Below are 57671 nucleotides of genomic sequence, written 5' to 3'. Positions count from 1 at the left end.
TAAGTACGAATCGTATAATGTTATACAAATTGCAATAATTCTATCATACCAAACTTCTAACTATTTACATACCATTTCTATTGAAATTCACATAATATACAACATTCATATTTATGTAGCACAATCCTTTTCTTTCCGTACGATACACCCTATAATTAACTTCTAGTTTGAAAGGAGTTTTATACATGATGTATGGATGGATTGGATTAGGAAATATGGCGCAAGCGATTATTAAAGGGATGCTTGCCGCTGAAAATTATGATGCAAAAACAATTTTAGCATATAATCGCTCACAGGAAAAAGTAACACGTTTTGAAAAAGAGTATGGCATTGTAGGATGTCATTCTGTAGAGGAATTGCTTGATGCAGATGTGATTGTTTTAGGTGTACAACCGCAGCAGTTAGAAGCTGTTTATGCACAGATTGCTGGACAATTAAAGCCACATCAAATTGTTGTATCGATGGCTGCTGGTAAAACCATCGCACAATTACAACAAGGATTAAATCACCAACTTGTCTGTCGTATCATGCCGAACATTAATGCGATTGTCGGCGCTTCTACAACAGGATTTGCGAGTGCACCCGAATTAACAAACGACATGAAACAAGCTGTTCGAGCGATGTTTGAAGCAGTTGGCTCTGTTATCGAAATTCCAGAAGAACAGTTCGATGTGTTCTCTGCAATTGCTGGCGCTTCTCCAGCGTTCACGTATTTATATATCGATTCATTAGCACGTGCTGCTGTGATGGAAGGTATGGATAAAGGAACTGCTCTCCAAATTGCTGCAAGTGCTGTACTCGGTAGTGCTGAAATGGTTCTTCAGTCGAATGAACACCCATGGGCGCTTGTCGATCAAGTTTGCTCACCAGGTGGTACAACGATTCAAGGTGTGACATCACTTCAAAACAATCATTTCGCTAGTACAATTTACGAAGCGGTACAAGCGGTCATTGCACGAGATCGTGTATTAAAATAAGCGAGCTATAAGAAAGGAGTGTTCTGCTACGTTGCATGTAGAGCACTCTTTTTATACATTTATTTATTACATTAACATATTAATTCATTGGTATTGATTCACTCGTATTTTCTTTTTTTCGCTTCATTTCGTTGACATTCTTTTCGTTTAATAGTATATTAAATTCACTAAATGAAACCGTTTTCACCTACTACGATTGGAGTGATGACTCATGATTATGCAACAAGTTCGTTCTTCAAAAATTCAGGCGATTGGCTATAACGCGAGCGCTATGATTTTACGTGTTGAGTTTTTAAAAGATGGTGTTTTCGAATACTATGGTGTCCCTGAACGAATTGTGAAGGAATTTTTAGATGCAGAGTCATTGGGCATTTATTTTAAGCGCTTCATTAAAGATCGGTATCGTTTTGTTCGTTTAGGTTAAACACAAATAAAGGTAGTGATTTATGTTTGGATTGCATAAATCACTACCTTATTTGTTTGATTGTTCAAACATGGCTGTACCTCTATTCTGGGTATTTTAATTTTAAAAATCGGTGATCGTGCTGACTTTGTTTTTTGAGCATCTTTGCAATATGCGGTAATTCTTCTCGATTAGATGATTCATATGCGTCTAAAATATGCTGATATTCTTTACGGTATGCTAAATATTCTGGTTCCTTTTTAAAAACTTCTTCAAAATGCGCTACAGCTTGCTTTGACTGCTTATGATATTTTTGTTGGATCATGCCAACTAAATAATGCACATTATTTTCTTCGTCTACTGTTAAATCCAGCTCGCGTAATCCCCTCTCATAAACATCAACTGCTCGATTCTCCATGAATAGTAGTTCCATCACAAGTCCTTTTCTCAGTAATTGTTCATACGTCATAGGATGTTCGTGATAAAGACGAATACATTTCATCGTAATTAAAGAGATGAGTAATATCATGATAAATAAAATCATCGCGTATCCTCCTTCTAAATCTCTGTCCATAACTGAGACTTGTGCTTGTTACTTACTTCTATTATATAGGTCTTTTATATGACATTCAATTAAGATGATATGAATTGTTTGTAAATTCTGCCCATTAACATAAAGTTAAAAGAGTGTTATAGTTAAAGAGAAAAATTTTGACGTGAATAGGGGAAAAAAATGATTGAAGTAAAAGTATCTCCCATCAGTGATGGAGAATTTAACCGTGGTGTTTTCGCAAGTGTCGACATAAAAAAAGGAACACTTTTTCATCAAGCACCTGTAATTGCTTATCCGAACGAAGAACATGAACACATTGAAAAAACATTGTTAGCAGACTATGCATTCGAATATGGCATTGGACGTTCAGCAATTCTACTTGGATATGGCATGTTATTCAATCATAGTTATACTCCGAATGCAGACTACGAAATTAATTTTGATAATCATACATTCGATTTCTTTGCTTATAAAGATATTAAACAAGGTGAAGAAGTATTTATTAATTATAATGGTGATATTGATGACCAAGACGCTCTTTGGTTCCAAGAAGAAAAATCAGAATAATTCGGTCATCCTATATAAAAAGGACTTCAAGCCATAAAATCGGTTGAAGTCCTTTTTGTTTATTATTTTACTTTTTTGTATGTTACAGATTTTGTCGAACTTGTATAAAGTACATTATTCTTAGCTGTCACATATACTTTACCACCGCGATCTGACAACTTTGTTGTTTTAAAAGTTACCGTTGAAGAAGTTGCTTTCTTCTTCGCGATTACTTTTTTCTTTTTAGCATCTGCATAAACGATGACTGTATCACCCTTTTTCACACCTGTCACTTTTATGCGGTCGTTTTTTGTACCCTTTTTATTCGCGACACTTGCTTTTGGTGTTGCTGTTTTCACATATGCTTTTAATTGATAATGTAATAAAAATTCATCATAAGCATCTCCGCTAACACGTACATAATACGTACCTTTTTTAACAGATGCTGTTGTCACATAATGATTACCTGACTTCGTTGTTGTCTTTTTTAATTTCTTTTTCTTCGCATCGTAAATATTCATTGAAAAGTCTGCACGTTTTTTTGTTGATGCTTTCAATACCAATTTACCTGTTGTTGGCACTTGCACTTTATAATAATCGACATCGTCAAATAAGAATGCAAGTGACCCTTCGTACACTTTGCTACGCTGCATTGCTGTTGCTTTTGCACGTGTATCATTTGATTCATATTCAACGTATTTTTTTGTTGATTTTGCTAAAGATACGCTATATGCGTTACCATATTTTTTCACTTCCGCAGCTTCACCAATTGCCATAACGAAATATGTACCTTTTTGTAAACCTACATATGCTGTGTGTTGACCGATTGAGTCTTCGCCCTTCATATTGTCAATTAAAGCGACCACTTTTACTTCATCTAATAATTTTTCAAATTCTGCATCTGAAATCGTTTCTTGCTCTAACTGTTCAATTTGTTTTGCTGTTAATCCTTTCACTACAGCTAAACCAATTGCTTTTTTACCTGCATCTTTAAAAGACAATTTCATTGTTTGCTTTTTTGTAGATGTGAATTGGAAATAATCCATTCCATCTGCATCTAGCGTTCTTTTAACAACCGTTCCTAGTTTAACAGAGTCTCCTTGTGCTGCTTGTGCTGAATAATTATTCACACTTAAGGCTCCGCTAACTATCAATAAGAAAGCGATGAACGCAATACTTATTTTTTGATAATTTAATTTCATTTATACACCTCTTTAATCATTTGTTTATTATTTTAACAAATATTACATAATAAAAATATGCTTTTTCATAAATTTTTTTGATATTTCGCCTTTTGATTATTCTGAAAAAATAAATTATATTTCTAAATAAAATATTGTGAATTTTACAAATTAAGATTAGACTGTATAGAAACTGTATTTTTTAGAAGGAGCTGTTTTGTATGACAATTAAAATTGGTATTGTTGGATATGGAAATTTAGGACGGGGTGTAGAAGGTGCCATTGCACAAAATGAAGACATGGAATTAGTGGCTGTATTCACACGTCGCGATCCTGAAACGGTAAAAATCCAATCGAACGCAGCGATTCATCACGTAGATGACGCAGAAAAATTCATCGGCAAAATTGATACGATGATTATTTGTGGCGGTTCTGCTACAGATCTTCCCGAGCAAGTTCCTCACTTTGCGCAGTGGTTTAATACGATTGATAGTTTTGACACACATGCAAAAATTCCTGAATTCTTTGAAACAGTAGATGCTATAAATCAAAAATCAAATACGACTTCTATTATCTCAGTAGGTTGGGACCCAGGTTTATTCTCGCTAAATCGTGTACTCGGAGAAGCTGTTTTACCGAAGGGGGATACATATACATTTTGGGGTGATGGCTTAAGTCAAGGTCACTCAGATGCGGTACGTCGTATTGTTGGAGTAAAAAATGCTGTTCAATACACACTACCTGTTCCAGAAGCAGTAGAAAAAGTACGTAACGGTGATGCACCTGCACTATCAACACGTGAAAAGCATACACGCGTATGTTATATCGTCTTAGAAGAAGGTGCTGATGCGGCGAAGATTACCGAAGAAATTGTAACGATGCCAAACTATTTTGCAGACTACGATACAACAGTTCATATTATCTCAGAAGATGATTTTAATACGAATCATACGGGCATGCCACATGGTGGTTTTGTTATTCGCTCTGGTCAATCGGATGCTGGTCATAAACAAATTCTTGAGTTTTCACTTAAGTTGGAGAGTAACCCTTACTTTACATCAAGCGTATTAGTTGCATATGCTCGTGCAGCCTATCGCCTATCTCAAAAAGGTCATGTTGGTGCGCTTTCTGTATTTGATGTACCGTTCAGTGCTATCTCACCTAAAACACCTGAACAATTGCGTGCCGAATTATTATAATTCATACGAAAGGAGTTAGGATATGCTTAAAACAGATAGGATTGGTGAACAAGAAGAAGACCACTTTATAAAAGGCGTAAAAGATAGTCTTCCTACTCTATTCGGCTATATAAGTATTGGAATCGCATTCGGTGTTGTAGGAATCGCTTCAAATTTAAGTACATTTGAAATTACATTGCTGTCAATTCTTGTTTATGCAGGTGCAGCCCAGTTTATTTTTTGTGGACTATATCTTGCCGGAACGCCTGCTTCAATTATTATTTTAACGACATTCATTGTGAATTTACGCCATCTATTAATGTCTCTAACAATCGCTCCTAGCTTTACGAACCAAAGCCTTCTACGCAATATAGGTTTTGGTTCTCTTTTAACTGATGAAACATTTGGAGTAGCTGTTACAAAAAGAGCGCAAACTGGAGCACTTGGACCGAGATGGATGGACGGACAAAATATAACGGCCTATCTTGCATGGATTGCAGCTTCCATTATCGGTGCCTTAATTGGAAAATGGATTCCAAATCCTGAAAGACTCGGCTTAGATTTTGCACTCACTGCTATGTTTGTTGCTTTACTTGTACTATCTATCACCGCTGCAAACCGTACAAAAATCATGCATTATTTACAATTGATTGGCTATATGGCGGTAATTATTTATTTTCTTTTATATTTCACATCCACACATATTGCAGTACTTGTCGGTACAGTGGTTGTCGCGACAATTGGGGTGGTGACGGAGAAAAAATGATAACGTCTTCTATGATGTGGTTATTACTTGGATGTGCAGTTGTTACGTGGTTGCCGCGTATACTACCTTTTGTATTCGTTAAAAATATGATATTACCACCTATTATTTTGAGATGGTTAGCTTATATCCCTGTTTGTATTTTGAGTGCACTCGTTATGACGAACCTCTTTGATGCAAGTGGCTCTTACGTGACATTCAATTGGCCGATTTTAGCTGCTTTTATACCAACCGTGCTCATTGCCATTTGGACGAAAAGTTTATCAACTACGGTCATTGTTGGTGTCATATGTATGGCTACGATTCGATTTATATTTTAAAGTAAGACAAAAAAGAGCCTAAGCGTATGCTGAAGCTCTTTTTTTTATGATATTTTATAATAAATCATAAGAAAAAAGGCAAGGGATTTCCCCTTAGCCTTCACCAAAATGAACCCATTTTTTGATTAATTTTCCTATTTAATTATTCGCACTATATGCACGTGATTTGATTAAATTTTCTCTTCTTGCACTTCAAATTGGTCAAGTTGTTGAAATGCATGTTTAAAAATTTGCCCAAATCGTTCACGATCTGCTAAAGCGTTTGTGACACGTTTTGTATACATAGCGACTTCATCTAAAAAATCACGATTCTCCCATAAATGTGCGTTTCGATGAAGTAAAAAATACGGTTGATTTGGATCATTGAATAATGTAAGCGACTTTAGAGATCCCACCTTCTCGTAGAGCCAGACATTCAACTGATTCGCTAAACAACTCGCAACTTGGCATTGGCGAATTTGATCATCTACAAGAGTATTTTTTATTTGTTGAAAAAATTTATTTTTTCGTATTGCATCAAAAATTAAAAAATCTCCTGTATAATACATTGTTTTTTCCATTGATTCCATAACGTCTTTTGATAAACGCCGCATCATTAACCAAAGATTTAGGCAATTATGTATGACGTCTTTTTCATTCAGCAAACCTTTTTCAAATTCTAAGTCGTGACAATGCTCATGAAATAAGTTTGTGAATTCTTGTACTTGACTGTCATCAATGAAAAACAGCGATGCATCTTTAGTTAATGTATATTGCACAAATTTCACCTCAATAAGATAATGTTAATAAATTTTAAAATTAGGACAATATCTCCAATGTTTATTTTGTTCATTATACATACCTAGTCAAATTATAACCTTTATTTCCTATTTTTAAACATACTATTTCATCATAAAATTACCTTAAAATCCAATTTTAGTTATTTAATACTCTTTTTTGTTACAAAATAGTTAAATTTTACTTCTAAAGACTTATTATTTTTTATAAACATCTTCTTTTTAAAACAATACTTTTTCACTATAAACATAGTAAAAACGAATTATATTTTAAAAAGAAAATCAATAAAAATAAAGAACATCAGAAAAAATATGCTCAACATAGAAAATCCCGTATGATTTTTCAAATCATACGGGATTTGTTCGTTCAAATCAATTTCTACTTCGAAAAACGAATAAAGGTAGGCAAGAAAAGAACGCAACGTCCTGTTTCAAATCTTGCTCCACTACACCAAGTGCATAGGGGCATGGTTTCAAACGCATCTTCACTACGTTCATGTAGGGTTCTAGCTCATGCTATTCCCGCAGAGTGTTTTTCTACGCATACAATTGATTTAACTATTCATATTTGAGACATATTGATTTTATTGTGTCTAGTCTCTTTCATACAAAACTAACTAAATTTTATACCATTTTTGAATAAATATCGAAATTGTAGACTGCAATTTTTTGTAATTATTTTTGAATTTCAATGTGAAATAGAAAGCACGCATAAATTGTAATACTTCTGTACGTCCTTTTAAGAAATGTGCGCTAAATCCTTCATATTGAGAAATCATCTCTAAGCGATCAAAGATTTGTTCAATCCATTCTACAAGTAAATCTTCTTCTATACCATTCGCCAGTAATAGCTCAATTAATGATAAAAAACGTTCTTCTTCATCATCTGTAAAAACATGCTCTTTCCAAAAATTCGATTGAATCGCCATCAATACAGGTGCTGCATACGCTGTATATTCCTGACGTTCTTGTAAGAGGACATAGATGAGTAAAGCAGCATTTCCAACAGAATAAGCAAACCCCTCTTCTGTGTACGCACGCAAGTCATGTTCACGTTCCATTAATAAAAGTGCATCTTCTAAAATTTTCTTTCCTAATTCACTTTTCATTTGATCTTCTGTTAGAAGTAAGCGTAACCATTCAGTTGAAAGCGCACGCTGAAATACAGTAGTTTCATGTTTACTTCCTACTGTACCTAATAGTAGATTTTGTGATACAATCTCGTCGATTAATTGTTGTTTTTGCTCATCTGATAAAATATGATACTGTACTAAATCAATTAATAAACGATAATTTAATTCATCACGCACTTGAGGATCGGCATCACCTAGATGCTGGATCATGTCATTTAAAAATTCAGTTTGAGGTTCTAAAAAAAACTGACGTTGAATTGTAGGGCCACCATTTAAAAGTGTTGTTGCCTGTTCAATAAAGTTCATATGTATAGCCTCCAAAAAAATAGTTTTCAACTCATCATAACTATTTTTTCAAAAAATGGCTACTACTTAAAATCGACGTTCAAAATAGGAACAACTTGCGGCTAATTGTTGGAAACTTTCTTGTAATGCCACACGCGGATTTTCTCTTCGTATAAACTGTAAATAATGTTTAGTTGCTTCATAGTATGCTTCATGGAAAATTGCATAATCTTCATCCACAAAACGTTCACCATTTAATTCAATGCAAATATGATTGTCCACACGCTCAAATAAGTAGAAGTTCTTCTTACCATACTGTTTTACTTTTTTTACAGTGTTTTGAGATTCAAACTCAATTAGTACATCCCAAATTAATTGCAGAAACTTACCTTGAAAATCAGAAGTTAATAATACTCGATCATTTTCTAAATCTCTTACTTCTACATCTTGAAAAAAGAAATCTTCATAATAAGCTGTTTTCAAATGTTCAAATGCATTGGAGATAAATTCAATTTTCATGCCCTTCCCCTTTTCTACATTGTGTATTATTTTGCGTATAATATGTATCATTTTTTCTTTTATATACATAATATTTCACTTCTAACATAAATACAACCTTCGATTCATAAATTTTTAGAAAAAACAAATAAATGTGTACATTAACGGTTTTTTTTAGAAGAAAACACAAATTTTTATGTGGAACATTGTTTTTTTATGCATTTTTGCTCATAAAAAGATGCAGCCTTCTTCTTGTTAAAGACTACATCCTATTCGCTATATTCTCTATTTTTTTAGCACATAGCACTCAATTGCTTTTGCAACACCTTCTTCGTCATTCGATGTGGTCATTGCTTTTGCAATTTCTTTTAAATCTGAAATGGCATTTTGCATTGCGACAGGAAAACCTGCTACTTGGAAAAGTGCCAAATCATTTGCACTATCACCTAGACACATCACTTCATCTAAAGAAATGTGTAAATGACGACACAACTTTTCAATTCCATATGCTTTTGAAATACCTAGTTGATTTATTTCATAATTCGTTGAAGCAGAACTTGTTAGTTCGATATCTTGCCACCCTTTTACTTGTTCATAAAAAGCTTGTAACTGCTTCGGATCTTCAGATTGTACGCCAATTTTTAAACAGCGCGCAATCTCCTGTTTATTTGGTATTCCATCAATAAATTCACCTGCATCTGTAAAACCCCAAAAAGGTATGCCAATGTCCTCAATCGTTTTAAAAATATGCTGTGCTGTTTTGAGATCGATATAAGCTTTCTCTCCTACATGCCCTGCCTCATAATACACATCCGCACCATTCGCCGCTACAATAGGTTGCTTTAATTCCATCAATGCTTCATATGGACGAATACGTGAAATGCCTCTTCCTGTACAAACGACAACGTGAATTCCTTCTTCTACAGCTTGTTGTAAAACTGAAATCGTATGTGGACGAATTGCATGTTGTGAATTAAGTAATGTTCCATCTAAATCAATCGCAATTAATTTGATATTCGTCAAAAAATCACCTCATTATTATTTTACAGGGACTTGTGCAAGTAGCTGGTGCAATTCTTTTTGATTATGCACCACGTATGTTGCTTGATGAGCTGTCTCCTTATTCGCGCCATTATACCAACAACTATCAATTCCTATATTTTGCGCACCTTGAATATCAGAAGATAAAGAATCACCAATCATCAATGCTTCTGTAGGTATAATCTCTGTCGAATGTGCAAAAACATAATCAAAAAATGCTGTTTGTGGCTTTTGTGAGCCTGTTTGTTCTGAAATATAAATCGCATCAAAATACGAACGAATACCCGAACCATCTAAACGGCTATTTTGCGTTTTTTCTAAACCATTTGTTAGAGCATACATTCGATAACCGAGTGATTTGCAAAGTTTCAATGTTTCAAGCGCACCGTCAAGTAGCTGTGTTCCCTCACCTAAATATTGTTGGTAGTGTTTTGCTGCTCTCTCCCCATCAATCTCTTTCCCGAATTCTTTAAACGTTAAGGCAAAACGTGTATGAATAATTGTATTTTTTGAAATTTCACCGCATTCATATTGTGCCCAAAGACGCTGATTAATTTTTCTATAAGTTTGAATCAATTGTTGCTGATTATCTTCTGGTGCTAATTCACGCATAATACGTGTTAGCGCTTCTTTCTCTGCTAATTGAAAATCAAATAATGTGTCATCTAAATCGAATAATAAATAATGATATGTTTTCATATTACAACCTCCGTTATCCATTATATGCTAAAAAGTACTTGTCGTATAGGATGTTCTAGTGTAATATGTTACTAGTACACTAGAACAAATTGAGGTGATTTCCTTTTATGTTTGCTCGCTTTTTTGGATTACTCCAACGCGAATGGCGTCGGGATACAAAAGAATTTTACCTTTTAACATTAAGTACGATATTGATCATTTGGTTTTTACCGCTCTTAACACGAAAGGTGTTTATCTTTTCATTTTATGAACTCGTACTTGGATTGCTCGTTTTTACGGCGATGTTTTATGTATTTCTCATTCCTTTTCTGTTTGCCAATAGCATTCGAAAAGAGACCCAACAATTAGATTTATGGCTACATACGGAAGCACCATTTTGGCAACTTCTTTTTGTTAAATCTATCTATTATCTACTTGTAACTCTTGTTCAAGTTGTACTAATGGTCATTAGCACATTCATCTGTCTTGCACAATTGAATGTCACGTCACTTACATCCTTTGTTCCCATCATTTTCTTTTTAAGTTATAAAATGTTTGAGTCAGTTATTTTCAATCTACCATTTTTTGCGCTATTACTTGGCATTTTACTCTTTTTCAAACGCTACATTGGTCGATTTAGTTACCTTATAACAATTATTCTCTTCATCTTATTTATGCGATTTAACGTATTGCTTTATGAATTCACATGGTATAAAAACTTGATGTATACAGGTGACAACCTTGCTTCTTGGATTCCTATGCCTAGCAATTTCGTAGATGGTTTATATGATGTGATACATGAATTTTTGTATGTACGTGAAATTTATTTTGGGATTATTTTATTCGTTTTACTATTATTCATCAGTACATATTCGTTAGAGAAGGTGTTAAAAAGATGAATAATGATTTTAATCGTGAAAAACCCATCTATGCACAATTAGTCGAACGAATTTGCAGCGACATCATTAAAAATCGTTTGGCGCCTGGTATGAAAATGTTGTCTGTACGTGAATATGCACTTGAAGTGGGTGTTAATGTCAATACAGTTCAGCGTGTTTATAAGGAGTTAGAACAGATGAGACTAACGGAAACAAAAAGAGGACAAGGTACATTCATTACAACGGATGAAGCACGTATTCAATTACTTCGACAAGAAACACGTAGACGCATTGTCGAGCAATTTTTTCACAATATGAACGAATTTGGTTTTACAAAGGAAGAAGTACTGGCAGAAATTAAACGGTTAGGAGCTGATACACATGATTAACGTAAAGAAAGTGTGTTATAAACATCGCAACCGTCCCGTTCTAAACGATGTCTCTTTTCAAATTCCGATTGGTAAGGTTATTGGTATTGCTGGAGAAAATGGTGCAGGTAAATCTACACTTCTGCGTCTACTTGCTGGTATTAAAAATCCTGATGACGGCACGATTACATTAGATCATCAACCATTGACACATCGAACATGTAGTCGCTTCGCCTATTTACCTGATACGGATGATTTTTATAGTTATTTAACAGGTGTACAACTATTTCAATTTTATGAAACGCAATTTGAAGATTTTAATTTCCTAAAAGCACTCGAAGTAGCTGATTTTTTAGACATTAATATTGAACAAAAAATTAAAACACTTTCAAAAGGACAGCGTGGACGCTTAAAAATGGCCGCGACTCTCGGGCGTGAAACCACGTATTATTTTATGGATGAACCGTTCTCTGGGCTAGATCCTATGGTACGTGATTCACTCATTAAAGGATTAATTCGCTTCACAGATGCTGAAACACAAACGATTGTGTTATCGACACATGAATTATATGAAGTTGAACCGATTTTAGATGCACTTCTTCTACTAAAGAATGGTGAAGTCATCTCCTATCACTCGCTTGAAACAATTCGAGAGGAATGGCAGCAAGATGCTGTTTCTTGGATGAAAAAACAATATCGAAAGGAATGAAGACATTGAAAGCAGTTGTCGAATTGCAACAACTATCGAAAACGATTAAAGGCAAAGAAATTATTAAAAATGTCAACTTATCTCTTTACGCTGGACAGATTACAGGATTTTTAGGACCGAATGGTGCTGGTAAAACAACCACAATTCGTATGATGACAGGGTTAATGAAACCTACATCTGGTGACGTACTAATTGAAGGGAAATCAATTACAAAAGAATTTGAAGAAGCGATTTCAAATGTTGGTGTAATTGTTGAAAACCCTGAAATGTATAAATTTATGTCAGGTTATAAAAACTTACAACACTTCGCGAATATGCATCCAAATATTACAAAAGAGCGTATTAATGAAGTGATTCATCAAGTAGGACTTGAAAAACGTATTCATGAAAAGGTAAAAACGTATTCACTTGGTATGCGTCAACGCCTTGGCTTAGCACAGGCATTACTACATCGTCCTAAGTTTTTAATTTTAGATGAGCCAACGAATGGATTAGATCCAGCTGGTATTCGTGATTTACGTCAGCATTTACGTAAAATTGCGGAACAAGAACAAGTGGCAATTATTGTATCAAGTCACTTACTATCAGAAATCGAATTGATGTGTGATAGAATCGCGATTATTCAAAATGGTGTACTAACAAATATTCGTGAAATGAATGAAACAGAAACATCTTACTATCAACTTGAATTAGAAGGTGACGCAGTAGGTTGTCTGCAAACACATGGTTATACATTCACACAAAATGAACAGCTATTCAAAGTAGAAATTGATCGTCAAAACGTTCCGACTCTACTACAACAATTAATGGATGCCAATGTACAAGTATATCAAGTTGCACCATTCCACGAATCACTTGAAGATCAATTCTTAGCGATGACAGGAGGCGGACAAATTGCTCAAACTAATTAAAAATGAATGGGTTAAATTATGGTCAAAAAAATCTTCATGGGTCATGTTAATTCTAACATTAGCAGTTATTGTTGCAATGCTAGTAGGTTTAAAAACATTCGATAAGTTAGTGAATGGAGATGAGGAACCAACTTCTTGGAAAGAACAACAACAAATGACGATTGAAGGCAATAAAACCTTCCTCACTGAAGAAAATCTAACAACAAAAGAAAAAGAACGTCTAGAAAATGAAATAAAGATTGCTGAATATCGTTTAAAGAATAATGTAGAACCACCTGCTTCTGATTCAACAGCGAGCTTCCTTGAAAGTAGTGTAAGCGCCCTATCTCTTATCTCATTATTCGGTGTCATCGTTGCAGCAGGAATTGTATCGTTCGAATTCGGCACAGGTACGATTAAAATGTTATTAACACGTCCGATTGCTCGTTGGAAAATTCTTCTATCAAAACTAATTACAACTTTCTTATTTACAATCTTATTAACTACAGTTGGTTTTGCATTAAGTGCTCTTTTAGGCTATGTATTCTTTGATTCTGCTGGTACATCACTTACAATACAAGATGGCAAAGTAACAGAAGTCAACCTTATTGGACAAACACTATATAGTTACTTATTAAGTTATGGTGATATTTCGATGAGTATCTTCTTCGCCTTCATGCTTGGTACATTATTCAGTTCAAGTTCACTAGCGATTGGTCTAACACTATTCATTACATTTACTTCTGCTACACTTGTTGCACTACTTCAAAAATACGAGTTCATCAAGTATTTCTGGTTTAGCGTAACAGATTTGAATGGAATCGAAAAAGGCTACACGATTCTACCTGACTTAACAATCGGGTTTGCCTTATCAGTCATGGCTGTATATGCGATTATTTTCTTAGTGATTAGCTTCTCTGTCTTTACAAAAAAAGATATTACAGCTTAAACAAAAAACAGATGTCATGTAGTGGCATCTGTTTTTCTTCGTCTTGGACGGGTATGGTTACATACATAGTTTTGACTGTACTTTTTAAAAAAGCTATTGAATAATAAATTGACGGTTTTTTTCCGTAATTTAAGAAAGAAAGAGGAGATTATATGATGCACTTTACATTGAATAACGGCGTAAAAATGCCAGGTCTTGGTTATGGTACATTCCGTTCGGAAGAAGGTCGCGATTTAGCAAAAAACGTCAAACACGCGATCAAAGTTGGCTATCGTAGTATTGATACAGCTTTTATTTATCAAAATGAAACATCTGTCGGTCAAGGCATTAAAGAAGCAATTGAAGAAGGTCTTGTGACACGCGAGGAATTATTTATTACAACAAAAGTGTGGAATGATGGCTTATCATTTGACGAAACGATTCAAGCGTATGAGGACTCTTTAAAGCGTCTTGGGCTTGATTATATTGATTTATACTTAATTCACTGGCCAGGCTTAGATGAAAACTATGTAACCGTTTGGAAGGCACTTGAACAGTTGTATAAAGAAGAGCGTGTTCGCGCAATCGGTGTATGCAATTTTGAAGTGCCTCATTTAAAACACTTACTTGCACATACAGATATTGTTCCTGTCATTAATCAAATTGAATTATCACCAAAATTAACACAAGAAGAGGTTCGTGCATTCTGTAAAAAACATAATATTGTTGTAGAAGCTTGGTCTCCTCTTATGAATGGTGAACTTCTCACAAACGAAACAATCATCGAATTGGCTGAAAAGTACGAACGTACACCTGCACAAATTATTTTACGATGGGATTTACAATCTGATGTTGTTACGATTCCTAAATCAATGACACCAAAACGCATTGAAGAGAATTTTGATTTATTCAATTTTACGATTTCAGAAGATGATATGAAAAAAATCGACGCTTTAAATGAGGATTTCCACTACGGTCCAAAACCAACCGTTTTTGATTTTGGGCGTTAAAACTTTCTAAGCATTCCTTTTTAGGGATGCTTCATTTTACTGCGAAAGGAAGTGGTCATATGCCGTTAGATCCATCATTTGAACAACAAGCAAAGCAGTTAAAAGTTGAATTAACACGTTTTATGATGGCTTATCGTTTTGCTTTAGACGAAGTTGAAACAAAGGTAAAAATTTTAAAAGAAGAATTTCATCTCATTCACGAGTATAATCCAATTGAACATATTAACACACGTTTAAAATCACCTGAAAGTCTTATTGCTAAAATTCAAAAACGACAAATACCACTTGATTTAGTTTCTATAAAAGAAAATATTCAAGATATTGCTGGTATTCGCATCACTTGTTCTTTTGAATCAGATATTTACCGTATACAAGAGATGATTTGTAAACAAGAAGATTTAAAGGTTGTTAAAATTAAAGATTATATCCAACAGCCAAAAGAATCAGGTTATCGTAGCCTGCATTTGATTTTACAAGTACCTGTCTTTTTGTCTGATCGTACGGAGAATGTGTATGTTGAAATGCAAATTCGTACGATTGCGATGGATTTTTGGGCAAGTTTAGAACATAAAATTTACTATAAATATAATAAAGACATCCCCGCTTATTTATCTAATCAACTCGTAGAAGCTGCACATACAGCCGCCCTTCTCGATAAGAAAATGGAGAAATTAAATGAGGAAGTTAATATTCTGAAAAATCAACAAGAGGATGCTGCCTACGACTATCGCTCCTTACAAACAACAAAATTATTTGCGGCACTCCAACAGATAGCAATTCCTTCTTCAAAGGAGGAATAATAAAAAAGCACAGTCCCCCAAACGACTGTGCTTTTTTCATGATTTATTCTGCTTCTACTGATTTAAATTCATAACCCTTTTCTTCCATCGCTTTTGATAAAGCAGCGAAAGCTTTTGGGCCAATACCATGTAGACGTTTTAGACTCTCTACGTCAATCTCACGCAAGTCCTCTAACGTATACAATTCCGCAGTGTGTAATGCACGAATCGCAGGTCGAGCTACTCCCTCTGGCCAATGATTCATTCAAAATACCCTCCTTGTTTTTGCTTAGTTCTTTTTATAGTTAATTCTAAAAAATCAAACTATGTATTTAAATTGTATAAAATCTATTTCTTACAAGTTCAATATTTTATCATACTATTTTGTTAAAAGGTCTTTTCCATTAAAATAATTATCATCATATGACAATTTTATGAATTGCATCTGGATTGTCTTTACACCTACATACATTATACCGATGATTAAATATCCTTTCAAAATTCTATCATGAAACTACTAAAATAATTGTGACAATTGTGAACAGAAACAAAGGTCGATTATTATTGAAAAGTATGGTATATTGTAGTGTATATGAATAAAGGACGTGAATTTTTTTGATTAAAATTGAAATGCCAAAACCAGACGTAGTCATTCGTCAACGTGAACAAAAACTAAAAGATGGTGAAGTACCGATTCCATCAATTTATGGTTTCATCGACTTCCATAAAGTACCTCGTGATAAAGGCGGCTTAATTCTATTCTTCAACGAAGATAATGAATTATTATTTGTCGGAAAAGCGCGTAAATTACGCCCTCGTTTGAAAAAACATTTCCAAGACCAAGTATCACCATTAAAAAATCATCGTGAAGAAGTTGCGAAGATTGAAGTATTCGTAGTAGAAGATCCAATGGAACGTGAAATCTACGAAACATATATGATTAACACATTACGTGCAAAACATAACATTGATAAAGTGTTTTATAAAGACTAATTAAAAGACAGAGGACTGGATACTATCCATCCCTCTGTCTTTTTTATTATGCATCATATGTTTCTAATAAACGATGTGTTTCGTAAATTGCATACTGCTTCAAATCTTGGTCATGTTTAATCAAGTAAGGGTCTAAGTATGCTTGCCACGCTTCCGATTCATCATATGTTAATTGTTCTTCTTTTTCTTTCATATTCCAACACGTAATGTGCAGTTCCTCTGCGAATTGTTTACCATCTGGGCAAAGTGTTGTGGGTGTCATTAAAATCGCACGTTCACAATCGTAATATGCACGCCCTGTTGCAAAATGATTCATCATTTCAGGTGTGAGCTTTTCAGGTTCTTTACATACCATCATCGCAGTTCTTACACCATGTTGTTGTGCAATAATGGCCACCCCAAAACTTTCAGAAGGTACAATGATTTGTACATCTTTATAAGCCATATGTTGAATTAATTTTGCATAATATAAAATTAATTCATATTCTGTCATTAATTCGACAGGTTTAATCGTTGTTTTTTCTTCAATAAATCGCTTATGTAATTTTTTAATATAGATTTGTGCTTTTTTTAGCCTACTTGATTGCTGAAAACGTTTGACGGCATGCACTTGATCTTTCTTCTTATGATACGTTCGTTTTGAATGTAATGGCGGTAATTTTTTTATTTTTCGGATTGCATCTTGTATATAATAAATACCTAATCCGAGTAAAATAGATGAAATGAGAACCATCCATGCTTCCGTCCACATCCAACGATACGTGTAACCTACAGCTTGTACATATTGTTGAATCGTTTGCGTATCATAGAAAAAAGGTGCAAAAATCCACGGTGTTAACTGTAAATAGAACGCAACAAGACAACTTAGTAGCAGTTGATGAATTAAACGTTGCCTATTTTTTTCAATCTTTTCATGATGATGTTGTGCATACTTTTCTTTTAAACGATCTTCCGTTTGAATAATCGATAAAATATGCTCTTTTGCACAATCTGGGCAATATAAAACAATCTTATGTTCTTGTAATACTTTACTTTGTTCTTTCTTGTGAAATTCGCAAGTATAACGCACGATGTCCATTTCCTTTCACTTCTTTTACGGTACTGTTCTATTATAGTAATAACTATATAATCCCGCATGAGTGATAACACTCACATTCCACAAAAAAAATTGGCACTAATCGTATAGAAAGAATCAATTCAAAAGAAGGAAATATACTTCTTTTGAATTAAATCTTTAATAGGTCATTTCTAACAGTAATTCATCCAATATATCTTGGTAAACTGCTTGTTTTTGTTGGACATCTTCTACCGCAAGTTGTTTTTTCTTTTCTTCAAAGTACGTAATAACAGGTGCGTAATCCATATTTATCTCTTTGATTCGCTTTAACAAATGTGGTACATCTTCATACATCGTTTTTTGCTCTAATATTGATGTAATTTCTGTTTTTGCTTGTACAATCGGGTCAAAAGCTTGAAGTCGCTTGGCTGCTTTTTCTAAACGTACGACACGATATTCTGATTGATTTTCAATTTCTAAAATTTGTTTTTCAATTTCAATAAATAATTGTTGAATTTCATGTAAAAGAGCCGATTTTTGTTCTTTAAAATATGTTATAAATTGTTGCTCATATCGAACTACTTCTTCTCTTTTTGGTTCTGGGTCTGTAAAGAGTTGTTGTGAAACGCCTCTTTTATATTGCTGAACAAAACTTGCATATTCTGTATATAACTGAATTAACTTTTTACTCTTAGGTAATTCAGCTGTATGTGCTTTTAAAAATTCAACCAATTGATAAGACGTTTCTAATTGATGATATTCTTTTTTTAGTTGTTCAAATGTCTTTTCTAATTCATGAATTTTATGCTCTTGTTCTTTCGACTGATAAACAGCATCATCACTCTCATCCATAAATTCACGCAACATACTATAAGCTTCTAAATATGGATCGCGCTGTACCAATGAACGAATTTCTAAAATAAATCGATCCACCCATTCAAAGAACCGTTGGTGAATCAGATTTGAAAAAGCTTCATTATCTAAACGACACATCTGAATATACGCAAACAATTGATCAAAATTTGAGGACTGATATAATGCATGTTCGTCTTTTTCAACTGCTTCTTGCAATGCTTGAAAAGAAACCGATAATTGTTTGAAAGCACCGAAAAAATCTTGTTTTTCTAAAATTTCAGATGATAAATTATATGGATCTTCATTTAGTAAAAACAGCATTTCTTTCTGTTCTTGACCAATTCGTGCTAGTAATGCACGTTCTGAAGGTAATCCTTTAAACTGATGATTTGCGAGCCATACAACTGCTTGGCTTCGCTTTAAAAAACTCTCTTTAACAAAAACAGACTTTTGATACGAAGGTGTATCAAAAATTGTCACCGCTTTTAATAAGTCATGTTTTAAAACAATATCAACATAATCTAAACCACTTCGCATCATTTGAGAACTAAATGTATCCGATATGGCAAATAGCTCCACTTGACCAAGAGAAAACTGTGCAACTTGTCCATCTAAAAAGTGAGCTGTTACACTTTCTTCCTCACCATAATGAATGATTGTGTGTACATACGACACACCATGGTATTCACTTGGCATAACATGGCGATTCAATAGCGTATTAATAAACGTTGCTTTGTCTGCATATACATCACCAATAACGAGCAGTTTTAAATCGTCTTTTGAATCGGCAATCAGCTCACGTAATTTCCGAGCTGTAATACGCGTACTCATATGTTTACTAAGTAAAAATTGAATCCTCTGTAACTGTTGCTTCTCACCAATTAGTACAGGTTGTCCGCTACATTCGATTTGTTGGATTCGTTTTTCATATTGTGTATGATTATTCTTTTCCATATATGTCACAAACCCCTTTTCTACATATCTTTAGTATACATGATATGTGAAAAAACACTACAAACAATTACTATTTACTTATTATTTTTTTCAAAAAAATCATCGCTTTTCGACTTGTTTTTTCATTTCTCCTATTACTTTTATACCTATTTCAATTCAATGATTTCAATTTACTATGCTTTTATGTCTTTTTTCATACTTTATTTTTGAACCGGCTCATATAAACTTCGATAAAAACCACTTTCTTTTATTAAATCGGCATGTCTTCCTTGTTGAATAAGTTGCCCTTCTTTTAAAACAAAAATCCAATCCACAGCATGTAATACATCTATATTATGCGTTGTGAAGATTAATGTTTTTGTTCTCGTTGCTTCTTGAAGTGCTTTTAGAATGTGTAAGTTAATTGACATGTTAAACTCAGCTATTATTTGATCTAAAATAAGAACATCTGGATTCGCTAAAACAGCTCGTGCAATAGTAATTAATTGTCGCTCTCCTTGACTTAAATTATCACCATTCGAATAAAGCATCGTTTCATATTTTTCAGGTAAACGATTAATAAATTTATGTGCTTGTACTTTTTTAGATGCTTGTATAACTTCTTCATCTGTGGCTGATGGATTACTTAATCGAATATTCTCTAGAATACTTCCTGTAAATAGATACATGTGTTCCGGAACACTATTAATGCATTTACGCAGTTGGCTTTTTTTATAATTAGATATTAGTTCATTGTTTATTAAGATGCGTCCACTTTTTAAATCATAAAATGTATTTAAATAATTTAATAATGCTGTTTTCCCCGAACCAGCTGGACCAATGATTGCCACTCGCTTTCCTAGCGGTATTTGCATCGAAATCTCTTTTAATACCATCTCACCTTTTGAATTTTCAATAGACATTTTTTCAATAATGATGTCTTCATTAATTTCGTTTAAAGATATTTTTTCTTGATCTTTAGTAAATTCATTGGGTGCATCTAACACTTCGAAAACACGTTTCACACCAGCATATGCAGCTTGTAATGAATTCAATGCATTTGATAACTGTTCAGTCGGTTTAAAAAATTGACGTGAGTAAGCACTAAATGAAGCAATCATTCCAATTGTTGCCATACCATATACCGTCATAATTGCACCTACTCCCACCATCAGTGTAAGTGCCATATTATTAAAAAAACGATTTAATGGTGCTAAAGAACTTGAAACAACTTCTGCTTGGAAATCTGCCTTTTTATAACATCGATTTCTTGTATTGAATGTATGCCACTGTTCCTTCTCTTGATTAAACAATGTCACTACCTCCGCACCTAATATATGTTCATTAATATGTGCATTCATATTTCCAAGCGCATGCTGCCTTGCTACATAATCTGTACTAGAGCGCATGACAATTTTTCGTGAAACATATAATAAAAACGGTAAAATAATAAAACTAATAAGTGCTAACTGCCATGACAGAAGCAGCATAGCAATAATGGTACCTGAGATTGTTAATATGGATGAAATCAGTGGAACTGCATTTTGACTCAATGCAGTGCTTAAATTATCTAAATCATTCGTTAGCCTACTCATTAAGTCTCCTGGCGAATGTTCTTTATGGTAACTGGGGGGTAAAACTTGAAATTTTTCAAACATCTCTAACCGTAACGCTCTCACAACTCCTACTGAAACTTGAATCATCATATACGTCTCAACCCATGCTAATGCGCTTACAACTAAATAAATAAGCGCTAAATAAAGTAAATGCTCAAAAGTACCTGAAATATCTCTCTTTAAAATGTATCGATCTACAATATGTCCTAAGAGCGTCGGCGCGTAAACTGTTAATATTGTTGACAGGAGAATGGAGATTGAAACAATACAAATTTTAAGACGATCTCGTAATATATACCTAGTTAATCGCAATAAAACTGCTTTAGATGCTTGATGTTTTGTTTGTATTGATTCTTTCATCATCTATTTCCCCTCCTGTTGCGCATAGTACATCTGTTTATAATATGCTGATTGCTGTAATAACTCTTCGTGTGTACCCTTCGCTATTACTTCTCCCTCTTTTAATAAAATGAGTTGATCTACTTTTTGAACAGTCGATAAATTTGATGTTGCAATAATGAGTGTTTGTTGTTGTGCATGTTTTTGGATATATGATTGAATATGATTTACTTTTAAAAAGTCACGTGTAGGTATTAAATCATCGATTACAATCATTTTTGCTTCTCGAATCAAGGCACGTGCTATCGCTATACGTTGCTTTTGCTCATAAGATAATGTATCTATATCACTTTCTAATAAAGATTCTATATGTTGCTTTCCTGACCAAATGTGAAATTGTTTGAGTACATCTTTTAAACTCTCTTTGTTTGCTGTTATATTTCCATATTTCAAGTTGCTTTCAACACTACCTGAGAATAAAAATGCTTGCTGTGGTACAAATGCAATTTGTTGCCGAAGTTCTTCACCTTCAAAATGTTGAATAGATTGTCCATTTATTAAAATATCACCTTCTTGAAAAGCATGTAGTCGTGCAATGAGGCGCAGTAAAGTCGTTTTCCCTGAGCCGATATCGCCAATTATTGCTACACTTTGACCAAAAGGAATGTGAAAATTAAGATTTTTTAATTGAGGTTTCATTTGCTGTTTATAATAAAATGTAACATTTTGAAAAGTAATGTCCCCTATTTCAGAATGACTTTTAGGTTCAATTAGAGAAATATCTTTTGGAAGAGTGAAAATAAAAGAAAGGCGTTGAATGGAGGGAAGAGATCGCACTAATTGCATAAGTGCCATGATACTAAGTGTTACTGTGCTGAAAATTAAATTCAAATAGTTGATAAAGGCTAAAACAGCCCCTACTTGAATCTGATTTATATCAATTTTTAAAAGACCAATCCATAGCGTACTAACAATTCCTAAATTAATAATGAGCATGACAAGTGGGTTAAGGGAACCAATGACTTGTGCTGTCTTTTTATTTTGTTGCGTATAATTTCCATTAATTTTTTTAAAGCGCTGAATTTGTTCTTTTAGGCGATGGTAAGCTTTAATAATATACATGCCAAATAATGAATCAAATAATAATGTATTTACTGCATCTAATGCACGTTGAACATGACCATATAAAAAATAGGCATAAATTGAAAATAGTAAGACGATACATACTAATAAAATTAACATGCAGATGAGAATTATAAACAAATGATTCGCTGTAAACCAAACAACAAAAATTACTCCTATAAATATAAATGGCCCTCTAATTAAGACCATTAATAATTGTGTAAATGCTTGCTGAATAACGTTTACATCATTTGTTAGATTCGTGATTAGTCTTCCTACGCCTACTTCTTCTCGTTGCTTTTTTGTAAAATAACTAATTTTAATATAAAGTGCTGAACGTAAATCATTTGCCGCGTACACACTTGATTTTGTACCGAAATAAATACATGCAACCCCTGCAGCCAAAGCAATTAACGTACAGATTATCATATAAAAAATATACAATATTACGGTTTTCGGTTCATTCTGCTTAATTCCATGATCAATTACATACTGTACGCATAATAATTGGAAAAGTGTAGCACCTACTTCGATTAACATAAAAAAAGGCGCAAGTGTAGTAATAAACCAATATGGCTTAATAAAACGAAATAAACTTAAAAATTTTTTCACTTTATCACCTCTTTTTGAAAAACTTAAAAGTAATTGAATAAAAAAAGCCACTTCTTCGTTCTTGTTCGAACAAGAGGAAGAAGTAGCCTTCCCAACAAATATTAGAAATAATCGATGAAGCTTGGAATGTGATTTGGAATTAAATCTTCAAGTAGTTCAACCATTTCTTCAGTTGGTGTTGTAATTCGTTCAATACTATATAAATAACGCGGGCGCAAATAGCCGAGTAACATCGTGGTTAATGTTTGGATGGTCACGTGCACTGCATCATCTACTAAATCATCACTTAACTTTGTCACCGTTACGCGACCAGAAGCAGATGTCACTTCGAATGTTCCTTCATTCCACTTTGCAAGACGATCTTCCACCGCAATGCGTAATGTGAAGTCAGGTAGTTCAAACGGGAACTGTTCCATGAATGATTGCACATCGACAATACGTGCCATAAAGTACGGCGATAAACTTTGCTTAATTTCGCTATCTTGCATTAAAAAGGCGATGGATTCTGTTCCACTCGTTTTTCCAAATACATGATAAACCATGGATTTATGTGCATGAATGAAGTTCCATAGTCCTTTACGCGCTTCATTCGTTAAGTAGATTAATTCATCCACATAGAAGTTTTCTTCCATAATACGATAGAAAAGATAGCCGACTGGTTCGTCTGTTTCTGCTTCATAGTAAACAGCTGTTTGAAGTTGTGTATCACTTCCTTCAAACTTCTCTTCCCAGTAACTTTCTTGGAATTTTTCATTCCATGCGATTGGATTACGCACCATCATCCCATGCTTTTCAAGTGCGTATTCATGATAAATCTGTTTAATATGTTCATGTTCAAGTGGCACACGGCGCACCTGTCCTTCGATTTGGTCATAGTAAGGAATCTGTGTATCCTTCATTTGATATTCAACAATATCACTCATAATTTCAAAACCTTTATTACGATAATAAGGAATTGAGTATGGGAATAAGTATGAAATTGAACGGCCTTCGTCACGCATATTTTCTAAACTTTTTAAAATGAGCTTATGCATTAAACCGTGGCTTGAGTACTCTGGGTACGTGCCAACTGCTGTAATTCCCCCCATTTCATAAATTTTACCGTGGATGTTCACTTGAAACGGTAAATTTAATATTTGAGAAATCAAATGGTCTTTGTCGAACCAGCCCATTGCAGTCCCCTCACGGAATTGCTTTGATTTCGCATTAATGAATACACGATCTTTGTGCATCGATACATTAATTTGAAATACATAATTTAAAAGTTTAATAAATTGATCCATTTCTTCAATTTGGATCTCACGCAACTCTAACTGTTGCTTTGTCATAATTCCACTCCTCTTATTTGGTCCATCAAATACATCTATACCACCATTTTGACAATTATTAACACACTGTCTTATGTTTTTTTATGTATGGCAAGTCTTTCTACTATATAAAGAAAGCATATTTTCCTTGAACCTTATATACTATCTTAATATTCTTTTATAGAACTGTCCAATAAAGTACTAAAGTGATTGAGTTTGGAGGCGAGTGGCCCTTTTTGAGGCGCGAATGTTCGTTTTCAATCCAAAACTAAAAACTCTCGTTTGATTGTCACATCATACGAGAGTTGAATTTATTCGATATACTATTCGCCACGCATGTAATCTTTTGGGAGTGAGAAGCCACGTCCCATAATATCCGAGGCATTTAAGAAAATAACGAAGGAATCGGTTCCTTGTGTTTGGAGTAATTCTTTTAAATAGACGGCTTCTGACTGCTCAACAACGCTAAACAATAGCGCTTTTTGTTGTTTTGAATAGCCACCTTCAGACCAAATTTTTGTGAAGCCTCGGTTAATTTCCTGATGAATTAAACGGCGTACTTCTTCTTCTTGATCGGTAATAATTAATACAAGTTTAGATGACGATGTACGAAGCTGTACCAAGTCAATGACTTTACTCGTAATAAAGATGGCAATCATCGCATACAGTGCTAACTCTAAATTGAATACAAACATCGCTGCAATAACGACTGCTGCATCAATTAATAATTGAGCGAACCCACTGGAAAAATGAAAATATTTTTTTAATAATTGCCCGATAATCGTTGTACCGCCTGTTGAACCATTTCCACGAAAGACAAGACCTAGCCCAACACCTGTTAAAATACCACCGTAAATGGATGCAAGCATGGGATCATGTACTTTGAATGGAATATGTGCAGTTGCTGCGATAAATAATGGTAGCATCACTGTCCCCACTAATGTCTTCACACTGAAATTTTTCCCAAGTAAAGCATACCCTACAAAAAATAATGGAATGTTAATGGATAGCTGAACAATGGTTGGATTCCATTGGTAAAGCTCATATAAAATCGTACTAATACCGACAACGCCACCTGCTGCAAGTTTTGCAGGTAATAAGAAGGCATTAAAGGAAATCCCTAAAATAAATGTACCGATTAACATTAAAACATATGAACGTGCTTCTTTTGCCATGTGAAACGCCCTCTCTTTACGAACTTCTCTTTCATTTTAACGAGCGGAGGTTTCAGTTGGCAACTACTGGAGAATAAGTTTGTTTATTTCGTGTTTTTATGTCCGCTAAAAGGCTTGTAATAAGCCCACCATGACAATATTCGTTAAGTGCGCTGCTAATTTTTCTGTTCGGTGGTCTTGGTCATGTACAGGATTTACTTCACATACGCTAAAACTAACGACATTCGGTTGACGCGTTGCGACTTGTAAAATTTCACGTACTTGTTTTGGTTCTAATCCACAAACAGCTGGGATACTTACACCTGGTGCATAGGCAACGTCTAAAACGTCCATACATAAAGATATCATCATGACATCACATGTTTGCGTAAATTCGTCCATCATCATTTGAAGTTCACCACGTGCTAACTCATCTTCGCATAAATACGCAACACCATAGGCTTCTGCTCGTTGAAATAATTCATTCGTATTCGTATAACGCCCAATCCCACAGGCAAAACATGTAACGTGATCATCTTCATCTAAAATCTGCTTCATAACAGACATTGAGGTTGTATGTTGATCATACGAATGAAGCGAAAAGCGCGACGCAATACTTAAAATACCTATTTTCACATCCGCTCCGTACATTTTGCGTACACCGAGGTAATGTCCATATAATGTTTCATGACCACCACCTAAAATAATGGCACGCTCTTTATGTTGTAAAATATGATAGACCTTCTCACCTAATTTTTTTTGAGAAGTTTCGAGTGATTCTTCACATAAAATATTACCGTAATCTTTTAATTTAGAAGGTTGTGGTGCGCGCCAAGGAATATTAGAGAGCGCACGTCGAATGGCGGCTGGTGCTTCAGCTGCACCTACTCTACCTTGATATCTTTTGACACCTTCATCACATGAAAATCCAATGAGTCCAATCGTTGGAACAAAAGCTAATTCATTTACTTCTTCATGGCATGCAACGACTTGATGATAGCGTAAATTGTCGAATGTCGTAGGGAGATCTATTCGACCATACCAATTTTCTTTTGATTGATTCGCCACTTTCCATCAACCTCCTATATGTCTTTTCACTAGTATAACGTGTTCAAACTCTTTATAATTTGTGAAAATTTTGAATTTTTAAAATAAATAAACACCTCAAAAGCATACGGCTCTATACTTTTGAGGTGATTTTTTCACTTATGGTATTCTTCTTCAAATTCTTCTTGAACAAATTTAGGGAAGGTTAAGACAGGTATATGTGACTTCGTTTGAATTGTTCGACTGACGCTTGATACGAGTTCACGTAACCCTCTTGTTCCTCTATTACCTATGACAATTAAATCTGCATGATGATCATGCGCATGGCTTAAAATTGCTGCTGCTGGGCCTGTATCATAGACAAAACCCTCTACATGATTTGGTAAGTCAACGAAGCGATTTTTTGCTTTTTGAATAATCTGCTCTGCATAGGCAAGCATCTCTGGCGCACCGTCATCATAGTTTCGTTGAAATGGTGATGGATTTTCAAGTGGGTGTTCGTAAGCATACACAATATTTAACTCAATTTCTGCATGCATTTCTAAAATCTCATGAACATAATCAAGTACATCATTGGATAAGTCTGTATCATTATAAGCAACTACGACTTTTTTTGTGAACATCGTACATCTACCCCTTTTCTATCGAGCCATTGCTCAACTTCTTTCCCTTCCACTATACCCTGTTTCCGCTTATAAGATACCTATTTTACCCAATTATTTTTGTCAATTATCGTAACACAGATGATTTCGTATGGAAGTTTGTACCGTCCGTTGTTGCCTCTACATAGTTTGCACGAATAACAAAGTCGCCAAAGTGTTCTCCTTCAAGGCGTTCTTTTGCATATTGCGGAATAATCGTACGTAACTCTTGCAGAATCGTCGCTTCATCGACATTCTCTTTATAAATTTTATTTAAGCGTGAACCGTTAAATGCTGCACCTAAATACATATTGTATTTACCAGGTCCTTTTCCAATAAAACCAATCTCACCAATTGCCGCACGTGAACAACCGTTTGGACAACCCGACATACGAATGTTAATCTCTTGTTCATGTAAGCCAGATTCATCTAAAATTTCTTCAATTTTTGTAATTAAACTTGGTAAATAACGCTCCGCTTCTGCCATCGCTAAACCACATGTCGGAAGTGATACACAGGCGATTGAATTACGACGAAGCGCTGAATAATGCTTGCCATCAGTTAACTTATACTTTGTAATCAGCGATTGAATTTTTCGCTTTTTAGTCGGCGTAATATCTGAAATGACTAAGTTTTGATTCGGTGTCATGAAAAATCGACCTTCATGCACTTTCGCAATTTCACGTAGACCTGTCATAAGTGGATAATCTTCAAAGTCTTTCACACGCCCACCTTGAACAAATAATGTAAAGTGCCAATTACCATTTTCACCTTTTACCCAGCCATATTCGTCACCTGTACGTTCAAAATGGAATTGACGTGCTTCTTCTAATTCAAAACCGAGACGTTTGTGTAACTCCTCTTTAAACCACTCGATTCCATAGCGATCAATTGTATATTTGAATCGTGCGTTTTTACGCTCAATTCGATTACCGAAATCACGTTGAATTGTCACAATTTTTTCAGTTGTTACGAGTAATTGTTCTGGTGTCACAAAGCCAATTAAATGACCAAGTTGTGGGTATGTCTCATCATCACCATGTGTCATTCCCATACCGCCACCAACTGTAATATTAAATCCTTTTAATTCATTGTCTTCTACAATCGCAATAATACCGATATCTTGTGAATAAACATCTGTATCATTACTTGGCGGAATCGCAATCCCAATTTTGAATTTACGCGGTAAATATAACTCACCATAAATCGGCTCCACTTCTTCCACTTGTGGTGTATCATGTACTTTTTCACCATCTAACCAAATCTCATGGTAAGCTTGTGTTTTCGGCAGTAAATGTTCACTGACTTTCACAGACCATTGATACACTTCTTCATGAATTTTTGATGTCGTAGGAATGACATTACACATCACGTTTCGGTTTACATCACCACATGCAGCGAGCGAATCAAGTAAGACACGATTCATCTCTTGCATATAGGCTTTTACATTCCATTTTAAAATGCCATGTAACTGAAAGGCTTGGCGTGTTGTAATTTTCAAAGTACCGTTCCCGTACGTACGTGCCATTTCATCCATCATGAGCCACTGTTCACTTGTCGCTGCTCCGCCTGGTGTACGTACACGAATCATGAATTGGTAAGATGGTTCTAGTTTTTTACGTTGACGCTCGTCACGCTCATCACGATTATCCTGCATGTAACTACCATGGAATTTAATTAAATTTTGATCGGCTGCACCAATTGAACCTGTTAGTGGGTCTTTCATTGATTCTTTTAGTGTACCTCTTAAATAGTTACTCTCTTTTTTAATGCCTTCGTTAACTGCTGGTGTACCTTCTTGTGGTGGTAGCACAATTTTCTTTGTCATGTTGTTTCCCCCTTAATAGACATCACGTAAATAGCGTTTTTCTTGTGTTAAACGCTCTAAATAGGCGCGCGCCTCATGTTCTGTTGTATTTTGCTGTTCTTGAATGACTTGTAAAATCGCTGCTTCTACATCTTTTGCCATTTGCTTTTCATCACCACAAATGAAGATAGTTGCACCTTTTTCTAGCCATTCATAGAATGTCTTTGCTTCTTCTAAAATACGATGTTGTACATAAATTTTTTCAGCTTGATCGCGTGAGAACGCCACAGACATCTTTGTTAATGTGCCTTCTTTTAAATAACGTTGCCATTCCACTTGATAGAGGAAGTCTGTCACAAAGTGCTGTTCACCGAAGAATAACCAACTTTCGCCTGTTGCACCTGTTTCATCACGTTGTTCAATAAAGGCTCTAAATGGTGCAATTCCTGTACCAGCACCAATCATAATAATTGGCTCGTCGTCTTTTGGTAAACGGAAGTGATCGTTTTCTTGAATGAAAATAGGGATTTGATCGCCAATCTCCAGTTCACTAGCAATCCATCCACTCGTTACACCTTCATAATGGCGTTCTTCGATGTCATATCGTACAAGTCCGACTGTAATATGCACCTCATCTGGGTTTGCATCATAACTACTCGCAATCGAATAAAGACGTGGCGGTAATTTACGTAATGTATCAGCTAATGTTTGTGCATCTAACTTTACATCATAGCTTTTTACAAGATCGATTAAATCACGACCTTCACGCCATGCTGCTTCTGGAAGTGGTGATACGCCTAATTTTTCAAGTAGCGGCTTTGTTAAAACACTGATTTCTAAACGATGTGTTAACGCCTCTTGAATTGTTAATTCTTCTTGTTGAATTGTGACATGGTCATTTGCATCAATCGCTAACGCTTCTAGTAACGCTTGGACGCGCGCTGTATTATTTTTCGGATAAATACCGATGCTATCTCCCGGTGTAAATGAGATTCCCGAGCCTTCAAGTGATAATTCCACGTGATATGTTTCTTTATTTGAACCTGTCATATTCAAGTTAATCTTTTCTAGTACTTCTGCGTAGTATGGATTTTGTCTTGAATAAGTGGTTACTTCCTGTGTAGAGCTTACTTTCTTCTGTGCAATTGTGGCACCGACACCCGACTGTTGCAATAGTGCTTGTTGTACAGCTGTAAACCAATTGCTTGCATCTTCTTGGAAATCTAAATCACAGTCCACTCGTGGTACTAGTGCTACCCCGCCAAGCTTATGTAATTGTGTATCAAAGTCAATCGCTGTTTGACAGAATAAATCGTATGATGTATCACCAAGACCAAGAACGCTATACTGTAGATTCTCTAGTTTTGGCGCACGCGCACCGTGTAAAAATTCATAGAATGTTTTGGCGTTATCTGGCGCTTCACCTTCCCCTTGTGTACTCGTTACAATCAGTAAATTATCGACTTTTTTTAATTTTTTCACAGGGAAATCAGCCATCGAATAAACTTCTACTTGCACATCATTTTGCTTTAATTCTTCAGCAAATTGCGTCGCTAAATTTTTCGCATTCCCTGTTTGTGAGCCGTAAAGAATACTTGCTGTAATGGTTTTGATTGGCGCCTGTACTTCTTCGACAATTACAGCTGGTTGGTTCGTTTGTCCATGTTGTGTAGTCGCAGCTAAATATCCTGCTAACCATGTTTTTTGTTCTGCTGATAAGTTGGGTACTAATTCATTTAATAATTGGATTTGTTGTTCTGTGAAAGGACTATTCACAACTTGTAATACCATGTATGCCACCTCGACTATTTTGTATGATATAAAGCTTCTACTTTTTCAATTTGAATCACGCGAGCGTCTTGTACAATGATGCGAATCGAACCATTTTGAATTGCTGGTAGATATTCATGTAACTTCTCACGCAATTGCTGTAAATGGTCTTGTTTCTTCATATACTCACCCCATTTAATTCGATACTTTGCATTTTTTTCTCTACAGCTTCTTTAAAAGCACGAGCCGTACTCGGAACTTCTCCTAATCGCTTTGTCAAAATCACCTCTCTTTTTTCAGTTTGTTGAAGTCTTTCCAGTCGTTTCATGAGTAAACCCGAGAATAATAGATAGGGTATGAGAACGACTGGTTCTTTTCTCTCTTGATGCAGCGCTAAAACATCTTCAATTTTTGGTCCTGAACCATATAAAAAGGCGATATCAATCGAACGAATCGCAGTGCGTAATTTTAGCCGACTGGCGATTTCCGCAAATTCTTGCTGAATGGCAGGTTCTGAACTACCGCGTCCTACAATGATCAGTTGTGCATTCTTTGGAATGGGTTGTGTACTTAGTTGCTCAATGACTGCGTCAATCATCGTACGCGTTACACCAATTGGCTGACCGAGTGTAAACGTCACAGTTGGATATTTCGGTCCTACCTCTGCTAAAATCTCTGGTAAATCCGTCGTCGCATGCTGCGCTGTCAATAACAGTAATGGCATGACGATAATCTCTGTTGCACCTTTTGCTACACATGTGGCAACACCTTCTTCAATAGAAGGTGAAGAAATCTCTAAAAAGGCAATCTCTTGAATTGGTTCGTCCATCTGACTTTTAACGCGTTCAATAAATTCAATCGCCTGTCTCTCGCCTTCTCTCACTCGCGTTCCATGTCCTACATATAAAATCGCTCGCATTCGAATCCCTCCTAATAAGCTAGTGCTGCCTCTTGTACCCAAGCAATTTTTTCACGTAATTTAACCACTTCACCAACTAAAATAATGCTTGGATTGGCAATTCGTTCTTCCTCGACAATGCGTTCAATATTTTCAAGTGTTCCCGTTACAGTGCGTTGTTTGTCATATGTTCCCCAATGAATGAGTGCAACCGGTGTATCAACTGCACGTCCATGTGTCGTCAATTGTTTGACAATATACGGTAAATTTTGAACCCCCATATAAATCGCGACTGTATCAATACCTGTCGCAAGACTCTCCCACTTAATCGAATCATCTTTACCTTCCTTCATATGTCCTGTTACAATCGCAAAACTAGAACCATAATCACGATGTGTCACAGGAATGCCCGCATAAGCTGCTGCTGCGATACCTGATGTAATACCGGGGATAATTTCAAATGGAATATTAGCAGCCGCAACGACTTCAGCTTCTTCTGCGCCGCGTCCGAATACGAATGGATCACCACCTTTTAAACGAACGACCACTTTTCCTCTTAGCGCATATTCTACAAGTTGTGCATGGATATGCTCTTGAATCATGGCATGCTTTCCGGGAAGCTTTCCGCAAAAGACAAGCTCTGCATCTGCTCTCGCTTCGTTTAAAATATCTTCATTAATTAAGCGATCATACAAGATTACATCTGCTTCTCGTATGACACGTAGCGCCTTTACCGTTAACAATTCCACATCTCCTGGTCCCGCACCGACAATATATACTTTTGACATATGTCATTCCTCCTTCTGAATAGAAAAAGAGACTCCTATTCATACGGAAGAACCGTAAAAATAAGAGCCTCTAGTTGTCTAGTCAGCTTCTTTTATATTTACTTAATTGTTAGTTTCGATGGTTTATTTGTTTTTGTTTGTGTAAAACGATGTTTTTCCAAGCGATTGATTTGAATAATCTTACCGTCTTGAATCGTTATTTGTACTTCACCAAATTGAATTTCTTGAATCGCTTTTTCAATAACCGATAAGTGCTGTTCTTCAATTAAATTCGTCATACAATATCATCCCTCTCAATCCTAAGTAACTCTATAGGAATTGTTTTATTGGACTTATTTTAGTATTGTAACGCAGAGAAGTCAACAGTATTTTCCATTTTCTTTTTAGATTGTTGTAGATTTTTGCAGAAAGACATAAAATACGATACGATGAAATGGAAGAAAATTGATACTTAATGAAAAGAAAAGAGGTCTTATTCGATGAATTTAGAACAAACTGCAGTTGTATTAATCGATGTACAGGGTCGCCTTGCTACATTGATGAACCGTCATGAAGAAACACTTCGTAAATTAGAACAACTCTTAAAAGGCGCAAAAACACTTGAACTACCGATTTTATGGTTAGAGCAATACCCAAGAGGTTTAGGTCCTACAGTCGATTCACTTGCAGAGATTTTATCACCAATTACAAAGCCAATTGAAAAAATAACATTTAGTGCATGGGGAACGGATGAATTTAAAGAGGCACTAATTGCTTCGGGTAAAAAACAAATCTTATTATGTGGTATTGAAACGCATATTTGCGTCTATCAAACTGCAAAAGATTTAAAAGCAGCTGGGTTCCATGTAGAAGTGGTTGCAGATGCTGTTGATTCTCGCTTCGAACTTGATCGCGAAATCGCATTGCGTCGTTTTGAACAAGAAAACATTCCTTTAACAACAGTCGAGATGGCTTTATTTGAACTGCTAGAGGTAGCTAAAGGCGACGCGTTCAAACAAGTAAGTAAAATTATTAAATAGAAAAAAGGGAGTAGTTGAATGATTACTGCTCCCTTTTTTGATGAAAATAAGCATCTATTTTTCGGAAAGTCCACAGAAGTATGGACAAGCTAAAAACAAAGCGACACACTTGGATTACTACATAGAGTAACCAAGAATTTTGAGATTGCTCTACTAATATGGAATAAATCGCTCCAATTGCACAGATGTATACTATTATTTTTTTCATTTATATGCCCCTTAAAACCAACTAATACTATCGGAATAGTAATTTCTATGTTATACTTCGAATAATAGACGACAGGAAAGGGGTTTTTATATGACATCCATTCAATTAAAGCCTGAAGCAAAACGTTACATTCAAAATCATGGAAGCTACAATCCATTTACAGAAAATGAACAAGGAATTCAAATTGAACGAACACCCTTCTTACAACGACATATTCAATTAGCTGACATAAAATCCATAGAAAACACATATTTTAAAGCTAAAGACGGCACTAAAATTCCGATTCGTATTTATACACCTCATACAGATGAGGCGATTCTACCTGTCATTTTATACTTTCATGGTGGTGGTTGGGCAATCGGTGATTTAGATTATATGGATGGAGGGTGTCAGTATCTGGCTAAACATAGTCAGGCGATCATTGTGAATGTGGATTATCGTTTAGCGCCTGAACATCCCTACCCTATCCCGCAACAAGATGCGTATGATGCACTAAACTGGATTTACCAAAATCCATTACAACTACCGATTGATTTAAAACGTCTCGCTGTAGCTGGTGACAGCGCAGGAGGTAACCTCGCTGCTTCGATTGCCGTACGAGCGATTGAAGAACAAGGCCCGACCATTCAAGCTTTACTACTTACGTATCCTGCTCTGGATGCCACTGCTACTGTAGCAAAAGAGGACCTTCAATTCGCCAAACAATATGGTTTAGATGACGATGAATTAGACCTTTATTACCGCTATTATGTACAAGGGAATGAACGTCTTACGCATCCTTATGTCTCACCTGCTCTTTATGAGAAGAAGGCATTACTTCCGCCTACGATTATTGTGAGTGCTGCTTACGACGTATTAAATCATGAAGGCGAAAAGTTTATTGAGGAACTACAACAAGCAGGCGTTCAAGCAGAACGTGTGATTCTCGATGGCTTAATTCATAGTTTTTTCAGTAAGATGGACTATTTCGAACAAGAAACAGAAGAAGTAACGATTCACCTATCCAACTTCTTCCACTCTATCATACAAGATTGATTTTTTTAAACGGAATATCGGTAATCATCGAAAAGAGCCTCAGCATAAAAAATGCCGAGGCTCTTGTTGTTATGATTGCTTTTTAAATTCTACATCTAGCGCTTGGTACGCTTGTTGGAATTTTCCGCCGTCTTTTATAGCTGCATGATATAACGCTTTTAGCGCGTAATCATTTTCTAAAGACATGGATTGTTTAATCTCATTCAATTCTTTTTTCAATTGAGGAGTCGTATTGACTAATTTTTGCATTTGATTTTGATGGTAACGCATTGACTTCACTTCCTTTATCTTTACAGTATAACACGATTGAAAATAAATAGTATTGGTAATCACTTCCACTTTTCTGTATAGTTGAATTAGGTTTCTTTTTTCATGCTTTTTTCTACAAAAGGGGGCGTTTTCCGTTGAATAGGAAACATTTTAGTATTATGATTGGCGCTATTTTATTTTTAACAATCGCAATGGGGATTGGTCGCTTCTCTTTCACATCTGTTCTTCCTTTTTTACGGGAATCGGAGAATTTATCCGTTCAAACAGGTAGTGTAATTGCTGCTGGGAACTATATTGGCTACTTAGTCGGTGCTTTTGCGGCTGGTTGGATTGTGAAATATCAAAAGAGTATTTTAGGATTAAATGTCTTTTTATGCATTTTATCGGTGTTTTTCATGGGGGTAACCGATCATGTGAGCATGTGGTTCTCGTTGCGTATTGTTAGTGGTATTACAGGTGGTATTATTTTCGTACTTACGTCGAGCATGCTAATGGATTATTTAGCCAAATACCAGCTTGGCAAATGGTCTGGCTATACATTTAGCGGAATCGGACTTGGTATTGCGATTTCTGGATTAGTTGTACCGCTTTTCGTTTCATACGGGAATTGGCGGATTGCTTATTTCGGTTTAACAGCCATCGCAGCTTTCTGTATGGTCATTACATTCATTTTATGGCGTAATCTACGTGCAGAGCCACATATTAAAAGTCCAAAATCAGATAAAGTACTGCGTGGTTTTATGGTTTGGCTGACGATTGCCTATGGTTTAGAAGGACTTGGATACATCATTACAGGTACATTTTTAGTTGACTTGGTACATAGTATTCCGAGCATTCAACAATATGCTGGCTTTAGTTGGGTCATTGTCGGTTTAGGTGCCATTCCGTCTGCACCGCTCTGGATTTGGCTCATGACAACCTATAAACCAACGACGATTTTATCCATTGCATATATCATTCAAATTGTAGCGGTCATTCTACCTGTTCTTACGACGAATATTTGGACGGTACTTCTATCAGCGCTACTATTTGGCTCTACGTTTGTCGGACTTGTTGCGATGTCAACAAGCTACGGAAGACAACTTTTCCCGAAAAAGAGTGCCAGTGTCGTATCGATTTTAACGACTTCCTATGCAATTGGACAAATCATCGGACCCATTGCAGCTGGAATTCTAGTGAAGCAATATGGAAGTTACAATGCTGCGCTTGTATTTGCATCCATCATCATTTTGTTTGCACTCATTCTCTTGCGTGTCGGCTTACTTTTTCAAAAGAGTCCCACAACACAAGCTGTTGAATCAACAAGTTTAGAATAAGACAAAAAAGCGTCATTGCAATTGGGGGTTGCAATGACGCTTCATCTCATTTTGGGGAGAGATGTATGATTTTATTTTTGATAAACGCATTGACCTGCGACATATGTTTCTTTCACTGTTGTTTCGCTGATTTTTTCAGGTGAAACGGTGAAAAGATCTTGTTCTAGTACGACAAAGTCTGCGTGATATCCTTCTTTTAATTGACCAACTAATGGAATATTGGCACACTTCTGTGCTGCACGTGTATAACCATCAATCGCTGTTTCGACACTAATTCGAGATTGTTGACCATGGTCTGTCCCGTCATAAGAAGTGCGTGTAACAGCTGCTTGAATACCCACGAATGGATTAACAGGATCGGCCCATGCAGTTGCTGGTGCATCAGAAGATAAAGCTGTTAAAACACCCGCCTCTAAAAACTTCTCTACAGGATATGTTTTTTTCGTGCGTTCTTCACCTAAGTTATTCAAATATGTTTCAATCTCAGCATATAAGAAGATGGGTTGCGTATTAAAAGCAATTTGCTTCTCTGCTGCTTTTTGAATATCTTCTTCTCTTGGCATCGCTACATGCTCAATACGGAAAGTCAGTGCATCTTGCATCCAATTTTCTTCCTGCTCATATGCTTCAATCACTTGATGGATTGCCTGTTCACCCATTGCATGAACCGCCATCTGTACACCATATTCTTTTGCTTTTTTCGCAGCTTGTTGCAGTGTATCAATTGAAATTGTTGAGATACCGTAGTTTGAATCATCACCTAAGAATGGTGTATCTACCCAAGCAGTTTGTCCTGACACACTACCGTCTGTGAACGCTTTAATACCTGCCACGAATACTTGATCTTCTGGATTTGAATTTTCTTTTGTAATAAATTCTTCGTTTTCGATCTCACTCCATAAATAATAAATCGCTGTACGTTGTGAAAATCCTTTACGAACTGCTTCTTTAAAAATACTGTAATAATCAATTGGTTCACGTAATGCCATCATTTCCGTAATCCCTGTAATACCATATTGATGAAGTGTATGATCTAATTCCACTAATAAATCTGAACCACGTTCTAATGTTAATTCTGGCATGACTTTTTCAACTAGTACACGTGCACTTTCACGTAATGTTCCTGTTGGCTCGCCATTCTCATCACGGTCAATCTTACCGCCTGCTGGGTCTTCCGTATCTTTTGTAATACCTGCGAGCGCTAAAGCACGACTATTCGCTGTCACGATATGTCCGCAAGAACGATGTAGAACGACTGGATGTTCTTTTGATACCGCATCTAAATCGTGTCGATTCGGCGCACGTCCTTCTGCTAACTTCCCTTCATCATAGCCCCAGCCTTCAATCCAGCTATGCGCGTCTTCTGCTTGTTCCACTTGTTCTGTAATACCTGCTGTAATATCCGCAATCGAATACGCTTTTGGCGGTGAGCATTGCACTTGTTTAACAGAATCTGCAAACATAATGGGATGCATATGTGATTCAATGATTCCCGGAATGACACGTTTTCCTTGTAAATCAATTACTTCTGAAGCTTGTTCTGGTAAGCCTGCTTCATCACCTACATAGATAATCTTGCCATGCTCTACAGCCATTGCTGTCGCATGACGTTGTTCAGGATTTGCTGTATAAATCAAACCATTTTTAAATATTTTCACGTGTCTTCCTCCTACCTTAAATTTGAATCGTTTTGTCCGATGTCGCTTTTGATGTTTTGGATTTAAATAAGAATGTTCCGACAATAAAGCCTACAATCGCTGGAATCACCCACGAAAAACCATCTGCTGCTAATGGTAGCTGTTGAATACCATCAAATAAGAATGGTACTTTCAGCCCTAAATTACCAATCGTTTCGAAAACGCTTACAACTGCTGTAAATAAAATAGCTCCGCGATACGAACCACCATTTGGAATCCATTTAGCAAATGTTCCAAGTAATACAAGAACGATGGCTACTGGATAAAGTGCTGTAAAGATTGGCATTGCATACGTTACAATACTCGTTACACCTAGAGAACCAATTAAAATACCGACAATACATACCACCGCTGCCCATACTTTATAGCCGATTTTGTTATGAGTTAGGTCTGTTAAAAATTGTGCAATGACAACAATAACGCCAATCGCAGATGTTAAACATGCCAGTGCAATCGCTACTGCTAATAAAGCGCTACCTGCATTTCCTAAAATACGTTCAATGAGTTCAGATACAAGTGCTGTATCACCAATATCCTGTGCAAAAGAACCGCTACCTGAAGCACCTAAATACAGTAAACCACCGTAAATTACAAACAAACCAATACCTGCAATGGCAACACCACTAAACGCTACTTTTTTCGCTGCACGTCCTTTGTAACCATATGCTGTAATTGCTGCTAAGAAAATCGGTGCACAGAAGATTCCTGTTACCACATCTCCTGTTTGATAAGCACTTAGAAAGGCATTTGAGAAAACACCATCTATACGCGCTGCAATTGGATTACCAACAGGTGTAATTAAACCCTTTATCACAATGAATAAAAGTACAATGACTAATACAGGTGTTAAATATTTCCCTAATTTATCAATTACATTTGATTGATCCATCGCAAAGAAATAACTAACCGCAAAGAAAATAATAATTGTGACAATGGCTGGTGTTCCTGGAATTAACTTTGATACGCCAAGTTCATGTGTTGTTGCTGACATACGTGGAATCGTCACAAGCATACCAATTCCAACCATTAATAGTAAGTTGAATAGTTTATGGAACCATGGGCTAATGGGTGCTGTTAAATCTTCAAAGCGCCCACCTACATTTAAAATCGCTACCACCGCTAATAACGGTAAAACAATTCCTGTAATCGTAAAGCCTGTTAAACCGAGAATCCAATTATCTCCTGATAGATTTCCGATTGTAGGCGGAAAAATTAAGTTGCCCGCACCGAAGTAAATCGCAAATAATGCGAGTCCCACAACGACTGTGTGTTGAATTGTTTTCAATAGATTGTCCCCCTTTGTTTCACTAGCCTTTTCTCCCCTTTGAGAAAATGGTATTGATTAGCTAGTAATCAACATATTATAGGAATTTTGCGTAAATAAAAAGAAGGGAAAAGTTTCCCTCCTACCGTAAAAAATTTTTTACCTTAATTCATATTTTGCTAATTTGTACTTTAACAATTGTTTTGAGATACCCAGTCTACGTGCAGATTCTGCTAATTTACCCCCTGTTTGTTCAAAGGTCTTTTTCACTAACATCCGCTCAAATTGATCGACCTCATCTTTTAAATGGTAGGTCTCATGCATATCTACTGAATGATGCGCTTGTAAACGATCTGGCAAATCATCTATCGTGATTTCATGCCCTTCTGCTTGGTGAAAAGCAGATTCCATCGCATTTTTCAGCTCACGTACATTCCCAGGCCAATCGTATTGTTGGCATGCTTTAATCGCATCTTCTTGAATCTGTGTAATGCTTACATCCATATGCGCATTAAAAAAATGAATAAAATGATACATGAGTGGTTCGATATCTTCTTTTCGCTCTTTTAAAGATGGAATTGTTAGTTCTAAAATATGTAGACGATAAAATAATTCTTCTCGAATGACTCCATTCGTCAATAATTCCATAGGCGGTATATTCGTTGCGGCCATTATTCGTAAATCAATATGTACGAAACTATCCGTTTGTTGATTGTAAATTTTTTGTTGTTCAATAATGCGTAAAAGTGGATATTGTGCTTCTAGAGGCAATGCTTGTAAGTTATCTAGAAACAATGTGCCACCATTTATTTTTTCTAATAATCCTTCTTCAATGAGTTGTTTTTGGATTTTTTCTTCTGTTAGTTCACTACAATTGATAGATAAATATGGAGATAATGAACGATTACTCATATTATGAATCGCTTGAGCCACCAATTCTTTTCCCGTTCCTGTGCGTCCAAAAATCATCAATGTGGAATCGGTTTTAGCGAATTTTTTCATTTTTTCTTGTACGCGAATGGATTGATCACTTACAGCTACAACATCTTCGATTGTGTGAATTGTATTATTTTTCCGATAATTTTTATGTTGCGGATAGTCTTTTAAAACATGTATATCCTGCTTTTCATAATAATGCTTTGAGAATTCAATCGCACCTTTCACAACCCCTTGTGTATCTAAAATTGGGTACGTTGAATTTTTCGAAATATACGTAAAGCCATTTTTCGCACGTAACTGTTGGGTTACGTGCTCCATTGGCTTCCCTGTTTTTAAAACGGTAATTAATGTGCTATCTTCTAACGTTAAATTATCATATACCGCTGTAATATTTCGACCGACAAATTGATCCATTGTATAACCTAAGTTCGTCAAAATTTGTAAATCCGCCATATCAAAAAATAGAGTTTGACCATGTTGGTCGACAATGAGCGTATTGTCATAGTCCTTTAAATGTTTTACATCTTGTAACGTGTTCATTTTCCCACCTCTAGTTGCTTATTACTTGAATTGAAGGGTGACAGACCAAAGTTCTGCTTGTGTACCAATTCGCATTGGTGGACCCCAGAAACCATATCCTGATGTCACGAGATAATCCGTACCATTTCGTTTTTCATGTCCATAATTTAACTCATAAATAAATTCTGTCATCCATTTTCCAGGCCAAATCTGACCTGCATGTGTATGACCGGACATCATAAACGACACACCCGGATCATTCATTGTTTTACTTGGTTGATGATCAATCACAATCCATGGTTGCCCTGATTTTACGTCTTTTTGTAACGTTTTTAAAGAGGCACGCTTTTTATTTGTTGCATCATCACGTCCTGTTAATGCGATATCACCTGCAATTGTGACCGTTTGATCTTGTAACAATGTCACATTCGCGTTTTTCATGGCTTGTTTTACAGCTGGAAGCTCGTCTCCAATGTACTCATGGTTACCGAGAACTGCATAAACACCGTATGTTGCTTGTAGTTTCTTCAATTCATCTTCCATCTGCTGTTCATTAAACCACTTTGGTGAGTCATCTACAAGGTCTCCTGCTAAAATAACAACATCTGGCTTCTCTTTATTTGCAAGTTCTACAAAACGTGAAAGGTGCTTTTTATTCGAGAGTAGTCCCAAATGTGTATCACTTGCGACAACTACTTTTAATTGTTGACCATTCGCTTTTTCAGGTCGTTCAATGGTTTGATGATGAACGATTGGTGTATAAGCATAATATGTACCTACACCGGCAGAAATTAGTAATATTACAATGGCGCTACTTCCAATAATTCGTGTATAACGTCGTCTTAAAATAAGCGATAAAATATTACAAACGATACATAAAATAAGTCCATATGAAAAAGCAAATAACCAATAATCACTTAGTATTTTCAAAAAATCGAGCGGGATGAATCGCGTCAACATAATTGAATACGCAATGAAGGCATAAATAATCTAAAACGCTACTTTCCCTCGCTTCAAACCGAAACTTTTCATCAGTACACGTATATTCCAGCCAACATAAAAAACAAGTGCGGAATAAATGAGAAGCGCAATAATAATCACTAATATAACTTTAAACGTCATGTCATTCCTCCTTTTCTATAAGTTGGCACGTATGATTATGCCACGCATACTGTTCAAAATCATTCACAATATAACTTTCTGCAAACGTCTCTCTTGCATGCTGTACAAGGCGTTGTAAGTCATGTGATAAAAAACGAGCACTAATATGATTCATGAATAACTGCTTTGCGCCCGCTTCTCGTGCCACACGCGCCGCTTCTTCATTCGTCGCATGACCATAAATAGCAGCAAGCTCCGACGTTCCTTCATCAAAAGTCGCTTCATGAATGACTACATCTGCATCTTTTGCTAAATCGATAGCTGCCTCGCAGTAACGTGTGTCACCTAAAATCGTCACAGTAAAGCCTTTGATTGGTTCAGATACAACTTGTTCACTTGAAATAACTTCCCCGTTCTCTAATTGTACATCAAAACCATTCTTTAAGCGTCCTAGTAGCGGTCCATTTGGTACACCAAGTTGGCGCGCTTTTTCTACATCTAACTTACCTGGCAAATCTTTTTGGACGATTCGATAACCATAACAAGGAATCACATGCTCTAATTGACGTACATATACTTGAAATTGATCATCTTCAAATAACAAACCTTCTGTTACTTCTACAAAATGCAGCTCATATGTTAGATGCGTCTTCGTGACATTCAGTGTCATGCGAACCCATTCTTCTAATCCTTTGGGTCCATAAATTGTTAGTGGGTCATTCCCACCTAAAAAAGAGCGTGAACTTAAAAAACCTGGTAAGCCAAAAATATGATCCCCATGTAAATGTGTAATAAAGAGTTTATTAATCTTACCTGGTTTAATCGCCGTATGTAAAATTTGATGTTGCGTTGCTTCACCACAATCGAACAACCAAAGTTTACCGCATTCTTCTAATAACTTTAGCGCAATTGAAGATGTATTGCGTAATTTAGATGGCATGCCTGCCCCTGTCCCTAAAAACTGAATCTGCATTTCATTTCCTCCTAATGATCGTCTAAAAAATCTTTACTAAAACTCGTCTGCGCTGTGTAATCAGGATTTTTAGCTACAGAGACACCTTTTTGAAGACTATTTTTCCCGTATTTTCGTTGTAACTGTTCTACCAACTTTAAAACCGGTTCTTCTTTTGCATGTTCTGCATAATTAAAAATCGAAAGTTGTTCAGCCGCTTCTCTACGATTATATACATGACTAACCGTAACGCCCATTAAGCGTAACGGTTCAAAGTTCCAATGTTTGCGCACTAATTTAAGTGCCTCGCGTTCAATATCTTGCTGCTCATAGATGCCATTTTTAAATGTTATAGAACGCGTTTTATTTTGCCAATCTGATGTTCGCATTTGAATTTGCAAAGTCGTACCAGCTAAATTTTTCGCACGTAATCGTTTTGCTACTTTTTCACTTAATTTTTGAACCATCTCTACTACGTCACGCATCTCTACTAAGTCTACAGCGGAAGTCATCGAATTACCAACCGATTTTATATCGTAAATAGCTTCTGGGTCTACTTGTCTACGATCTATACCATGTGCCTTTTCCCATAGACGAACCCCATTTTTCCCCATCCATTGATGCATTTCTTTTTCCGTTTTCTGTGCTAAATCACCAATCGTTTCAATGCTATACGTGGCTAACTTTTTCGCCGTACTCGCGCCTACTCCATGCATTTCAATCGTTTTTAAAGGCCATAATATCTGTGGCACTTGTCTTTTTCGTAGCACAGTGATGCCCATCGGTTTTTTCATATCGGAAGCCGTTTTCGCTAAAAACTTATTCGGTGCAATCCCGATGGAACAAGGTAAATCGAGTTCTTCTTTTAACTGCATTTGAATTTTTTCAGCTAATTGAATCGCTTCACTTCCATGCACAATCTCTGTCACATCCATATATCCCTCATCAATGGATACAGGTTCAACAAGATGTGTATAGCTTCTTAATAGATCGAACATCGATTTTGAAGCCCGTCTATAAGCATCAAAATTAGGCGGGAGGAGAATGATTTCAGGACACTTTTGTTTTGCTTCCCATACAGGCATCGTCGTATATACACCTTTTACCCTCGCTTCATAGGAACAGGTAACTAAGATTCCACGACGTTCCTTCGGGTTACCAGCTACCGCAATCGCTTTTCCTTTTAGCATCGGATTCAATGCTTGCTCCACTGAAGCATAAAAACAATTCATATCTAAATGAAAAATAATACGCGCTTGTGTCATTTCCTCACCTCTTCCCAATCATATGTTCTTATTATAATATGTTTAGAACTTGCATACCATCTATGTTACTTAAACAATCTAAAAAAATAAGGTTTGAACATAGCGCAATTTCCTACGCATGTTCAAACCCACTTTTATTTATTCAGCTTCTGCTTCTTTATTTTTTAAATCAACCATATATTGTTTAATTTCTTTAATGCCTTCTAATGAATCTACTAATACAGATGGTGATACGAGTGTAATCATTCGTTCATCTAGGTTAGCGACAGCTGTGAAATAACGTGTACGTGCATAATTCACAAGCCCTACTTGATTCAATTGTTCTGTTGGAATATCTAAAATTTCTTTTGCTTCTAATACTTTTAATGCAAATGTGAAATCATCGACATGCAGTACGAGTAAACGACTTAAATCGCCACCACCGCTACGACCATATAAAATACGTTCGAAATCTAAAATCGGTACTAATTCACCACGATTTTTCGTTAATCCATCGACATAGTCTGGTAAATGTGGAATACGATTTGTCGTTTCAATTTTTTCAATTGAAATCACATGATCGACTGATACCGCATATTCTTCTTGACCGCATCGAAATACGACTACTTTAGAATTTGTCATATTGAATTTACCTCCATTATCTATCTTGATGTTTATTATGTATGACATGGTGCTATTCATTATATAGTAAAAAGGGCATGAAATCAAAATGATTATTAAACCGAAAGGACTAATGATACTTATGGCATATTCCCTTTTTTATACAAAACAAAAATACCTATTTATATCGTACTTTCGTATTTTTCTTATAAACACTTCTTTTTTTAACATTTTTTACATATAAAAAGCCGAAATATCGCCAAGCAGCGACATTTCGACCTTTCCTATACTTAGATTGAGAATTGTTTTTAGAATACATCACATTCTCTTTATATAAAATGATTATTTTGATGAAATAGTTGCAGATACTTTCACAACTTCTACAAGTAAATCTGCTAATTTTTCTAATTCTTCAACGGGCATACGCTCTTTTGTCGTATGAATATTTTCGTAACCAACTGCTAAGTTAGCTGTTGGAATACCAAATCCTGCGATGACATTCGCATCGCTACCGCCACCTGATTGCATGATTTTCGGCTCACGACCTACTTGTTCAACTGCTTTTTTCGCAACTTGTACAACTAAATCTTCTTCTGTGAAGCTGAATCCAGGATACATGCGTGTAATTTCAACTTCTGCACTACCCCCCATGTCTTTCGCAGCTTGTTCAAACGCTTCTTTCATATGTTGCTCTTGTACTTCTAATTTTGCTTCATTTAATGAGCGACATTCTGCTAAAATATGCACTTCATCGCATACAATATTCGTTGCTTTACCGCCTTCAAAACGACCAATATTCGCTGTAGTTTCTGAATCAATACGACCTAATTTCATATTTGCAATCGCTTTTGAAGCGATTGTAATCGCTGAAATTCCTTTTTCAGGTTCTACCCCTGCATGTGCTGTTTTACCTGTTAATGTCGCGACAACTTTTGTTTGGAATGGCGCTGCTGTAACAATGCCACCTACTTTGCCATCTGAATCAACAGCAAAACCATATTTCGCTGTAATTTTCGCTGGATCTAATTCTTTTGCACCTGCTAAACCTGATTCTTCACCTGCTGTAATAACGAATTCGATATTACCATGGTCAACTTTTTCTTCTTGAATACGTTTCGCCATTTCAAGTAATGCAGCGATTCCCGCTTTGTCATCTGCACCTAGAATGGTCGTACCGTCTGAATAAATATAACCATCTTCTTTAATTGTTGGTTTAATACCTACACCTGGTACAACGGTATCCATATGTGTTGTAAAGTAAATTGTGTCCGCTTCTACATTTCCTTTTAATGTCGCAATAATGTTACCTGATGCATGCCCGTTACGTGTATGTGCATCATCTACATATACATCAAAACCTAGTGATTTTAATTTCTCTTGTAGAACAGGTGAAATCTTTTCTTCATGATATGTTTCTGAATCAATTTGAACTAATTCTAAAAATTCTTCTACTACACGACTTGTCATGGTAAAAAACTCCTTTTTATATAAATCTATTATTATTTTAACATAATCAACAAAGCGTTTCTAATCACCAGCTAGTAATTGATGATCGTAATAAGCTTTTTTGATGAGAATATCTAACTCACCTGTGAATTCTTCATTGGCTTTTGCTTGATTTACGTGTTCTAATAGCTGCTTTAAACAGTGTCTTACTTTCGGGCTGTCTTCATCTTCTAACATTCCTTTTTCAAAATAATAATGATCAAAAAATAAATTTAAAAAACGCTGATTTGTAAAATAAAGTGATTCATTTTGCGAATACATCGCATCATTGGCTGCACCTAAATAGTATTCCAACATGCGAACTGTCTTAATGGATTGAATTTGCGTTGATAATTCATAATGAAGCACTTGTAACCAAAGTTGTTGTAAATAATCAAAACGAATTAATTGAAGCACACGCATAATTTCTACATGCTTGATAGGATAATAATAAAATGCACGCACCTCTAATAAATCGGGTGTTTCAAATAAAGCATCATTATAAGAGAACCAGCGATACATCGTATCATAGTCATAAAAGTCTTGATGCTCCATCGTATAAATTACTTCGCGAAGATCACGATAAATCTCATTCGCTAATGTAACAAACTCTCCTTCAATCGGTGTATAAAAAGCTGTTACTTCTAATTCAGGGACTTGGGTCACCATACGACGAATAAAGCGATTGGCTGTTCGTTCAATTTGATCTTCATGTAAATAGAACGCTTTCGGATTTCCTTCGATTATATCAAACACTTGCCCATATGATTGGTGCACATCTTGTTGTAAATTTTCCAAAATGACATGTGCTACTTTTGAAAAAACAAACTCTAACTGGCTCCCTTTAAAAGGATAGGCTGTATGATGCCAATTTTTATAATAGAATAGAACAATTGTCTGGTAAAAATCATAAGGTGTTCCTACATAAACACCCGTTAATGTTCTAAAATAATCAATCGCTTCTTCATTTTTTTGTAGTAATGTTTTAGGTAATGTAGAAGGTAACTCATTAAAGAAATGAAGCATCTCAATGACATCAACTGCTAGACTTTCTTTTTGAATGTCGATGTACTCGCGGTCCACATGAATGGCACGTTGCATATCTTCAAGTGGTGCTTCTACTTCTATTTCTAAAGGGTGTTCCTCGACTTCTACTTCTTCTACTGGTTCCATTACTTCTGTATTACTTCTCTTTCTGCGTTTGAACATCCACATTCTCTCCGTTCTCGTAAAACTTCTGCCATTCGGATTGTGGCACCATACCACCGCCCGTTAACCATGCTACATGATAGGCTGCTGGTGCTTGAATTAAACCAATTGCAACAAGTCCTGCTGCTGCTGACGGTTCAATTTGTAATCCTTCTGTCTCTTTTAACTCATATACCATACGATATAGTTGATTGTCTGTCACTGTGACAATGCCATGTAAAATCGGCATCATCAACTGCCCTACAAACTTAGAAGCACGACCTACTGCTAAACCATCGGCTGCTGTTTGATTCGATAAACCGATATCTTGTACCGAAATATCATGATGCTGTTCAGTCGCCATACCAAGTAACATACAAGGTGATTCGACAGGTTCTACAAAATAACAATGTACAGCATCACCAAAAATTGTTTTTAGACCATATGCAACACCGCCAGGACCGCCACCAACACCACAAGGCAAGTAAACAGCCAGTGGATTTTCAATTGATATATGAATATTTGCTTCTTCTAGCTGCTTTTTTAAACGACGTGCGGCAACTGCATAACCACTAAATAAAGCTTGCGAATTTTCATCATCGATAAAGAAGGCGAATGAATCTGCTTCTGCCTCTTTTCGTCCTTGTTCTACTGCTTTACTGTAGTCACCCGTATGCTCTACAACTGTGACACCTTTTTCACGTAATAAATCTTTTTTCCATTGTTTCGCATCGTGCGACATATGCACGACAACACGAAATCCTAATTTAGCACTCATAATCCCGATACTTAATCCTAGATTCCCTGTTGAACCAACAACAATCGTATATTTTGAAAATAGCGCATGAAATGCTGGTTCTGTAAACTGAGCATAGTCTTTTGTTGACTCAATGAGTCCATTTGAAGTTGCCAACTGTTCTGCAATGGTTAATACTTCATGAATACCACCTCGTGCTTTAATTGAACCTGCTATTGGTAAAATATCGTCTCGCTTTAACCATAACTGCTCATTTTCATGCACGTATCTTTTTTGTAATAGAGTCGCCTGTTGAATAGGCGATTCTATTAATCCATTCGCTTCCTTCATTGTTGGTTCGATCGCCATGAAGTATGGTGCAAAACGCTGTAGACGTGCTTCCGCATCATCAATTAATGTCGGCTGAATCGATAACTGCTTTTCTGCTTCTTCCCATCGTAAGCGATGCGGGTTTTCCCAATAATACGGTTGTTTTTTCTGAAGCTGTTCAATAATCGGCATACATCGAACCTCCTAAAATCTTTATTTTATTTCATATTACTACAAATGATTCAATTTTTCGTGTAAAACTCGTTCAAAGCAATAAAAAAAGCGCGTCACGTCTCTTTATAAGACGTGACACACTTCTACATTGTTAAAGGAAAATTATAATGGAATGTTACCATGTTTTTTCTTCGGACGATCTTCTTGTTTATTACGTAACATTTCTAATGATTGGATTAGCTTTAGACGTGTTTCACGTGGATCGATGATGTCATCAACTAAGCCATGAGAAGCTGCTACATATGGATTTGCGAATTTTTCTTTGTACTCTTCGATTTTTTGTGCGCGTGTTGCTTCAGGGTCATCTGATTTTGCAATCTCCCCTGCATGAATAATATTCGCTGCACCAGCTGCACCCATTACTGCGATTTCAGCATTTGGCCAAGCGTATACCATATCTGCTCCAATTGATTTTGAGTTTAGCGCTACATATGCACCGCCGTATGCTTTACGTAGAATAACTGTAATTTTCGGTACAGTTGCTTCTGAATAAGCAAATAAGATTTTTGCACCATGACGAATGATTCCACCATGCTCTTGTTTAACGCCTGGGAAGAAGCCTGTTACATCTTCAAATGTAATAACTGGAACATTAAATGCATCACAAGTACGTACAAAACGTGCTAATTTATCTGATGAATCGATATCTAAGCCACCTGCAAGTACTTTTGGTTGGTTACATACAAAACCAACTGATTCGCCTTTAATACGCGCAAAACCAACAACGATATTTTTAGCGAAGTCTTTTTGAACTTCCATGAATGTACCAGGGTCCGCAACTTGCTCGACTACTTTACGTACATCATATGATTTTGTTTGGTCGATTGGCACGATGTCTAATAATTCTGAACGGTACTCGTCTTCTTCGTTAAATTCAACCATCGGTGCTTTTTCTGTATTATTTTGTGGTAAGTAGCTTAATAATTGTTTGATTTGCTCAATTGCTTCTTCTTCACTTGGTGCACGGAAATGTGCGTTCCCTGCGATTGCGTTATGTACTTTTGCACCGCCAAGACCTTCTGAAGAAATCTTTTCACCTGTTACAGTCTCAATTACTTTTGGTCCTGTAATGAACATTTGAGATGTTTTTTCAACCATTAAGATAAAGTCTGTAATAGCTGGTGAGTAAACTGCACCACCCGCACAAGGTCCCATAATTACAGAGATTTGTGGAATGACACCCGAATAGATTGAGTTACGGTAGAAGATTTCACCATAACCATCTAATGAAAGTACACCTTCTTGAATACGCGCGCCACCTGAATCATTAATACCGATGAATGGTGCACCTGTTTTTGCTGCTAAATCCATTACATTCGCAATCTTCATCGCATGCATTTCACCTAATGCACCGCCGAATACTGTGAAGTCTTGTGAGAATAAGTACACAGGACGACCATTTACTTTACCGTAACCTGTTACAACACCATCTCCAGGACCTTCTTTACCAGCCATACCAAAGTCAACAGTACGGTGTTTTACGAATGGATTTACTTCAACGAATGTACCTTCGTCTAATAATAAATCAATACGTTCACGCGCTGTTAATTTACCTTTTTCATGTTGTTTTTCGATACGAGCGTCACCACCGCCCAATTCGATTTCACGCTTTTTGTCAAATAATTCGTTTATTTTATCATACATATCCATTGTTTACGATTCCCCTTTGTATTAGCTTCGATCAACTAGCTCGTAAAGTACACCAAAAGATGATTTCGGATGAATGAAGGCAACTTTTGCACCGCCAGCACCAATTTTTGGTTGCTCAGACAATAGACGGGCTCCCTCATTTTTCATACGTTCCATCTCCGTTTCAATTCCAACGACTTGTAATGCGATATGGTGAATTCCTTCACCGCGCTTTTCTAAGTGCTTGTGAATGGCACTTTCTTCACTAAGTGGTTCTAATAATTCGATATGTGTATTACCTGCATCAATGAATGCTACACGTACTTGTTCAGAAGCAACTTCTTCGACATTTAGAAGTTTCATACCGAGTACATCTGTATAATATGTAATACGTTCATCGAGATTATTGACAGCGATGCCAATGTGATCAACATTTTCCACGAGTCCCCAACTCCTTTTTGTTGTATAACACAATTGTAACTGATTTTTTCGTAAAACTCTACCTATATAATAATTTTTTCCAATGATAGCGATTACTTTTCTGAACAATCAGCCTATTCTAATAGTAAATGAAGGAAACAAAAAATCAAGGAAATACGTTTTTACGAGAAAATAAACGTAAAAACGTTCAAAATTTCGATTTTTACGGAATAAAAACAAGGATTCATTGTTCAGTGAGTTTTCAAAACATTCAAATGGTTGTGTTTTATTTTTTCATTAAATAATCTGTGTTATATAGTAGTTTCGAAAAGAAAATTCGCTCTTTTATGATTTTCCTTTGCTCGAATACAAGGGATTTGTTAAAATGAAGTAACGATGCAAACAAGGAGAGAATCAACGTGAGCAATAAGAAATTTCAAAAAGCTGTTGTCATGACTATGATTGGAATTATGTTAATTTCAACGGTTATGTTTGGTTTATCTATTATATTATCGTAATATTGAAACCTTTTCCCCACTCGAACGTACTATATTCATATCGTAATTTGAAGGAGAAATGATTTCTTAATGAATTGAATGAAACTATTATTGATGATGAGTTATGTTGTAACGATTGCGGACGCCTATTATGCAAGTTTTTTCACTGAGCATAAAACACCGCCACAATTACAACTTGCACAAACCTCAAGTTTTGCAATTGAATATGCGCGGTAGCAAGCCTATTCGAAAAAAACGTCCAATGTATTGGAACGAATTATGGCGTGTAAATAAGCCGCAAATTTCACAATACTTACATCAATTATCTGTATATGGATGGATTCCTATACAAAAAGCTTTAATACCTTTGCGTGAACCACCGCGTGCAAAACAATCGTGCTATACGCAGTTGTGTTAAAGTAAGGTATAACATAACAAAAACCAAAATCACGTTGAAGCGTGGTTTTGGTTTTTTTATTGTATAAAATACCGCATATTTTTCTTTATTAACTGTAGAATTTAGCTGATTTCTTTTTACAATCAAATTGATATACAGCATTTAATAAAACATTCACTCCATCTAAACATTGTTGTAAACTAGAATATTCTGCTTCATTATGACTAATGCCATCTAAACTTGGGATAAAGATCATAACAGAAGGAATCAAACTTGCAATAAATTGTGCATCATGCCCTGCACCACTATACATTTTTTTATATGATTTTTTAAGTGCCTTAGCGGAATCTTCTACAGTGCAGATTAATTCCGAGTTAAAATAAACGGTTTCTCTCGACCACAATTCTTCGTAAGTTCGTTTACATTTGCAAGGCTTTTCAACTGTTTGCTGAATAATTTTTCGAACCTCTTGTAAAACTTCTTCATCTTTATGTCTTGCTTCTAATGTAAAGCGCACATGTCCTGGAACGACTGTATGAATATTTGGTGCATTATAAATTCGACCAAATGTAAAGACTAAATCTTCTGGTAAAAACAGCAACTGATCTTCTAAATCAATCATCAAACGTGCTGCCTCTAGTAATGCATCTTGTCGATAAATCATGGGTGTTGTTCCTGCATGATTTGCTTGTCCAAATATATTAATTTCATAGCAAACCATACCTACTACACCTTCTACTACACCAATTTCAATCTGCTCTTTATCTAAAACAGGACCTTGTTCAATATGCAGTTCAAAATAACCTGCGCCCTCTCGTAAGCGCTGTTCTTTTTTACCTCTCATTCCACCATTATTTAAAGCTTGTTCGAATGTCGTCCCTTCCTCATCTCGTACTTTCAACATTTTTTCTTCAGAGAATTTCCCAGCCAATATACCTGAACACATCATGGCTGGATCAAAACGTGCACCTTCTTCGTTTGTAAAATTCACAATTAATAATGAATGTTCTAACTTGATATTTTCATCTCGTAGTGTTTCAACTACTTGTAATCCTGCAATAACACCTAATACGCCATCATAAGCTCCACCATTTAAAACACTGTCTAAATGCGAACCGATTACAATTGGTTGTAAATCAGGATTTTTCCCCATCTTTAAAGCATACATATTACCTAAGTCATCAATTGTTACTGTCATTTGAAGTTCCTCACAGCGCTTTTTAAAATAAGCTCTTGCTTGCAAATCTTCTTCAGATAAAGATAGACGTGAAACACCATTTTTAGCAGTCTTACCAAATTGACGAAACGATGTGATTTTTTCTTCTAAACTAGTTGAGTTACACTTCATTTATAATCTCCTCCTTTATTAATACCTTTTGTTGTTCTTTTTTAACGATTGATTTTGTGCATACACTTACAATTAAACCAACAATTAAATTAAGCACTAAGGCAACTGCCCCTAAATTCAAATCATTAATTTGTGAAGGGATATTTTCAAAGAATGTATTTAATTTAGATGATGTAATCGTCATATAGGCAATATAGAAAACTGCTACTGCAATACCACTCATTACGCCATATTTATTCAATATATTTGTACCATAAAAACTAAAAATAAGTGCTGGTACTAATTGTGAGATTAACGCATATGACATAATATTTAAAATTGCTAACGCATCTCCACCTGTAATGGTGAAAATAAAAGCGATTGCAATAATAATTAAAACAAAGCCTTTAGAAGCTGCTAACTGCTGGCGATCTGTAGCTGTAGGTCTTACTAATTTATAAAAGCCAGACATTAAACCAATCGAAGCAGACATGAGCATAACAGATGCTGGAACTAGTGCTGTCAGTAAACCGGCTGCTCCTACAATTCCAACAACCCACGGATTAAATGTATCGATTGTTAAACGTAAAAGAGATAAATCTCCTTCAGCACCTTGTAATCCTGGAATTTGAATCATAGCTGCAAAACCAATAAAGAATACGAATAATAATAACAATGTATAAAGTGGTAATGTAATGGCATTACGTTTTAGCGCTTTTGTACCCGATGCTGAAATTGTCACACTGAATGTATTTGGTAATAAATAAAAACCAAAAGCATTGAGTAAGATAGTAGATATAAACCAAGGTATACTCAAACCTGTTGATGATAACACAAGACTCTCAGGTCGTACTTGTTGCACCGCTTCAAACAGGGGTTGAATTCCACCAAAGTAATGATATGGAATATATACACCTAAAAAAACAATGACGATTAAAATCATGATATCTTTTAAAATAGCTGTCCACGCAGAACCATGAATCCCTGAAATAATTACATAGATTGTGATAATAATGGCGCCAATTGTACTGGCTACAACAGAATTAATTGCACCGTATGATGCCTCCGAAACAATAATCCCTAAACCCTTTAATTGAATAACAATATAAGGAATCATCGCAATCGCACCTAAAAAAGAAACGACTAAGCCTAGCACAGGACTTTTATATCTTGCTGCAAAGTATGCTGGCTGTGAAATGACATAATTTTCTTTTGAAAAGCGCCAAATTTTTGGTGCAATCCAATACGATAATACATAGGCAAGTGTAATATAAGCTGGAACATAGAATGCTGCTGCACCATTACTATAAGCCCAACCACTTCCTCCTAAAAAACTAAAAGTTGTATATACTTCACCAGCAGTTAGTAAAAAAACGAAGAGCGTTCCAAAACCTTTATTACCTGTTGCGAATTCATCCATGCTCATCTTCTTACCATGGGTTGCTCGAATTCCTAAATACAACGCGATAATTGCAAATGCAAAAATAATGATTAATGCTATATTCATTCGTTTTCACCTACTTTATTTTCAGGGTCTACTTTATAAATGATATACAAAATGAGCGATGATAAAACCATCCATAAAACAATCCAAAATAATAAAAAAGGTAACCCTAAAACATATGGCTCAATGCGATTGGCAAATGAAATACAACCTGCCATACCAATAAAAGGTATAATCAATAGTAATTTTAAATACTTCATCTTCTCTCCCCCTTTTAAATATGGTACAGATGTGCTCTTCTTTTACGATCTAAGAATGTTGTTGCTGCCCCATTCTTTCTTTTCTCATATAATAGATTTAGATCTAATGTTGCTGTGACACAATCTGTTTCATTAGATGTTACTTCACAAAGAACACCGTTAATAGACCAAGGTGGCTCTGAAGGAGCAATAATTGCTGCATGACCAAAGCCCTCCTGTATCACACCTGTTAACTTTCCAATTATAGGAGCATGTAGAACATATATTTGATTTTCAATAGACCGCGCTAATGCACAATTTCGTACACGATAAAACCCATGTGGTGTAATGGTATAAGAAGGACAAAAAATGATATCTGCGCCTGCTTTTGTATACATAGTAGCAATTTCAGGAATTTCAATTTCATAACAAATCGCGATACCGATTTTTATCCCATCTATTTCAAAAATATTCAAATCATCCCCTTCTAAAGTTCCATAATGACTCTCAGCAGGAAAAATATGTGTTTTTCGATGCATTAAGAATTGTCCTTCTTTTGTAAAAATATATGCTGTATTATAAATACCATCACTTTCTTCCAGCATAGAACCTGCGATAATACATTGCTGTCTTTCAAAAGCTTTTTTGGAAAAATAGCTTATATAATCTTCTATAAATATAGATAGTCTATCCATTTGACTCTCTTTTAAATATGAATAATCTTCTCTGATCGTTAATAAGTGCAGTCCTACAAGTTCTGGTAATAAAACAAATTGACTCGTAGATGGGATTTTACGGAATAGAAAATCCATTTGCTTCGTAAAATCCGAAAATACTTTACACTCTTGCATGGCGACCTGACAACTACTCACTTCTACTTTCATTTAGTTCACTCCTTCCTCTATACTTTATAAACCACTTCTCCCCCAATCACAGTTTGTACAACTTCTATATTTTTTAATTCATCTCTATTTGTTTTTGTAATTGCCTGATTTAAAATGATGTAATCTGCTAATTTTCCGCTTTCTAAGCTACCTTTTTGATGTTCTTCAAAGCTCGCATATGCACCGTTATACGTATAGATTTTTAATGCTTCCATCAAAGAAATTGATTGTCTTATCCCAAACGGTTGCCCAAGCGCTGTATGACGATTAACAGCTGTATGAATTCCAACCCATGGATTAACGGTTGTAATCGGTGCATCTGATCCAGCAGCTACTATTAATTGATGCTGTAAAAAATCTGCAACTGGATACATATAATCGATACGTTCACCGTAATTTTTTTCATAACTTTCGCCAAATTCATAAGGAAATGGTGGGTTTGGAATAGGTATAATTTGAAGCGCTTTCATTTTTTCTTGTAAATCAGGTGTCGTAATACCTGCATGTTCAATTCGATGGCGATGTGGTCTAGGATTTTCTTTTAAAGCACGTTCAATTACATTTAAATAACGTTCAATCGCTGCATCTCCCTGTGCATGTACCGTAATTTGATAACCCTTTGCATGTGCATCTCCTAATACTTCGTATAATTCATCTTCCGTATAAATAAACATACCGTAATCATTTTGATTACTTGTATAAGGTTCGCGCGTCGCAATTGTTGGTCCTGTACTACTTCCATCTACAAATAGCTTCGCTGGACCAATTTTAAAATGTGCATCACCTGTTCCTGTCACAACTCCGGATTTCATCATTGTTGTTGTAAAATCATAACAATTATTTAAACTACCAATCATAGCGTAAATTCGTAACTTGACTCGTCTTTCATGAGAAGCTAATTGCAGTTGTCGAAAACTATCTGCATTAAATGTTCCTGCTTCATGAATACTTGTGATGCCAACTTTGAAAAAATCTTGTTGCGCTAGTTGCATAGCTTCTTCTAATTCTTCCATTGTATAAGTTGCTTGCTCATTTAATTGCATATAAGCTGTTTCTAATAACCTTCCAGTTAATTTTCCAGTTTGATCTTTTTCAATTTCGCCACCTTGTGGGTTAGGTGTCTGTTCATCGATATTAGCCATTAAAAGCCCTAGACTATTCACTACACCAATATGACCACATGTGCGCGTAATCATAATCGGATGTTTTGTTGAAATGACATCTAGATCCTCTTTTAATGGATAACATTTTTCATCCATACTCAATTCATTAAAGCCATTTACTCGAACCCAATGCCCTTCTTCTGTTTCTAGAACTCTTTTTTGAATTGCTTCGTATAATTGAGTTAAATTCTTAATTTTCAGACTTTTACAATCGATATTTATTTTTGTTACACCATACATAACAAAATGTAAATGTGCATCGATAATTCCTGGCATAAGTGTCTTACCTTGTAAGTTAATTTCTTCTACAGCGGTTATTTTGTCGGCCTTTAATCGTAATTCTTCGTATGTTCCAACCGCTTCAATTACTTGATCTTTAATTAAAATCGCCTCTACAATCTCATTCGTGTTATTCATTGTTAAAATTTCACCATTATAATAAAGTTGATTCACTTTTAACACCTGCTTTCCAAATTTGTACAACATTTGTATATTTATCTTACATGATTCTAACGTTTCTATATTGGACGTATTGTAAATTAAAAAAGCATTTTACGCTACTTTATGTTTAATTAAAGCTATTTTAATCATTTTTAATGTCGAATAAAAATACCTATGTATGATATAAAACATAATCACATAGGTATTTTTTATTTTATTTATGATTTTTCAATCGTCCT

60 protein-coding genes (1 of these 60 cut by a window edge) are annotated in these 57671 nt (G+C 35.7%); 18 read left to right on the top strand and 42 right to left on the bottom strand.

Annotated elements, in window-relative coordinates; all coding sequences use genetic code 11:
* The first annotated feature begins 185 nt into the window (after positions 1-185).
* A complete protein-coding gene (proC, locus tag ASO14_RS06645; protein WP_068453173.1) occupies positions 186-977 on the top strand; it encodes a pyrroline-5-carboxylate reductase in 792 nt (263 codons plus the stop codon).
* Between the two features lie 211 nt (positions 978-1188).
* The gene (locus tag ASO14_RS06640; RefSeq protein ID WP_087680204.1) at positions 1189-1401 is read left to right on the top strand and encodes a KTSC domain-containing protein; all 213 of its coding nucleotides are present in this window, start codon (positions 1189-1191) and stop codon (positions 1399-1401) included.
* Positions 1402-1483: 82 nt separating this feature from the next.
* Here ASO14_RS06640 and ASO14_RS06635 read toward each other — a convergent pair whose 3' ends face one another.
* Complete coding sequence (locus ASO14_RS06635; RefSeq protein WP_068453171.1) at positions 1484-1924, bottom strand: hypothetical protein; 441 nt, start codon at positions 1922-1924, stop codon at positions 1484-1486.
* 189 nt (positions 1925-2113) lie between these two features.
* On the opposite strand from ASO14_RS06635, the gene ASO14_RS06630 reads away from it, so the two are divergent.
* Complete coding sequence (locus ASO14_RS06630; protein WP_068453169.1) at positions 2114-2500, top strand: SET domain-containing protein; 387 nt, start codon at positions 2114-2116, stop codon at positions 2498-2500.
* Between the two features lie 62 nt (positions 2501-2562).
* Here the strand turns inward: ASO14_RS06630 and ASO14_RS06625 are convergent, their stop codons facing one another.
* The gene (locus ASO14_RS06625; RefSeq protein WP_068453167.1) at positions 2563-3681 is read right to left on the bottom strand and encodes a pre-peptidase C-terminal domain-containing protein; all 1119 of its coding nucleotides are present in this window, start codon (positions 3679-3681) and stop codon (positions 2563-2565) included.
* A gap of 200 nt (positions 3682-3881) precedes the next feature.
* Here ASO14_RS06625 and ASO14_RS06620 point away from each other — a divergent pair, with 200 nt between their 5' ends.
* The 3 genes from ASO14_RS06620 to ASO14_RS06610 are packed head-to-tail and all read left to right on the top strand — an operon-like array spanning position 3882 to position 5921.
* Positions 3882-4859 (top strand): diaminopimelate dehydrogenase, encoded by a 978-nt coding sequence (locus ASO14_RS06620; protein ID WP_068453165.1) that lies wholly within the window; start codon positions 3882-3884, stop codon positions 4857-4859.
* A gap of 22 nt (positions 4860-4881) precedes the next feature.
* The gene (locus ASO14_RS06615; RefSeq protein ID WP_068453163.1) at positions 4882-5604 is read left to right on the top strand and encodes an AzlC family ABC transporter permease; all 723 of its coding nucleotides are present in this window, start codon (positions 4882-4884) and stop codon (positions 5602-5604) included.
* Positions 5601-5921: an AzlD domain-containing protein gene (locus tag ASO14_RS06610; RefSeq protein WP_068453161.1), complete on the top strand. Its 321-nt coding sequence runs from the start codon at positions 5601-5603 to the stop codon at positions 5919-5921. The genes ASO14_RS06615 and ASO14_RS06610 overlap by 4 nt, the downstream gene beginning before the upstream one ends.
* A 170-nt stretch (positions 5922-6091) precedes the next feature.
* Here the strand turns inward: ASO14_RS06610 and ASO14_RS06605 are convergent, their stop codons facing one another.
* The 5 genes from ASO14_RS06605 to ASO14_RS06585 all read right to left on the bottom strand — a co-directional run bounded on the left by ASO14_RS06605 (position 6092) and on the right by ASO14_RS06585 (position 10353).
* Positions 6092-6679 carry a hypothetical protein gene (locus ASO14_RS06605; protein WP_068453159.1) on the bottom strand — a complete coding sequence of 196 codons (588 nt, stop codon included), beginning with the start codon at positions 6677-6679 and terminating at the stop codon, positions 6092-6094.
* 635 nt (positions 6680-7314) lie between these two features.
* Positions 7315-8136, bottom strand: coding sequence for a DUF2785 domain-containing protein (locus ASO14_RS06600; RefSeq protein ID WP_068453157.1), 822 nt, complete (start codon positions 8134-8136; stop codon positions 7315-7317).
* A 66-nt stretch (positions 8137-8202) separates the two neighbouring features.
* On the bottom strand, positions 8203-8634 hold the full coding sequence (locus ASO14_RS06595; protein WP_068453155.1) for a hypothetical protein: 432 nt from the start codon (positions 8632-8634) through the stop codon (positions 8203-8205).
* A gap of 264 nt (positions 8635-8898) precedes the next feature.
* Positions 8899-9636, bottom strand: coding sequence for a Cof-type HAD-IIB family hydrolase (locus tag ASO14_RS06590; protein ID WP_068453153.1), 738 nt, complete (start codon positions 9634-9636; stop codon positions 8899-8901).
* Positions 9637-9651: 15 nt separating this feature from the next.
* Positions 9652-10353, bottom strand: coding sequence for a YjjG family noncanonical pyrimidine nucleotidase (locus ASO14_RS06585; protein ID WP_068453151.1), 702 nt, complete (start codon positions 10351-10353; stop codon positions 9652-9654).
* A gap of 107 nt (positions 10354-10460) precedes the next feature.
* On the opposite strand from ASO14_RS06585, the gene ASO14_RS06580 reads away from it, so the two are divergent.
* From ASO14_RS06580 to ASO14_RS06550, 7 genes are all read left to right on the top strand, one after another.
* Positions 10461-11231 (top strand): hypothetical protein, encoded by a 771-nt coding sequence (locus ASO14_RS06580; RefSeq protein ID WP_068453149.1) that lies wholly within the window; start codon positions 10461-10463, stop codon positions 11229-11231.
* Positions 11228-11599: a GntR family transcriptional regulator gene (locus ASO14_RS06575; RefSeq protein WP_068453147.1), complete on the top strand. Its 372-nt coding sequence runs from the start codon at positions 11228-11230 to the stop codon at positions 11597-11599. Before ASO14_RS06580 ends, ASO14_RS06575 begins: the two co-directional genes overlap by 4 nt.
* Entirely contained in the window at positions 11592-12287 is a 696-nt protein-coding gene (locus tag ASO14_RS06570; RefSeq protein ID WP_068453146.1) for an ATP-binding cassette domain-containing protein, read from the top strand. Before ASO14_RS06575 ends, ASO14_RS06570 begins: the two co-directional genes overlap by 8 nt.
* Positions 12284-13198 carry an ABC transporter ATP-binding protein gene (locus ASO14_RS06565; RefSeq protein WP_068457319.1) on the top strand — a complete coding sequence of 305 codons (915 nt, stop codon included), beginning with the start codon at positions 12284-12286 and terminating at the stop codon, positions 13196-13198. The genes ASO14_RS06570 and ASO14_RS06565 overlap by 4 nt, the downstream gene beginning before the upstream one ends.
* Positions 13182-14126 carry an ABC transporter permease gene (locus tag ASO14_RS06560; RefSeq protein ID WP_068453144.1) on the top strand — a complete coding sequence of 315 codons (945 nt, stop codon included), beginning with the start codon at positions 13182-13184 and terminating at the stop codon, positions 14124-14126. Before ASO14_RS06565 ends, ASO14_RS06560 begins: the two co-directional genes overlap by 17 nt.
* Positions 14127-14278: 152 nt before the next feature.
* A complete protein-coding gene (locus ASO14_RS06555; RefSeq protein WP_068453142.1) occupies positions 14279-15115 on the top strand; it encodes an aldo/keto reductase in 837 nt (278 codons plus the stop codon).
* A 59-nt stretch (positions 15116-15174) separates the two neighbouring features.
* Complete coding sequence (locus ASO14_RS06550; protein WP_068453140.1) at positions 15175-15915, top strand: GTP pyrophosphokinase; 741 nt, start codon at positions 15175-15177, stop codon at positions 15913-15915.
* A 43-nt stretch (positions 15916-15958) separates the two neighbouring features.
* Here the strand turns inward: ASO14_RS06550 and ASO14_RS06545 are convergent, their stop codons facing one another.
* A complete protein-coding gene (locus ASO14_RS06545; protein ID WP_068453137.1) occupies positions 15959-16159 on the bottom strand; it encodes a helix-hairpin-helix domain-containing protein in 201 nt (66 codons plus the stop codon).
* 350 nt (positions 16160-16509) lie between these two features.
* Between ASO14_RS06545 and ASO14_RS06540 the strand changes: the two genes are divergently transcribed.
* Positions 16510-16887, top strand: coding sequence for a nucleotide excision repair endonuclease (locus tag ASO14_RS06540; protein ID WP_068453134.1), 378 nt, complete (start codon positions 16510-16512; stop codon positions 16885-16887).
* A gap of 46 nt (positions 16888-16933) precedes the next feature.
* On the opposite strand, the gene ASO14_RS06535 is transcribed toward ASO14_RS06540, so the two are convergent.
* The 14 genes from ASO14_RS06535 to ASO14_RS06475 all read right to left on the bottom strand — a co-directional run bounded on the left by ASO14_RS06535 (position 16934) and on the right by ASO14_RS06475 (position 33111).
* Positions 16934-17965: a restriction endonuclease gene (locus ASO14_RS06535; protein WP_068453131.1), complete on the bottom strand. Its 1032-nt coding sequence runs from the start codon at positions 17963-17965 to the stop codon at positions 16934-16936.
* Between the two features lie 156 nt (positions 17966-18121).
* Entirely contained in the window at positions 18122-19753 is a 1632-nt protein-coding gene (locus ASO14_RS06530) for a dynamin family protein (protein ID WP_068453128.1), read from the bottom strand.
* A 200-nt stretch (positions 19754-19953) separates the two neighbouring features.
* Positions 19954-21711, bottom strand: coding sequence for an ABC transporter ATP-binding protein (locus ASO14_RS06525; RefSeq protein WP_068453125.1), 1758 nt, complete (start codon positions 21709-21711; stop codon positions 19954-19956).
* On the bottom strand, positions 21712-23421 hold the full coding sequence (locus ASO14_RS06520; protein ID WP_068453122.1) for an ABC transporter ATP-binding protein: 1710 nt from the start codon (positions 23419-23421) through the stop codon (positions 21712-21714). It abuts the gene before it with no gap.
* A 101-nt stretch (positions 23422-23522) separates the two neighbouring features.
* A complete protein-coding gene (locus tag ASO14_RS06515; protein ID WP_373863143.1) occupies positions 23523-24752 on the bottom strand; it encodes a GNAT family N-acetyltransferase in 1230 nt (409 codons plus the stop codon).
* 299 nt (positions 24753-25051) lie between these two features.
* The gene (locus ASO14_RS06510; protein WP_068453116.1) at positions 25052-25903 is read right to left on the bottom strand and encodes a YitT family protein; all 852 of its coding nucleotides are present in this window, start codon (positions 25901-25903) and stop codon (positions 25052-25054) included.
* Positions 25904-26008: 105 nt separating this feature from the next.
* Positions 26009-26950 (bottom strand): formimidoylglutamase, encoded by a 942-nt coding sequence (locus tag ASO14_RS06505; RefSeq protein ID WP_068453113.1) that lies wholly within the window; start codon positions 26948-26950, stop codon positions 26009-26011.
* A 134-nt stretch (positions 26951-27084) separates the two neighbouring features.
* Positions 27085-27552, bottom strand: a complete 468-nt coding sequence (locus ASO14_RS06500; protein ID WP_068453110.1) for a universal stress protein — start codon at positions 27550-27552, stop codon at positions 27085-27087.
* Between the two features lie 106 nt (positions 27553-27658).
* On the bottom strand, positions 27659-29398 hold the full coding sequence (cysI, locus tag ASO14_RS06495) for an assimilatory sulfite reductase (NADPH) hemoprotein subunit (RefSeq protein WP_068453107.1): 1740 nt from the start codon (positions 29396-29398) through the stop codon (positions 27659-27661).
* A gap of 12 nt (positions 29399-29410) precedes the next feature.
* On the bottom strand, positions 29411-31168 hold the full coding sequence (locus tag ASO14_RS06490; protein WP_068453105.1) for an assimilatory sulfite reductase (NADPH) flavoprotein subunit: 1758 nt from the start codon (positions 31166-31168) through the stop codon (positions 29411-29413).
* Between the two features lie 14 nt (positions 31169-31182).
* Positions 31183-31329, bottom strand: a complete 147-nt coding sequence (locus tag ASO14_RS14850; RefSeq protein ID WP_082701401.1) for a DUF2292 domain-containing protein — start codon at positions 31327-31329, stop codon at positions 31183-31185.
* Complete coding sequence (locus ASO14_RS06485) at positions 31326-32066, bottom strand: sirohydrochlorin chelatase (RefSeq protein WP_068453102.1); 741 nt, start codon at positions 32064-32066, stop codon at positions 31326-31328. The genes ASO14_RS14850 and ASO14_RS06485 overlap by 4 nt, the downstream gene beginning before the upstream one ends.
* A gap of 11 nt (positions 32067-32077) precedes the next feature.
* A complete protein-coding gene (cobA, locus tag ASO14_RS06480; RefSeq protein WP_068453099.1) occupies positions 32078-32833 on the bottom strand; it encodes a uroporphyrinogen-III C-methyltransferase in 756 nt (251 codons plus the stop codon).
* Between the two features lie 98 nt (positions 32834-32931).
* Positions 32932-33111 (bottom strand): YezD family protein, encoded by a 180-nt coding sequence (locus ASO14_RS06475; protein ID WP_068453096.1) that lies wholly within the window; start codon positions 33109-33111, stop codon positions 32932-32934.
* Positions 33112-33312: 201 nt separating this feature from the next.
* On the opposite strand from ASO14_RS06475, the gene ASO14_RS06470 reads away from it, so the two are divergent.
* On the top strand, positions 33313-33852 hold the full coding sequence (locus ASO14_RS06470) for a hydrolase (RefSeq protein WP_068453093.1): 540 nt from the start codon (positions 33313-33315) through the stop codon (positions 33850-33852).
* 298 nt (positions 33853-34150) lie between these two features.
* Positions 34151-35095, top strand: a complete 945-nt coding sequence (locus ASO14_RS06460; protein WP_068453089.1) for an alpha/beta hydrolase — start codon at positions 34151-34153, stop codon at positions 35093-35095.
* Positions 35096-35164: 69 nt separating this feature from the next.
* Here ASO14_RS06460 and ASO14_RS06455 read toward each other — a convergent pair whose 3' ends face one another.
* Positions 35165-35365 (bottom strand): hypothetical protein, encoded by a 201-nt coding sequence (locus ASO14_RS06455; protein ID WP_068453085.1) that lies wholly within the window; start codon positions 35363-35365, stop codon positions 35165-35167.
* A gap of 134 nt (positions 35366-35499) precedes the next feature.
* Here ASO14_RS06455 and ASO14_RS06450 point away from each other — a divergent pair, with 134 nt between their 5' ends.
* Positions 35500-36681, top strand: coding sequence for a YbfB/YjiJ family MFS transporter (locus ASO14_RS06450; protein WP_068453081.1), 1182 nt, complete (start codon positions 35500-35502; stop codon positions 36679-36681).
* A 71-nt stretch (positions 36682-36752) separates the two neighbouring features.
* Here the strand turns inward: ASO14_RS06450 and ASO14_RS06445 are convergent, their stop codons facing one another.
* The 13 genes from ASO14_RS06445 to mce all read right to left on the bottom strand — a co-directional run bounded on the left by ASO14_RS06445 (position 36753) and on the right by mce (position 51061).
* A complete protein-coding gene (locus ASO14_RS06445; protein WP_068453078.1) occupies positions 36753-38339 on the bottom strand; it encodes an amidohydrolase in 1587 nt (528 codons plus the stop codon).
* A 16-nt stretch (positions 38340-38355) separates the two neighbouring features.
* Positions 38356-39663: a branched-chain amino acid transport system II carrier protein gene (gene brnQ / locus ASO14_RS06440; RefSeq protein ID WP_231726986.1), complete on the bottom strand. Its 1308-nt coding sequence runs from the start codon at positions 39661-39663 to the stop codon at positions 38356-38358.
* Between the two features lie 138 nt (positions 39664-39801).
* On the bottom strand, positions 39802-41121 hold the full coding sequence (locus ASO14_RS06435) for a sigma 54-interacting transcriptional regulator (RefSeq protein WP_068453072.1): 1320 nt from the start codon (positions 41119-41121) through the stop codon (positions 39802-39804).
* A 21-nt stretch (positions 41122-41142) separates the two neighbouring features.
* Positions 41143-42060: a metallophosphoesterase gene (locus ASO14_RS06430; RefSeq protein ID WP_068453069.1), complete on the bottom strand. Its 918-nt coding sequence runs from the start codon at positions 42058-42060 to the stop codon at positions 41143-41145.
* A 30-nt stretch (positions 42061-42090) separates the two neighbouring features.
* Positions 42091-42222 (bottom strand): hypothetical protein, encoded by a 132-nt coding sequence (locus ASO14_RS15250; protein ID WP_257720777.1) that lies wholly within the window; start codon positions 42220-42222, stop codon positions 42091-42093.
* 1 nt (position 42223) lies between these two features.
* Positions 42224-43174 carry a ribonuclease Z gene (gene rnz, locus ASO14_RS06425; RefSeq protein ID WP_068453066.1) on the bottom strand — a complete coding sequence of 317 codons (951 nt, stop codon included), beginning with the start codon at positions 43172-43174 and terminating at the stop codon, positions 42224-42226.
* An 11-nt stretch (positions 43175-43185) separates the two neighbouring features.
* Positions 43186-44418, bottom strand: a complete 1233-nt coding sequence (locus ASO14_RS06420) for a DNA polymerase IV (RefSeq protein WP_068453063.1) — start codon at positions 44416-44418, stop codon at positions 43186-43188.
* 138 nt (positions 44419-44556) lie between these two features.
* Positions 44557-45039, bottom strand: coding sequence for a chemotaxis protein CheW (locus ASO14_RS06415; protein WP_068453060.1), 483 nt, complete (start codon positions 45037-45039; stop codon positions 44557-44559).
* A gap of 321 nt (positions 45040-45360) precedes the next feature.
* The gene (locus tag ASO14_RS06410; RefSeq protein WP_068453057.1) at positions 45361-46485 is read right to left on the bottom strand and encodes a M20/M25/M40 family metallo-hydrolase; all 1125 of its coding nucleotides are present in this window, start codon (positions 46483-46485) and stop codon (positions 45361-45363) included.
* Positions 46486-46545: 60 nt separating this feature from the next.
* Positions 46546-47712: a hypothetical protein gene (locus tag ASO14_RS06405; RefSeq protein WP_068453054.1), complete on the bottom strand. Its 1167-nt coding sequence runs from the start codon at positions 47710-47712 to the stop codon at positions 46546-46548.
* The gene (locus ASO14_RS06400; RefSeq protein ID WP_068453051.1) at positions 47687-48949 is read right to left on the bottom strand and encodes a D-serine ammonia-lyase; all 1263 of its coding nucleotides are present in this window, start codon (positions 48947-48949) and stop codon (positions 47687-47689) included. The genes ASO14_RS06405 and ASO14_RS06400 overlap by 26 nt, the downstream gene beginning before the upstream one ends.
* Before the next feature lie 144 nt (positions 48950-49093).
* The gene (locus ASO14_RS06395) at positions 49094-50641 is read right to left on the bottom strand and encodes an acyl-CoA carboxylase subunit beta (protein WP_068453048.1); all 1548 of its coding nucleotides are present in this window, start codon (positions 50639-50641) and stop codon (positions 49094-49096) included.
* A gap of 21 nt (positions 50642-50662) precedes the next feature.
* Positions 50663-51061, bottom strand: a complete 399-nt coding sequence (mce, locus tag ASO14_RS06390; protein ID WP_068453045.1) for a methylmalonyl-CoA epimerase — start codon at positions 51059-51061, stop codon at positions 50663-50665.
* A 431-nt stretch (positions 51062-51492) separates the two neighbouring features.
* Between mce and ASO14_RS15180 the strand changes: the two genes are divergently transcribed.
* Positions 51493-51558 (top strand): hypothetical protein, encoded by a 66-nt coding sequence (locus ASO14_RS15180; protein WP_335339059.1) that lies wholly within the window; start codon positions 51493-51495, stop codon positions 51556-51558.
* Between the two features lie 485 nt (positions 51559-52043).
* Here the strand turns inward: ASO14_RS15180 and ASO14_RS06385 are convergent, their stop codons facing one another.
* The 6 genes from ASO14_RS06385 to ASO14_RS06360 all read right to left on the bottom strand — a co-directional run.
* A complete protein-coding gene (locus ASO14_RS06385) occupies positions 52044-53282 on the bottom strand; it encodes a Zn-dependent hydrolase (protein ID WP_068453042.1) in 1239 nt (412 codons plus the stop codon).
* On the bottom strand, positions 53272-54768 hold the full coding sequence (locus ASO14_RS06380) for a sodium:solute symporter family protein (RefSeq protein WP_068453038.1): 1497 nt from the start codon (positions 54766-54768) through the stop codon (positions 53272-53274). The genes ASO14_RS06385 and ASO14_RS06380 overlap by 11 nt, the downstream gene beginning before the upstream one ends.
* Positions 54765-54965, bottom strand: coding sequence for a DUF3311 domain-containing protein (locus ASO14_RS06375; RefSeq protein WP_068453035.1), 201 nt, complete (start codon positions 54963-54965; stop codon positions 54765-54767). Before ASO14_RS06375 ends, ASO14_RS06380 begins: the two co-directional genes overlap by 4 nt.
* A gap of 14 nt (positions 54966-54979) precedes the next feature.
* Complete coding sequence (locus ASO14_RS06370; protein WP_068453032.1) at positions 54980-55828, bottom strand: nitrilase-related carbon-nitrogen hydrolase; 849 nt, start codon at positions 55826-55828, stop codon at positions 54980-54982.
* 17 nt (positions 55829-55845) lie between these two features.
* Positions 55846-57477, bottom strand: coding sequence for an amidohydrolase (locus tag ASO14_RS06365; RefSeq protein WP_068453029.1), 1632 nt, complete (start codon positions 57475-57477; stop codon positions 55846-55848).
* Positions 57478-57646: 169 nt separating this feature from the next.
* Positions 57647-57671, bottom strand: the final stretch of a protein-coding gene (locus ASO14_RS06360; RefSeq protein ID WP_197409942.1) for an aromatic acid exporter family protein. Its footprint extends 977 nt past the window's final position; 25 of the gene's 1002 nt are visible here — the last part of the coding sequence; its start codon lies beyond the right edge, outside the window; its stop codon occupies positions 57647-57649.

The organism is Kurthia sp. 11kri321, assembly GCF_001534765.1.
Lineage (GTDB): Bacteria > Bacillota > Bacilli > Bacillales_A > Planococcaceae > Kurthia > Kurthia gibsonii.
Note: the sequence above shows the minus strand (reverse complement) of the source record. Positions and strands in the feature narration are given on the sequence as shown.

What these genes read in the sequence shown, in the direction of transcription:
- proC (WP_068453173.1), top strand. Translation starts at nt 186, where the DNA reads ATGATGTATGGATGGATTGGATTAGGAAATATGGCGCAAGCGATTATT.
- ASO14_RS06640 (WP_087680204.1), top strand. Translation starts at nt 1,189, where the DNA reads ATGATTATGCAACAAGTTCGTTCTTCAAAAATTCAGGCGATTGGCTAT.
- ASO14_RS06635 (WP_068453171.1), bottom strand. Translation starts at nt 1,924, where the DNA reads ATGATTTTATTTATCATGATATTACTCATCTCTTTAATTACGATGAAA.
- ASO14_RS06630 (WP_068453169.1), top strand. Translation starts at nt 2,114, where the DNA reads ATGATTGAAGTAAAAGTATCTCCCATCAGTGATGGAGAATTTAACCGT.
- ASO14_RS06625 (WP_068453167.1), bottom strand. Translation starts at nt 3,681, where the DNA reads ATGAAATTAAATTATCAAAAAATAAGTATTGCGTTCATCGCTTTCTTA.
- ASO14_RS06620 (WP_068453165.1), top strand. Translation starts at nt 3,882, where the DNA reads ATGACAATTAAAATTGGTATTGTTGGATATGGAAATTTAGGACGGGGT.
- ASO14_RS06615 (WP_068453163.1), top strand. Translation starts at nt 4,882, where the DNA reads ATGCTTAAAACAGATAGGATTGGTGAACAAGAAGAAGACCACTTTATA.
- ASO14_RS06610 (WP_068453161.1), top strand. Translation starts at nt 5,601, where the DNA reads ATGATAACGTCTTCTATGATGTGGTTATTACTTGGATGTGCAGTTGTT.
- ASO14_RS06600 (WP_068453157.1), bottom strand. Translation starts at nt 8,136, where the DNA reads ATGAACTTTATTGAACAGGCAACAACACTTTTAAATGGTGGCCCTACA.
- ASO14_RS06595 (WP_068453155.1), bottom strand. Translation starts at nt 8,634, where the DNA reads ATGAAAATTGAATTTATCTCCAATGCATTTGAACATTTGAAAACAGCT.
- ASO14_RS06585 (WP_068453151.1), bottom strand. Translation starts at nt 10,353, where the DNA reads ATGAAAACATATCATTATTTATTATTCGATTTAGATGACACATTATTT.
- ASO14_RS06580 (WP_068453149.1), top strand. Translation starts at nt 10,461, where the DNA reads ATGTTTGCTCGCTTTTTTGGATTACTCCAACGCGAATGGCGTCGGGAT.
- ASO14_RS06575 (WP_068453147.1), top strand. Translation starts at nt 11,228, where the DNA reads ATGAATAATGATTTTAATCGTGAAAAACCCATCTATGCACAATTAGTC.
- ASO14_RS06570 (WP_068453146.1), top strand. Translation starts at nt 11,592, where the DNA reads ATGATTAACGTAAAGAAAGTGTGTTATAAACATCGCAACCGTCCCGTT.
- ASO14_RS06565 (WP_068457319.1), top strand. Translation starts at nt 12,284, where the DNA reads ATGAAGACATTGAAAGCAGTTGTCGAATTGCAACAACTATCGAAAACG.
- ASO14_RS06555 (WP_068453142.1), top strand. Translation starts at nt 14,279, where the DNA reads ATGATGCACTTTACATTGAATAACGGCGTAAAAATGCCAGGTCTTGGT.
- ASO14_RS06550 (WP_068453140.1), top strand. Translation starts at nt 15,175, where the DNA reads ATGCCGTTAGATCCATCATTTGAACAACAAGCAAAGCAGTTAAAAGTT.
- ASO14_RS06545 (WP_068453137.1), bottom strand. Translation starts at nt 16,159, where the DNA reads ATGAATCATTGGCCAGAGGGAGTAGCTCGACCTGCGATTCGTGCATTA.
- ASO14_RS06535 (WP_068453131.1), bottom strand. Translation starts at nt 17,965, where the DNA reads ATGGACATCGTGCGTTATACTTGCGAATTTCACAAGAAAGAACAAAGT.
- ASO14_RS06530 (WP_068453128.1), bottom strand. Translation starts at nt 19,753, where the DNA reads ATGGAAAAGAATAATCATACACAATATGAAAAACGAATCCAACAAATC.
- ASO14_RS06525 (WP_068453125.1), bottom strand. Translation starts at nt 21,711, where the DNA reads ATGATGAAAGAATCAATACAAACAAAACATCAAGCATCTAAAGCAGTT.
- ASO14_RS06510 (WP_068453116.1), bottom strand. Translation starts at nt 25,903, where the DNA reads ATGGCAAAAGAAGCACGTTCATATGTTTTAATGTTAATCGGTACATTT.
- ASO14_RS06500 (WP_068453110.1), bottom strand. Translation starts at nt 27,552, where the DNA reads ATGTTCACAAAAAAAGTCGTAGTTGCTTATAATGATACAGACTTATCC.
- cysI (WP_068453107.1), bottom strand. Translation starts at nt 29,398, where the DNA reads ATGACAAAGAAAATTGTGCTACCACCACAAGAAGGTACACCAGCAGTT.
- ASO14_RS06490 (WP_068453105.1), bottom strand. Translation starts at nt 31,168, where the DNA reads ATGGTATTACAAGTTGTGAATAGTCCTTTCACAGAACAACAAATCCAA.
- ASO14_RS14850 (WP_082701401.1), bottom strand. Translation starts at nt 31,329, where the DNA reads ATGAAGAAACAAGACCATTTACAGCAATTGCGTGAGAAGTTACATGAA.
- ASO14_RS06485 (WP_068453102.1), bottom strand. Translation starts at nt 32,066, where the DNA reads ATGCGAGCGATTTTATATGTAGGACATGGAACGCGAGTGAGAGAAGGC.
- cobA (WP_068453099.1), bottom strand. Translation starts at nt 32,833, where the DNA reads ATGTCAAAAGTATATATTGTCGGTGCGGGACCAGGAGATGTGGAATTG.
- ASO14_RS06475 (WP_068453096.1), bottom strand. Translation starts at nt 33,111, where the DNA reads ATGACGAATTTAATTGAAGAACAGCACTTATCGGTTATTGAAAAAGCG.
- ASO14_RS06470 (WP_068453093.1), top strand. Translation starts at nt 33,313, where the DNA reads ATGAATTTAGAACAAACTGCAGTTGTATTAATCGATGTACAGGGTCGC.
- ASO14_RS06460 (WP_068453089.1), top strand. Translation starts at nt 34,151, where the DNA reads ATGACATCCATTCAATTAAAGCCTGAAGCAAAACGTTACATTCAAAAT.
- ASO14_RS06455 (WP_068453085.1), bottom strand. Translation starts at nt 35,365, where the DNA reads ATGCGTTACCATCAAAATCAAATGCAAAAATTAGTCAATACGACTCCT.
- ASO14_RS06435 (WP_068453072.1), bottom strand. Translation starts at nt 41,121, where the DNA reads ATGAACACGTTACAAGATGTAAAACATTTAAAGGACTATGACAATACG.
- ASO14_RS06430 (WP_068453069.1), bottom strand. Translation starts at nt 42,060, where the DNA reads ATGTTGACGCGATTCATCCCGCTCGATTTTTTGAAAATACTAAGTGAT.
- ASO14_RS15250 (WP_257720777.1), bottom strand. Translation starts at nt 42,222, where the DNA reads ATGACGTTTAAAGTTATATTAGTGATTATTATTGCGCTTCTCATTTAT.
- rnz (WP_068453066.1), bottom strand. Translation starts at nt 43,174, where the DNA reads ATGCAGATTCAGTTTTTAGGGACAGGGGCAGGCATGCCATCTAAATTA.
- ASO14_RS06420 (WP_068453063.1), bottom strand. Translation starts at nt 44,418, where the DNA reads ATGACACAAGCGCGTATTATTTTTCATTTAGATATGAATTGTTTTTAT.
- ASO14_RS06415 (WP_068453060.1), bottom strand. Translation starts at nt 45,039, where the DNA reads ATGACAAATTCTAAAGTAGTCGTATTTCGATGCGGTCAAGAAGAATAT.
- ASO14_RS06410 (WP_068453057.1), bottom strand. Translation starts at nt 46,485, where the DNA reads ATGACAAGTCGTGTAGTAGAAGAATTTTTAGAATTAGTTCAAATTGAT.
- ASO14_RS06405 (WP_068453054.1), bottom strand. Translation starts at nt 47,712, where the DNA reads ATGTTCAAACGCAGAAAGAGAAGTAATACAGAAGTAATGGAACCAGTA.
- ASO14_RS06400 (WP_068453051.1), bottom strand. Translation starts at nt 48,949, where the DNA reads ATGCCGATTATTGAACAGCTTCAGAAAAAACAACCGTATTATTGGGAA.
- ASO14_RS06395 (WP_068453048.1), bottom strand. Translation starts at nt 50,641, where the DNA reads ATGGATATGTATGATAAAATAAACGAATTATTTGACAAAAAGCGTGAA.
- ASO14_RS06385 (WP_068453042.1), bottom strand. Translation starts at nt 53,282, where the DNA reads ATGAAGTGTAACTCAACTAGTTTAGAAGAAAAAATCACATCGTTTCGT.
- ASO14_RS06380 (WP_068453038.1), bottom strand. Translation starts at nt 54,768, where the DNA reads ATGAATATAGCATTAATCATTATTTTTGCATTTGCAATTATCGCGTTG.
- ASO14_RS06375 (WP_068453035.1), bottom strand. Translation starts at nt 54,965, where the DNA reads ATGAAGTATTTAAAATTACTATTGATTATACCTTTTATTGGTATGGCA.
- ASO14_RS06370 (WP_068453032.1), bottom strand. Translation starts at nt 55,828, where the DNA reads ATGAAAGTAGAAGTGAGTAGTTGTCAGGTCGCCATGCAAGAGTGTAAA.
- ASO14_RS06365 (WP_068453029.1), bottom strand. Translation starts at nt 57,477, where the DNA reads ATGTTGTACAAATTTGGAAAGCAGGTGTTAAAAGTGAATCAACTTTAT.